General features: G+C 65.4%; 58 protein-coding genes, 2 tRNA genes and 1 pseudogene (1 of these 61 cut by a window edge). 25 read left to right on the forward strand and 36 right to left on the reverse strand.

Annotation, left to right across the window (positions count from 1 at the left end; all coding sequences use genetic code 11):
* Positions 1-141: 141 nt before the first annotated feature.
* The gene (locus FFS09_RS16960; protein WP_212745118.1) at positions 142-618 is read left to right on the forward strand and encodes a hypothetical protein; all 477 of its coding nucleotides are present in this window, start codon (positions 142-144) and stop codon (positions 616-618) included.
* A gap of 29 nt (positions 619-647) precedes the next feature.
* On the opposite strand, the gene FFS09_RS16965 is transcribed toward FFS09_RS16960, so the two are convergent.
* The 18 genes from FFS09_RS16965 to FFS09_RS17050 all read right to left on the reverse strand — a co-directional run bounded on the left by FFS09_RS16965 (position 648) and on the right by FFS09_RS17050 (position 14,990).
* Positions 648-1,142 (reverse strand): hypothetical protein, encoded by a 495-nt coding sequence (locus FFS09_RS16965; RefSeq protein WP_137920082.1) that lies wholly within the window; start codon positions 1,140-1,142, stop codon positions 648-650.
* Positions 1,139-1,849, reverse strand: coding sequence for a hypothetical protein (locus FFS09_RS16970; RefSeq protein WP_137920083.1), 711 nt, complete (start codon positions 1,847-1,849; stop codon positions 1,139-1,141). Before FFS09_RS16970 ends, FFS09_RS16965 begins: the two co-directional genes overlap by 4 nt.
* 20 nt (positions 1,850-1,869) lie before the next feature.
* Entirely contained in the window at positions 1,870-2,532 is a 663-nt protein-coding gene (locus tag FFS09_RS16975) for a hypothetical protein (protein WP_137920084.1), read from the reverse strand.
* Between the two features lie 221 nt (positions 2,533-2,753).
* Entirely contained in the window at positions 2,754-3,680 is a 927-nt protein-coding gene (locus FFS09_RS16980) for a hypothetical protein (RefSeq protein ID WP_137920085.1), read from the reverse strand.
* Positions 3,677-4,045: a hypothetical protein gene (locus FFS09_RS16985; protein ID WP_137920086.1), complete on the reverse strand. Its 369-nt coding sequence runs from the start codon at positions 4,043-4,045 to the stop codon at positions 3,677-3,679. Before FFS09_RS16985 ends, FFS09_RS16980 begins: the two co-directional genes overlap by 4 nt.
* Positions 4,046-4,048: 3 nt before the next feature.
* Positions 4,049-4,378 (reverse strand): hypothetical protein, encoded by a 330-nt coding sequence (locus FFS09_RS16990; RefSeq protein WP_137920087.1) that lies wholly within the window; start codon positions 4,376-4,378, stop codon positions 4,049-4,051.
* An 8-nt stretch (positions 4,379-4,386) separates the two neighbouring features.
* Positions 4,387-5,148, reverse strand: a complete 762-nt coding sequence (locus FFS09_RS16995) for a relaxase/mobilization nuclease domain-containing protein (RefSeq protein WP_137920088.1) — start codon at positions 5,146-5,148, stop codon at positions 4,387-4,389.
* A gap of 260 nt (positions 5,149-5,408) precedes the next feature.
* Complete coding sequence (locus FFS09_RS17000) at positions 5,409-5,963, reverse strand: hypothetical protein (RefSeq protein ID WP_137920089.1); 555 nt, start codon at positions 5,961-5,963, stop codon at positions 5,409-5,411.
* Between the two features lie 168 nt (positions 5,964-6,131).
* Complete coding sequence (locus FFS09_RS17005; RefSeq protein ID WP_137920090.1) at positions 6,132-7,007, reverse strand: hypothetical protein; 876 nt, start codon at positions 7,005-7,007, stop codon at positions 6,132-6,134.
* Positions 7,004-7,351, reverse strand: a complete 348-nt coding sequence (locus FFS09_RS17010) for a hypothetical protein (protein ID WP_137920091.1) — start codon at positions 7,349-7,351, stop codon at positions 7,004-7,006. Before FFS09_RS17010 ends, FFS09_RS17005 begins: the two co-directional genes overlap by 4 nt.
* A gap of 991 nt (positions 7,352-8,342) precedes the next feature.
* Positions 8,343-8,419 (reverse strand) — tRNA-Arg (locus FFS09_RS17015).
* A 60-nt stretch (positions 8,420-8,479) separates the two neighbouring features.
* Positions 8,480-8,556: transfer RNA gene (locus tag FFS09_RS17020), tRNA-Pro, on the reverse strand.
* 45 nt (positions 8,557-8,601) lie between these two features.
* Positions 8,602-9,306: a glutathione binding-like protein gene (locus FFS09_RS17025; protein ID WP_137920092.1), complete on the reverse strand. Its 705-nt coding sequence runs from the start codon at positions 9,304-9,306 to the stop codon at positions 8,602-8,604.
* 88 nt (positions 9,307-9,394) lie between these two features.
* A complete protein-coding gene (locus tag FFS09_RS17030) occupies positions 9,395-10,654 on the reverse strand; it encodes an acyl-CoA dehydrogenase family protein (protein WP_137920093.1) in 1,260 nt (419 codons plus the stop codon).
* A gap of 36 nt (positions 10,655-10,690) precedes the next feature.
* Entirely contained in the window at positions 10,691-11,779 is a 1,089-nt protein-coding gene (locus tag FFS09_RS17035) for a phosphotransferase (protein WP_137920094.1), read from the reverse strand.
* 64 nt (positions 11,780-11,843) lie between these two features.
* Positions 11,844-12,563 (reverse strand): Crp/Fnr family transcriptional regulator, encoded by a 720-nt coding sequence (locus FFS09_RS17040; protein WP_137920095.1) that lies wholly within the window; start codon positions 12,561-12,563, stop codon positions 11,844-11,846.
* Positions 12,564-12,658: 95 nt separating this feature from the next.
* Positions 12,659-13,438, reverse strand: a complete 780-nt coding sequence (locus FFS09_RS17045) for an oxepin-CoA hydrolase, alternative type (protein ID WP_137920096.1) — start codon at positions 13,436-13,438, stop codon at positions 12,659-12,661.
* 31 nt (positions 13,439-13,469) lie between these two features.
* Entirely contained in the window at positions 13,470-14,990 is a 1,521-nt protein-coding gene (locus FFS09_RS17050) for a 3-hydroxyacyl-CoA dehydrogenase (RefSeq protein ID WP_137920097.1), read from the reverse strand.
* Between the two features lie 67 nt (positions 14,991-15,057).
* Between FFS09_RS17050 and FFS09_RS17055 the strand changes: the two genes are divergently transcribed.
* The gene (locus tag FFS09_RS17055; RefSeq protein ID WP_502703738.1) at positions 15,058-17,199 is read left to right on the forward strand and encodes a type IV pilus assembly protein FimV; all 2,142 of its coding nucleotides are present in this window, start codon (positions 15,058-15,060) and stop codon (positions 17,197-17,199) included.
* Positions 17,200-17,208: 9 nt separating this feature from the next.
* On the opposite strand, the gene FFS09_RS17060 is transcribed toward FFS09_RS17055, so the two are convergent.
* Positions 17,209-18,105 (reverse strand): LysR family transcriptional regulator, encoded by an 897-nt coding sequence (locus FFS09_RS17060; RefSeq protein WP_171020076.1) that lies wholly within the window; start codon positions 18,103-18,105, stop codon positions 17,209-17,211.
* 141 nt (positions 18,106-18,246) lie between these two features.
* On the opposite strand from FFS09_RS17060, the gene FFS09_RS17065 reads away from it, so the two are divergent.
* From FFS09_RS17065 to FFS09_RS17075, 3 genes are read left to right on the forward strand one after another with little or no spacing between them, the layout of a single operon-like run.
* Positions 18,247-19,410, forward strand: coding sequence for a mandelate racemase/muconate lactonizing enzyme family protein (locus FFS09_RS17065; RefSeq protein WP_137920100.1), 1,164 nt, complete (start codon positions 18,247-18,249; stop codon positions 19,408-19,410).
* A 40-nt stretch (positions 19,411-19,450) separates the two neighbouring features.
* Entirely contained in the window at positions 19,451-20,404 is a 954-nt protein-coding gene (locus FFS09_RS17070; protein ID WP_137920101.1) for a tripartite tricarboxylate transporter substrate binding protein, read from the forward strand.
* 11 nt (positions 20,405-20,415) lie between these two features.
* Positions 20,416-21,363, forward strand: a complete 948-nt coding sequence (locus FFS09_RS17075; RefSeq protein ID WP_171020077.1) for an NAD(P)-dependent oxidoreductase — start codon at positions 20,416-20,418, stop codon at positions 21,361-21,363.
* Between the two features lie 52 nt (positions 21,364-21,415).
* On the opposite strand, the gene FFS09_RS17080 is transcribed toward FFS09_RS17075, so the two are convergent.
* The 3 genes from FFS09_RS17080 to lexA form a co-directional block, all read right to left on the reverse strand.
* Positions 21,416-22,423, reverse strand: a complete 1,008-nt coding sequence (locus tag FFS09_RS17080) for a D-2-hydroxyacid dehydrogenase family protein (protein WP_137920103.1) — start codon at positions 22,421-22,423, stop codon at positions 21,416-21,418.
* Positions 22,424-22,546: 123 nt separating this feature from the next.
* Complete coding sequence (locus tag FFS09_RS17085; protein WP_137920104.1) at positions 22,547-22,921, reverse strand: hypothetical protein; 375 nt, start codon at positions 22,919-22,921, stop codon at positions 22,547-22,549.
* Positions 22,922-23,063: 142 nt separating this feature from the next.
* Positions 23,064-23,741: a transcriptional repressor LexA gene (gene lexA / locus FFS09_RS17090; RefSeq protein WP_137920155.1), complete on the reverse strand. Its 678-nt coding sequence runs from the start codon at positions 23,739-23,741 to the stop codon at positions 23,064-23,066.
* Between the two features lie 141 nt (positions 23,742-23,882).
* On the opposite strand from lexA, the gene FFS09_RS17095 reads away from it, so the two are divergent.
* From FFS09_RS17095 to FFS09_RS17105, 3 genes are read left to right on the forward strand one after another with little or no spacing between them, the layout of a single operon-like run.
* A complete protein-coding gene (locus tag FFS09_RS17095) occupies positions 23,883-24,851 on the forward strand; it encodes an asparaginase (RefSeq protein ID WP_137920105.1) in 969 nt (322 codons plus the stop codon).
* Between the two features lie 7 nt (positions 24,852-24,858).
* Positions 24,859-25,278 (forward strand): hypothetical protein, encoded by a 420-nt coding sequence (locus FFS09_RS17100; RefSeq protein ID WP_137920106.1) that lies wholly within the window; start codon positions 24,859-24,861, stop codon positions 25,276-25,278.
* 11 nt (positions 25,279-25,289) lie between these two features.
* Positions 25,290-25,769, forward strand: coding sequence for a DUF6152 family protein (locus FFS09_RS17105; protein WP_171020078.1), 480 nt, complete (start codon positions 25,290-25,292; stop codon positions 25,767-25,769).
* A 58-nt stretch (positions 25,770-25,827) separates the two neighbouring features.
* Here FFS09_RS17105 and adk read toward each other — a convergent pair whose 3' ends face one another.
* The 6 genes from adk to FFS09_RS17135 form a co-directional block, all read right to left on the reverse strand.
* Positions 25,828-26,484: an adenylate kinase gene (adk, locus tag FFS09_RS17110; RefSeq protein ID WP_137920107.1), complete on the reverse strand. Its 657-nt coding sequence runs from the start codon at positions 26,482-26,484 to the stop codon at positions 25,828-25,830.
* Between the two features lie 141 nt (positions 26,485-26,625).
* Positions 26,626-27,423: a 3-deoxy-manno-octulosonate cytidylyltransferase gene (gene kdsB, locus FFS09_RS17115; RefSeq protein ID WP_137920108.1), complete on the reverse strand. Its 798-nt coding sequence runs from the start codon at positions 27,421-27,423 to the stop codon at positions 26,626-26,628.
* The gene (locus FFS09_RS17120) at positions 27,420-27,626 is read right to left on the reverse strand and encodes a Trm112 family protein (protein WP_137920109.1); all 207 of its coding nucleotides are present in this window, start codon (positions 27,624-27,626) and stop codon (positions 27,420-27,422) included. The genes kdsB and FFS09_RS17120 overlap by 4 nt, the downstream gene beginning before the upstream one ends.
* A 27-nt stretch (positions 27,627-27,653) precedes the next feature.
* Complete coding sequence (gene lpxK, locus FFS09_RS17125; RefSeq protein WP_137920110.1) at positions 27,654-28,724, reverse strand: tetraacyldisaccharide 4'-kinase; 1,071 nt, start codon at positions 28,722-28,724, stop codon at positions 27,654-27,656.
* A gap of 28 nt (positions 28,725-28,752) precedes the next feature.
* Positions 28,753-29,184 carry an ExbD/TolR family protein gene (locus FFS09_RS17130; protein ID WP_137920111.1) on the reverse strand — a complete coding sequence of 144 codons (432 nt, stop codon included), beginning with the start codon at positions 29,182-29,184 and terminating at the stop codon, positions 28,753-28,755.
* Positions 29,181-29,828, reverse strand: coding sequence for a MotA/TolQ/ExbB proton channel family protein (locus FFS09_RS17135; RefSeq protein ID WP_137920112.1), 648 nt, complete (start codon positions 29,826-29,828; stop codon positions 29,181-29,183). The genes FFS09_RS17130 and FFS09_RS17135 overlap by 4 nt, the downstream gene beginning before the upstream one ends.
* A gap of 372 nt (positions 29,829-30,200) precedes the next feature.
* Here FFS09_RS17135 and xseA point away from each other — a divergent pair, with 372 nt between their 5' ends.
* The 3 genes from xseA (at position 30,201) to FFS09_RS17150 (ending at position 34,676) form a co-directional block, all read left to right on the forward strand.
* On the forward strand, positions 30,201-31,496 hold the full coding sequence (gene xseA, locus FFS09_RS17140; RefSeq protein WP_502703739.1) for an exodeoxyribonuclease VII large subunit: 1,296 nt from the start codon (positions 30,201-30,203) through the stop codon (positions 31,494-31,496).
* Positions 31,497-31,621: 125 nt separating this feature from the next.
* Complete coding sequence (locus tag FFS09_RS17145; protein ID WP_137920113.1) at positions 31,622-32,203, forward strand: superoxide dismutase; 582 nt, start codon at positions 31,622-31,624, stop codon at positions 32,201-32,203.
* Between the two features lie 235 nt (positions 32,204-32,438).
* Positions 32,439-34,676, forward strand: coding sequence for an NADP-dependent isocitrate dehydrogenase (locus FFS09_RS17150; RefSeq protein ID WP_137920114.1), 2,238 nt, complete (start codon positions 32,439-32,441; stop codon positions 34,674-34,676).
* A gap of 52 nt (positions 34,677-34,728) precedes the next feature.
* Here FFS09_RS17150 and FFS09_RS17155 read toward each other — a convergent pair whose 3' ends face one another.
* The gene (locus FFS09_RS17155; protein WP_137920115.1) at positions 34,729-35,190 is read right to left on the reverse strand and encodes a DUF192 domain-containing protein; all 462 of its coding nucleotides are present in this window, start codon (positions 35,188-35,190) and stop codon (positions 34,729-34,731) included.
* A 134-nt stretch (positions 35,191-35,324) separates the two neighbouring features.
* On the opposite strand from FFS09_RS17155, the gene icd reads away from it, so the two are divergent.
* Positions 35,325-36,584, forward strand: a complete 1,260-nt coding sequence (icd, locus tag FFS09_RS17160; RefSeq protein ID WP_137920116.1) for an NADP-dependent isocitrate dehydrogenase — start codon at positions 35,325-35,327, stop codon at positions 36,582-36,584.
* Here icd and FFS09_RS17165 read toward each other — a convergent pair.
* The 5 genes from FFS09_RS17165 to FFS09_RS17185 form a co-directional block, all read right to left on the reverse strand.
* On the reverse strand, positions 36,559-37,197 hold the full coding sequence (locus FFS09_RS17165) for a uracil-DNA glycosylase family protein (RefSeq protein WP_137920117.1): 639 nt from the start codon (positions 37,195-37,197) through the stop codon (positions 36,559-36,561). The genes icd and FFS09_RS17165 overlap by 26 nt on opposite strands.
* Before the next feature lies 1 nt (position 37,198).
* Positions 37,199-37,603 (reverse strand): c-type cytochrome, encoded by a 405-nt coding sequence (locus FFS09_RS17170; protein WP_137920118.1) that lies wholly within the window; start codon positions 37,601-37,603, stop codon positions 37,199-37,201.
* Positions 37,600-38,172 (reverse strand): ferritin-like domain-containing protein, encoded by a 573-nt coding sequence (locus tag FFS09_RS17175; protein ID WP_137920119.1) that lies wholly within the window; start codon positions 38,170-38,172, stop codon positions 37,600-37,602. The genes FFS09_RS17170 and FFS09_RS17175 overlap by 4 nt, the downstream gene beginning before the upstream one ends.
* Positions 38,173-38,242: 70 nt before the next feature.
* Complete coding sequence (locus FFS09_RS17180; RefSeq protein WP_137920120.1) at positions 38,243-38,935, reverse strand: RNA polymerase sigma factor; 693 nt, start codon at positions 38,933-38,935, stop codon at positions 38,243-38,245.
* Between the two features lie 57 nt (positions 38,936-38,992).
* Entirely contained in the window at positions 38,993-39,766 is a 774-nt protein-coding gene (locus FFS09_RS17185; protein WP_137920121.1) for a metallophosphoesterase, read from the reverse strand.
* A 132-nt stretch (positions 39,767-39,898) separates the two neighbouring features.
* Here FFS09_RS17185 and FFS09_RS17190 point away from each other — a divergent pair, with 132 nt between their 5' ends.
* Positions 39,899-40,597: a CBS domain-containing protein gene (locus FFS09_RS17190; protein ID WP_137920122.1), complete on the forward strand. Its 699-nt coding sequence runs from the start codon at positions 39,899-39,901 to the stop codon at positions 40,595-40,597.
* 5 nt (positions 40,598-40,602) lie between these two features.
* On the opposite strand, the gene FFS09_RS17195 is transcribed toward FFS09_RS17190, so the two are convergent.
* The gene (locus FFS09_RS17195) at positions 40,603-41,445 is read right to left on the reverse strand and encodes a LysR family transcriptional regulator (RefSeq protein WP_137920123.1); all 843 of its coding nucleotides are present in this window, start codon (positions 41,443-41,445) and stop codon (positions 40,603-40,605) included.
* Between FFS09_RS17195 and FFS09_RS17200 the strand changes: the two are divergent.
* From FFS09_RS17200 to clpA, 3 genes and pseudogenes are all read left to right on the forward strand, one after another.
* Positions 41,339-42,490: pseudogene (locus tag FFS09_RS17200) on the forward strand (NAD(P)H-dependent flavin oxidoreductase); the annotation flags it as partial. The gene FFS09_RS17195 and the pseudogene FFS09_RS17200 sit on opposite strands and share 107 nt — an antisense overlap.
* Before the next feature lie 223 nt (positions 42,491-42,713).
* On the forward strand, positions 42,714-43,070 hold the full coding sequence (gene clpS, locus FFS09_RS17205; protein ID WP_171020079.1) for an ATP-dependent Clp protease adapter ClpS: 357 nt from the start codon (positions 42,714-42,716) through the stop codon (positions 43,068-43,070).
* 89 nt (positions 43,071-43,159) lie between these two features.
* Positions 43,160-45,496: an ATP-dependent Clp protease ATP-binding subunit ClpA gene (gene clpA / locus FFS09_RS17210; protein WP_137920126.1), complete on the forward strand. Its 2,337-nt coding sequence runs from the start codon at positions 43,160-43,162 to the stop codon at positions 45,494-45,496.
* Positions 45,497-45,612: 116 nt separating this feature from the next.
* Here the strand turns inward: clpA and FFS09_RS17215 are convergent, their stop codons facing one another.
* Positions 45,613-47,166, reverse strand: a complete 1,554-nt coding sequence (locus FFS09_RS17215; protein ID WP_137920127.1) for a helicase HerA-like C-terminal domain-containing protein — start codon at positions 47,164-47,166, stop codon at positions 45,613-45,615.
* A gap of 310 nt (positions 47,167-47,476) precedes the next feature.
* On the opposite strand from FFS09_RS17215, the gene FFS09_RS17220 reads away from it, so the two are divergent.
* The 9 genes in view from FFS09_RS17220 to FFS09_RS17260 are tightly spaced (at most 38 nt apart) and all read left to right on the forward strand, a layout consistent with a single transcriptional unit that may run on beyond the window.
* Complete coding sequence (locus FFS09_RS17220; RefSeq protein ID WP_137920128.1) at positions 47,477-48,202, forward strand: YebC/PmpR family DNA-binding transcriptional regulator; 726 nt, start codon at positions 47,477-47,479, stop codon at positions 48,200-48,202.
* Between the two features lie 12 nt (positions 48,203-48,214).
* Positions 48,215-49,489, forward strand: a complete 1,275-nt coding sequence (gene purD / locus FFS09_RS17225) for a phosphoribosylamine--glycine ligase (protein ID WP_137920129.1) — start codon at positions 48,215-48,217, stop codon at positions 49,487-49,489.
* Positions 49,486-50,127, forward strand: coding sequence for a 1-acyl-sn-glycerol-3-phosphate acyltransferase (locus FFS09_RS17230; protein WP_137920130.1), 642 nt, complete (start codon positions 49,486-49,488; stop codon positions 50,125-50,127). Before purD ends, FFS09_RS17230 begins: the two co-directional genes overlap by 4 nt.
* A 2-nt stretch (positions 50,128-50,129) precedes the next feature.
* Positions 50,130-51,047: an oxygen-dependent coproporphyrinogen oxidase gene (gene hemF / locus FFS09_RS17235; protein ID WP_502703741.1), complete on the forward strand. Its 918-nt coding sequence runs from the start codon at positions 50,130-50,132 to the stop codon at positions 51,045-51,047.
* Complete coding sequence (gene nadD, locus FFS09_RS17240; protein ID WP_137920132.1) at positions 51,047-51,694, forward strand: nicotinate (nicotinamide) nucleotide adenylyltransferase; 648 nt, start codon at positions 51,047-51,049, stop codon at positions 51,692-51,694. The genes hemF and nadD overlap by 1 nt, the downstream gene beginning before the upstream one ends.
* Complete coding sequence (gene rsfS / locus FFS09_RS17245) at positions 51,691-52,365, forward strand: ribosome silencing factor (RefSeq protein ID WP_137920133.1); 675 nt, start codon at positions 51,691-51,693, stop codon at positions 52,363-52,365. Before nadD ends, rsfS begins: the two co-directional genes overlap by 4 nt.
* Entirely contained in the window at positions 52,362-52,829 is a 468-nt protein-coding gene (rlmH, locus tag FFS09_RS17250; RefSeq protein ID WP_137920134.1) for a 23S rRNA (pseudouridine(1915)-N(3))-methyltransferase RlmH, read from the forward strand. Before rsfS ends, rlmH begins: the two co-directional genes overlap by 4 nt.
* A 2-nt stretch (positions 52,830-52,831) precedes the next feature.
* Positions 52,832-53,440 (forward strand): Maf family protein, encoded by a 609-nt coding sequence (locus FFS09_RS17255; RefSeq protein ID WP_137920135.1) that lies wholly within the window; start codon positions 52,832-52,834, stop codon positions 53,438-53,440.
* A gap of 38 nt (positions 53,441-53,478) precedes the next feature.
* Positions 53,479-54,442, forward strand: the 5' portion of a protein-coding gene (locus tag FFS09_RS17260) for an Rne/Rng family ribonuclease (protein ID WP_137920136.1). Its footprint extends 608 nt past the window's final position; 964 of the gene's 1,572 nt are visible here — the first part of the coding sequence; its start codon is at positions 53,479-53,481; its stop codon lies beyond the right edge, outside the window.

Here is a 54,442-nt window from a genome sequence, read left to right on the forward strand (position 1 = left end):
CACACGTCCACCACCGGTATGCCGCCGTCGGCCATGCGCAGCGCATAGGCGATCTGCTCTTCGCTGAATCGAGACTTCTTCATCGCTTCTCCTTGCCCCTCTCGGGGCCTTGGAAAGCAACCGTACCTCTAGTTTTGAGCTGTGCAGATTTTTCGGAGGCACGTCACATTGATGCCGGTGGAGTGGACAAAAGACGTCTTGCCTTGGGCTCCTCCAGCCCTGACGGTGCTGGGCTGGTACCTCGTAAATAAGCAGAGCAACGCTCGGGAAGTTCGCAAGGAAATGCGGTCCGCGAGTGATCGTTGCAAGGCATTGGCCAGAGAGTCTGTGCTGCTTGGAATGCAGTATTGGGCGGGCGCAGAAGGCGTCGAAGCGTGGCAGGTCAAAGTTGTTCTTGACGAGCTCGACATTGAACTCTGCAGGTTTCCGGAGCGTCAAGGTCGCATGGAGTTGCTTGAAAAGCACGCGGATCTGTTAGACGCAATTACTGGTGATGACTTCGAAAGCTCCACACCAAAGGCCAGATCATCGGAAGATCCTGTCATGCGCAAGATGTCAAAAGCCCGACAACGGCTTCTCGTTGAGATCGAGCACCAGTTTGAAAAGCACTACTGTTGAATATGCACGGTGCTCGGTGTCCCCTCGCATCACAAGTCATCGCCGAACTGGGTCGCTCTCAATCGTGACAGCTCACGCTGCTTGGCATCAGCGGCCTCTTCTGGTGACTTGAACTCCTGGCCATTCCAGCGATAGACCTCGCGCAGCCGAAAAATTCCCCTGGTGCATGTTTCCGGGTCTTGGTCTGCCAGGACAATTGCATGCGCGCGCGTGGCCTCGAACTCTTCCAGCAACTGGGCATGGACCTCCTTGGGGTCTGCTTGAAGCGCCGTGGCCTTCGCCCAACCAGAACGATAAAACTCGCTCTCTGCCAGGCTGTAGATCCGGTCGCGCACTGCTTCATATCGAAGGAGGGGATTCTCTGGATCCACCTTCCGGAGCTCGGCGAGAGCACTGTTCCGGAGGCCAATGTCCCCGGCGTTGTAGCCCTGCTGGCGCTTCAGTTCCGTGTTTGCACGTGCCGTATTCGCTGCGTTTTCCATGGCCAGTGCGATGTTGTCGCCGACGAGGTACCCCTTGTTCATGACAGATCCTCCGAAGCCCCTGCCACTCGCCCAGGCTCCAAGGCCCTTGCGGCGGTGGCAGCAACGAACTCTCGATAGCGCTCATAGCTCTGTTTGCCTACCAGGCAGGTCCAGCCCATGCGTCCCTCGTACACGTCGTCCTTCCTTTTCAGCCGAAGAAGGATATCGGCGGTGCGTTGGCGTTCATTGAGTTTGGTTTGGTCTGCGCAAGGCCAGTCGACCGCGAGGCTGAAACCCTCCAATTGCACATGTGTGTACAGCCCCTGGCTATGCAGAAAATGTCCCAACGCGCGCGCACCATCTTGAGTCTTTTGTAGGGTCTGCAGCAGCGCAGTCTCGAGCACATGCGCCTGCTGATCGTCGCCCCATCGCGCATGGGCAAATGCGTTGATCTCGGCCAAGGCTTCTGCCTGGTGGTATTGGACGGTGTATGTATGGTAGGCCTTGGCCCACTTACATAGCTCACCCAGCTCGGCGGCGTGTCGGCGCAGCACTGACGCAGCCGCCCTGAGCGTTGCGCTGTCCTTCGGGTCCATGCCGCGTACCTGGCCGGCTGCCTTGCACAGCGTTGTGGCCGTGCGCTTGGCCGTGGCCGCTTCGTTCTTGATGTGGGCGTCCCCGTGACGCCGAGCTTCGAACTCGTACTCAATAATGAGCAACTGGCTGAGCTTGGTTTGGTATTTGAAGCCAGGAAGTAGGTCTGCCATGGTGTTCTCCTTTGATCGGATTAAAAGGGGCGAGCGGTGATGATCGAGAGCTGTTGCCGAAACGCGTAGACCCCCGACAGGAAGCCCTGGGCGTACTGATCGGGTGCGTCGTCGATCAACGCTTGAAGTTCATCGTGTGGACAAACAAAGGGATCCAACTCATCGATGCGCTGCCGGAAATTCGTGTCGGAGGTGATGGTGAAGCTTTTCATCTGCATGCCTTTCTGCCGCATCGCGGCATTGGTTTTGGCCGTGAGGCCGGGGTTAAAAATGCTGACCGGATTCCAAGATCCAGAGCCGGTCGTCTTTGTCTTCTGGGCGCACACCGCTTTGTCGCAGTGCTGCCGTTTTCCTGAGTCCTTTCGCCGTTGTGACCAAAGGAGTCGGGCCGCTGCGCTGGGCAAGGGCAGGCGCGGAGGCCGCAGCCCCGCAGGGGACCGGGCGAGCACCTGGCGAAGCGAACCCTTGCCCAGCGCAGCGGCTCGGCTACGGTCACACGAAACGGCGAAGGGCTCGGGGAAAACGGCTGCCGCACGGAAGGCGCCGAGAAGAGGCCCGCGCGGCGAGCGCCCTCTGATGGCCGACAGGCCATCACTGGAAAATGCGGGCTTGCCCGCTGCGGCAGGGCCGCTGACTTTTAGCGGGGCGCGTAGCGTCGCGCTGTCGGCCTTTGGGGGCGGCAAGCGGAGTGCGCCGGGGGTGGGCGTAGCCGACCCCCTGGAGTCGCGCAAGGGATTGGAACCCGGCAGGGCCGAGACCGAAGGGCTCGGGGAGCGCCCAGCGCGACTAAAAGCCCGGTCCTGGCGAAGCCAGGATGTGCCCGCATGTACTATGTGCAATGCGCTATGTACATAGTACGCAGAACACCTCCCCACCACCCCAGCAGAAGCGTGATGGAGAGAGATCACCGGGTCACCCAAAGCCAGGCGCTCGACAGGAATGCGAAGGTGCTGAACGCCGTCAGCCACCTGAACAGCTGCAGATCTGCGCGTAGCGACCGCACGGCCTGCTGCCGTTGCGCCTCTGCGATGCGTGAGCGATCTGCCGTATCGGCGCGCTGCGCAGGCTCTGCGGCCATGGAGTCGGCCCAGACCCAGTAGCGGCGGCATATTTCTTCAGCTACCCCGAGCGCATCCAGATCGCTTGCCGCTAACTCTTCGGCATTCTCAAGCGCCCAGGAAAGTGCGCGTGGCAGCCATTTGCTCACCGACTCATCCGCCCAACACGGCGGCGGGTCTTGAAGGTCGTAGAAGCGCGTCTTGTTGAACCAGCTAGTGGCGGTATCTGTTCGCAGATCCGCCAGCTCGAGACGGAGAAACATGACAGTCTGAAGCCCCAGGAACGCAGCGTCGTGGTCGTGCACGAACGTCTCTTTGTCTTCGATGATTTGCTCGGCCTGATCGAGCAGGCAATGAGCCAGCTCGTGCAGGTAAACCGCGATCAACCTACATTTGCGGCCACGAAGAAGCTCTTCGCTGAGGGTGATCCGCCCCTCCGGGTTAGTTGTTCGTGATCCTGCTGACCAACCGACGAACAGGCCAGTGTCTTCGCGGAAAACGATCGGGCGCGGCTCTGCCCGAACGATGTGGAGAACCGGCGCCAAAACTTGATTCAGCTGCACGGCTGCGGCCATGTCCAGCGGCTGGACCGTATAGCCATTGACCCATACCGAACTGGCCCCCCCTGCGGGCCGCGCAGGCGCCTGCGCGGTCCCGGGCTCGCACCCCAGCCCTGCGGGCCGGGTCCCCAGTCGCCCGGTCCCACCGCCTTCGGCGGTGGCCAGGGGCCGCAGGGCGGGCCGGCTGGCCAGTGGAGAGGGGGCGATGATCATGCCAGCCCTCTCTTCTTGTCCTCGAGAGCTTGCCGCCGGCGCTCGAGCGCCGCCTGCTCTTCGGCCGTAAGCTCGCGGAGTACCAGGGGCTGCGGTGCTTCGGCTTCCGCCTGGGCGCGCACGTGCTCGCAGATCAAAACGAAGTCGGAAGGCCGGGCGAGGGCAGCCGCAACGGCCGCGCGATCTGCAGCGGCAAGGCTGGCCGCCAGCGCGACGGGGATGCCCTCATGATTCAGCTCATGGCGCTGGGCCTCGGTCAACCAGAAGGTGATCGTCGCGTGCGCTTCGCTCCCTTCCGGAAAGGGGTTCACATCGACTGCCTCGGCGAGCGGTGTGGTGAGCAGAAATGACAGGTCGTCTTCCATCGCTCAACCACCCTTTTGGCCGGGCGCTGAGGCCTCGGCCGTGCAAAAAAAATGTATGGGAATGTCGAACCCGAGTTCGTCCTCGAATCGAGGCAGCGAATGAAACGCGCCGCAGGTCGCCAAGCGGGTGTAGAACCGGCGTTTTGACGGGTCCTTGTTGTCGGACCAGTAGGTGATCCAACCCGCGTGGGAGCAGCGTACGCAGGGCTGGCGCGCCGCTTGTTCGGCGAGTTCTTCTCGCAGTTCGGAGACTGCGTGTAGCTGCAGGCCGTCGAGTGCCCGCAGTTCCATTTCGTCGAGCATCCTGGCAAGGCTTTTGTTGATGGTTGTCATGGTGGTTTTCAGCCGCGCAGCCGCGGCAGGACTGGTTGAGAAACATGTGTCTGATGAGCACGCTGAGCGTGCTCGGCGGCCTGGTGTTGGGCGTGCTGCACCAGGCGGTTCTGGTTGAGCAGTGCTTGTACTTTCGGAAGGCTGAACGAGCGGTCAATGGATGTGCCAGCCAGCCACTCGGTCACGCCTGACCGGCGCAGCAGCAAGCCCTTTGGCTCTCCATTCGGGTGGGTGGCCACCCGCAGCTCCAAGCCCTCGGCGGCCATGCGCTGGCGCACTTGGTCAAGGTCCACGGCGCCAGCCAGCGCGGCGCGCACGTGCGCCGCATCGATGTGAATCAGTGGGGTACCGCGTCGGCGCGCGCGCCGGCTCGCAGATACCTGGCGGTCGCTGGTTGAAGGCGTCGGCGCCTCGCGCTCGATTTCAATGTGCTCCAGACCAACCTTGGATTCGGCCCGGCGCAGCGCCTGGCGCCAGCCGTAGAAATTGTGGCTGTCTGACAGGACCATGCCATTAGGTTGGGATCGGCTGAAAAGGAGATGGATGTGCTGATTCTTTGTGTTCGTGTGCAGCGTTGAAACGTATTGAACATCTTGTGCCCCAATTTCCCCAAGAAATTGCTGGCCTAGTTCGCGCCATTGCAAATCAGTAAGATCATGATTTGCCGGCCGGGAGATTGAAACATGGCAAAATAAGTTCTTGATGCCAGGGTGTCGCAATTGATCTAGATGCCATTCCTCTGCTCGATCTTTCCAATTGAGAGAAAGCATGTTTGTGTCAATTGGCCGCGCCCCTGGAGACTTCTCGGCATATTGATCGGCGGCAAGTCCGCCCTTATGGATCTTCAAAATGGTGGCGGGAGATTTGCCTTTGGATCGCCATGCGCTCTGATTCTTTGAGGCTCGCCCGCTGCTTCTATTGCGTTTTGACGATGACCGTTTTAGCTGGGCAGCGACTTGCTTTCCCCCGCCCGAATTGCGCTTTCGCAATCGGGCGGCCAGTGCCTCGCTTTCCAGTTGATGGCGAGACCTCACTTGAGCTGCTCCGCAGCCTTCAGCAGGTTTGTAATGACCGGATGCCACTCGGCAGGAGCTACTTGCCGGTGGTCCTGATTCAGGCGCCTGGCGAGAGCATTGGCGGCCGCTGCTGCGCCGGAGAGTGCTGCCAGATAGCGGGCGGCGCCTTCGGCCGGCAGCAGACCTTTCTTGGTGTCGAGGCCCAGGGCGCGGAACTGGACCTGCAGGCGCTCCAGCGGCGCGTCTGTGCCGGCCAGGCGAGCGAGCGGCTCGCCCAAGGCTAGGGCGTGCGTGTGGAGCTGGGCAAGATTCGAGATCGACGCCTGGAGTGTCGTGAGCAGCTGGGCAGCGGCTTCGCCGAGCTCTGCCGGCGCTGGCGGCGCCGGCGCGGGCAGCGACACTTTGCCCGGCGTCATGAGGGCCTCGGTCAGAAGTTGACGGGCCAGCTCGCCTGGCCTGATTCGAGATGCGAACGCCACGTCGCGTAGGCGTTCGTAGACCAAAGATCTGAGGCGCACGGTGAACTGCCGCAAGTCAGCATCGTTATCAGGTTGATCGTGATCGGTCATGGTGGAGAGAGGAATGGGTTCGGTGCTTTGCATCTCAGCCACCGGCTGAGTGCGGTCCAGGGCCTCGCCCTGGCAGGCGCCCGTGAGGTCGCGACTCGAAGAGTCGGCGAACCCACGGGCATAGCCTGCTGTCTCTGTCTAGAGTAGGTTTTTTTGAGGGCACGCGGATCACGGCGATGTCCCGGCACGTTCACGCAATTGACGCGTTCGACGTGGAGGGATCCCTTTTTTCTTCCGCCAGTTATCCATGTCGAGCGGAGGCTTCGTGCCGGTAGTGGGTGACGTAGGGGCGAGGTCTGCCAAGCGTGCCAGGTGCGCAGCGCGCGAACGGCGCGCCTCGGCAACCTGAGGGGCATGCTCAAGCACAAGGCTCCCCGCCAGATGCAGGCCTACAAGCCGCCGTACCCAAGCCGCCGGCTTGGCGACGGCGCGTCCTGACCGCAAGGTGCCTTGCAACTCATCCAGGACTTCCTGCTGCGTCCCTGAGTCGATGCGGGCTGCCCGCATGATCTGCATGCACGCGGCTTGATCGGCCTCTCCCAGTCCCCCCGGAAAAATCAGATCACCACCACCCGGCGGCCGTGCCGCCTTGGCCTGTGGTGGTGGTTGTTTTTGTTCTTCTTGTGTTGTTTCACTTGTTCTTGTTAAGTAGCTGGCTTGGCCGCCGTCGGTTGAGCCGGCGGCGGGTGAACCGGCGGCGGAAAACCCGCCCACGGTGGCAGAGTCGCTGCCTACCAATTGAGGACTTGGGTCGAACTCATATTCGAGGTACGCAAAAACACCACCCGCCTTCGTTTTTTGGTTCACCTGGAGATAACCAAACTGTTTCAGTTGCCTCCTCGCGGCCAAATCTGCGTCTTTGCCAATTGCGAGAACTTTTCGCATGTGATTAACCCTAAGCTCCCAATTGCTTGACTGCACACAGAACCACACTGCAATAACGCGAGCTGTTGTTGAAAGTCTGCTATCTTCAATCAGTGACTGCGGCACAATTCCGTATGGCAGTTCGCTTCGCCGAACTCGAATGGGTTTGTCATCGCTCACGAAAATTCCTCCCTGGCGGTCAGGGCGATTCTGATCAGATTCGAGTCAACGTTTTCGCAAATTGGAAGCCAGCCAGGATTTAGCCTTTTCTTCTTTTGCAGCAGTTGATTTGATAGCAATGGCTTGCAATTTTGATCCAGCCATTGATCGCATTGAATAACCTTGACCATCAAGGCTCCGGTGTTTTGATCGCGATATATCCAGTTTTTATACTTGGTCCGCCAGTGGGTCCGAATGGTCCTTTCGGCTAGCGGAATTAGGGACTCAACGCCCCGGTAAATGACGTCCTGTGGAAGATCACCAGTCGAAACCGGATGAAATTGATGAGACTCAAATAGGTTCATTTCAAGCCTGCCTCAGTCTTGCGTGGCCGGCCGCGACCACGCCGGGGCGCTTGAGAAACCGTCTCGTGCACCGCCGGAGCGGCGCACCGGCCTTCTTTCTCGGTCATCCAACGTTGCACTGTGGCCACCTGCCAAATGCGTGGTTTCGTATGCGCAACCGCGGGCGGTAGGCGCTCTGGCGACTCACTCATCTGCCGCCGAACCGTGGCAGCTGACCGTTTCAGGATCGACGCCAAGCCCTCACGGTCCACCGTGAGGGAATCAAATACTGTGTGATTCACGTTTCTTCTCCAGCCCCTGCCGCAGGCTGGGCTGCGGGCAGGAGTGCTAACCATGACCCGGCCGAACAATGGCCGGGGCTGCGTTCAGGTCAGCTCAAGAAACGCGGTGGGCGCAGGTCTGCCCAGACGCGCCAGGGCAGGGGCGCGCAAGGCGCGGTGAGGGAGAGAAGGAGGGCGCGCTCAGCGCGCCTGGCTGGCGCCAGGAACGCCAGCAACGAACCCAGGCAGCAGACCAGCATGCCCGATAAGGCGACCGCGAGGCCACCAAGACAGATCCAAGCCAGGGCGGCATCAAGCCAACCACCTGCCGCCGGCTGAAGGTCAAACGCGGCCAAGCCGGCCAGGATTGTGGCCAAGCAGCCACCTGCCAAGACCACCACGAGAAACAGCGCCATCCGGCCGGACACGGCCCGGCGGTGTTGTGCTTCTGCGTGTGAGGTGGTTGCCACTTGCATGCCGCCGAGTATGCATACAAGAGCGTTGCGTGTCAACGTAAGTTGTTGATTTATAAACGTATTTTGCCGATGTATGCATCCGAAAACTGCGTTTTTTGATCGGGGACAGTACGGGGACGTTCGCGCAGTGCTGTTGCATGTGCATTGCGGTGGCTTGGGGACACTGCGGGGACACTGAGATTGGAAAATGCCCCTAAATCAACCGTTCAAGTTAGTGGGTTGTAACTTGTAACTATATGATTTAATTGGATATTTTGGTCTGCCCGGAGGGACTCGAACCCCCGACCTGCTGCTTAGAAGGCAGCTGCTCTATCCGGTTGAGCTACGGGCAGACAGGGTGACAGGTGATACAAAAAAGGCCCACACTGTGGGCCTTTTTGTTTCTGAAGAAATGGTCGGAGCGGCGGGATTCGAACTCGCGACCCTCTGCTCCCAAAGCAGATGCGCTACCAGGCTGCGCTACGCTCCGACTAAGCCGCGAATTCTACCTGCGAAAACGGGGCGTTTTGGCCGGTCAGCGTTTTTCGTACTGCGTTTTGCCAAAAAGAATGTCGCGCGCTTTGTCATCGGTGAGGGGTTTGCGCGCGTCGGCGAGCACGGCCACGCCGCGTTGCACGGCCGGGCGCGCGGCAATGGTGTCGAACCAGACCTTCAGGCGCGGGTAGTCCGCCCAGTCGATGCCCTGGTTCTGCCAGCTGCGCAGCCAGGGAAAAATCGCGATGTCGGCAATGCTGTACTGATTGCCCGCAATGAACTTCTGCTCCGCCAACTGACGGTCCATCACGCCATAGAGCCGCTTGGCTTCGTTGCTGTAGCGGTTGACGGCGTAGTCGATCTTCTCGGGTGCGTACATACGGAAGTGGTGCGCCTGGCCCAGCATGGGGCCCACGCCGCCCATCTGGAACATCAGCCATTCCAGGACCTTGAACCGCGCGCGGTCGGACTTGGGCAGGAACTTGCCGGTCTTGCTGGCGAGGTAGAGCAGGATGGCGCCGGACTCGAACAGGCTGATGGGCTTGCCATCCGGGCCGTGCGGGTCGACGAGGGCCGGGATCTTGTTGTTCGGGCTGATCTTGAGAAACCCCGGCTCGAACTGGTCGCCCTTGCCGATGTTCACCGCGTGCACCTGCCAGTCGCGGCCGAGCCGCAGGCCACATTCCTCCAGCATGATGTGGACCTTGTGGCCATTGGGCGTGGGCCAGGAGTAAACGTCGATCATGAAACGGGCCTTTCTTTCCGAGAGTGCGTTGAGAAGCGACGCACTCTACGGGAAACAAAAAGGCCGTACCGCCGCAGGGGCGGGTCGATCAGCCGCCGCGCGTGATCGGCATCTCCACCTCGGTCTTCACGAGCATGTGCTTGGCCAGTTCCAGTTTGGCAATGGCGGCGCGGTGCACTTCGTCGGGGCCGTCGGCAAAGCGCAAGGTGCGTTGCACGGCGTAGGCGTAGGCGAGCGGGAAATCGTCGCTCACACCGCCGCCGCCGTGGGCCTGGATCGCCATGTCGATGATGTCGCAGGCCATGTTGGGCGCGATCACCTTGATCATCGCGATCTCGGCCTTGGCCACCTTGTTGCCCACCGTGTCCATCATGTACGCGGCCTTGAGCGTGAGCAGGCGTGCCATCTCGATGCGGCAGCGCGCGTCGGCAATGCGTTCGTGCCACACCGATTGTGCGGAGATGGGTTTGCCGAACGCGATGCGGCTGTTGAGCCGCTTGCACATCAGCTCCAGCGCGCGCTCGGCGATGCCGATGGAGCGCATGCAGTGGTGGATGCGGCCCGGGCCCAGGCGGCCTTGTGCGATCTCGAAGCCACGGCCTTCGCCCAGCAGGATGTTGCTCACCGGCACGCGCACGTTCTTGAGCAGCACTTCCATGTGGCCGTGCGGCGCGTCGTCGTAGCCGAACACCGAGAGCGCCCGCACCACGGTGATGCCCGGGGTGTTGGCCGGCACGATGACCATGGACTGCTGCGAGTGGCGCGGTGCATCGGGGTTGGTCTTGCCCATGAGGATGTAGACCGCGCAGCGCGGGTCGCCCGCGCCGGAGGACCACCACTTGCGGCCGTTGATGACGTAGTGGTCGCCATCGCGTTCGATGGTGCACTGGATGTTGGTGGCATCGCTGGAGGCCACGTCCGGCTCGGTCATCAGGAAGGCCGAGCGGATTTCACCGCGCAGCAGCGGCTCCAGCCATCGGTCCTTGAGTTCTTCGCTGGCGTAGCGCTCGAAGGTTTCCATGTTGCCGGTGTCGGGCGCGGAGCAGTTGAAGACCTCGGCGGCAAACGGCACGCGGCCCATGATCTCGCACAGCGTGGCGTATTCGAGGTTGGACAGGCCTTGTGGCGCGCGCGGGCTGCGCGGCAGGAACAGGTTCCACAGCCCGGCCTTTTGCGCCTTGGGCTTGAGTTCTTCGATGATGGCCGTGGGAATCCAGGCATTGCCCTTGGCGCGGTTGGCCGCGATTTCCTCGAAGAAGCGCGCTTCGTTCGGGTAGATGTGTTCGTCCATGAACGCGAGCAGTTGCTCGCGCATGTGCTTGACCTTGTCGGTGTAGTCGAAGTTCATCGTGGCTCCAGTGGGTGATGCGGTGACGGGCGGCGTTCAGCGGGCGGCGCTGGCGAATGTCCAGGCCATCTCGGCCAGCGGGCGGGCGCCCGCGCCCGAGGCCTTCGCCTGGGCGCTGGAGGCGGTACCGGTCTCCACGCGCTTGGCAATGCCTTGCAGAATCGCCGCGAGGCGGAACATGTTGTAGGCGAGGTAGAAGTTCCAGTCGGCCTTGAGTTGCTCGGGCCGGGCGATGCCGGTGCGTTCGCAGTAGCGCGCGATGTAGTCGGCCTCGGAGGGAATGCCCAGCGCGGGCAGGTCCAGCCCCTGGATGCCGCGGAACATGCCGGGCGGGATGTGCCACGACATGCAGTGGTAGCTGAAGTCTGCCAGCGGATGGCCCAGCGTGGAGAGCTCCCAGTCGAGCACGGCGAGCACGCGCGGCTCTGCCGGGTGGAACATCAGGTTGTCGAGCCGGTAGTCGCCATGTACCACCGACACCATGGATTCGTCGCGCGCCATGGCAGGGATGTTCTGCGGCAGCCATTCCATGAGCTTGTCCATCTCGGGAATGGGCTGGGTAATGGAGGCCTGGTATTGCTTGCTCCAGCGGCCGATCTGGCGCTCGAAATAGTTGCCCGGTTTGCCGTAGCCTTCCAGGCCGATCTCCAGTGGTTTGACGGTGTGCAGCGCGGCGATGACGCGGTTCATTTCGTCGTAGATGGCGCCGCGCTGCGCGGGCGTCATGCCGGGCAGCGACTGTTCCCAGAGCACGCGGCCATCGACGCACTCCATCACGTAGAACGCGCGGCCGATCACCGACTCGTCTTCGCACAGCACATGCATCTGCGCCACCGGCACGCCGGTGCCGTGCAGCGCGCTCATCACGCGGAACTCGCGCTCGATGGCGTGCGCCGAGGGCAGCAGTTTGGCCACCGGCCCGGGCTTGGCGCGCATCACGTAGGCGCGCGTCGGGGTGATGAGTTTGTAGGTCGGGTTGGACTGGCCGCCCTTGAACATCTCCACCGTGAGCGGGCCGGAAAAGCCCGGCAGGCGGGGCTGCAGCCAGCGTTCGAGCGCGGGCACGTCAAAGGTGTGCTGGCCGGAGACGGGGCGGGTGCCCTCGAAGTTCTGTGTGTCGCTCATGCAGCGGGGCTCGAGGCCGGTTGGGGTTGAGGGGCCCGAACCTGCCGCTGCGACACCGCTGCGTTCAGGTTTCGGCTTCGGCGATGCGCATGAGCGCTTCGCGGCTTCGCACGACCAGGCCACCCTGCTCGATGCGGATCGCGTTCTCGCGCTCCATCGATTTGAGTTCCTGGTTCACGCGCTGGCGCGATGCGCCCAGCAATTGCGCCAGTTCTTCCTGCGCCAGCTGCAGGCCGATACGCATCTCGCTGCCATCGGACAGGCAGGGCACGCCGTAGCTGCGCACCAGGTGCAGCAACTGCTTGGCCAGGCGCGCGCGCAGGGGCAGGGTGTTGAGATCTTCCACCAGGCCGAAGAGGGTGCGCAGGCGCCGCGCCTGCAGGCGCATCAGGGCTTCGTACAGCTCGACGTGCGTGGCCAGGATCTTCTGGAAATCGGTGCGTGCCACGCACAGCATGGTGGTCGCGCCATGCGCATAGGCATCGTGCGTGCGCTGGTCGCCGTCGAACATCGCGATGTCGCCAAACCACACGCCGGGCTCGACGTAGGTCAGCGTGATCTGCTTGCCCGAGAGCGACGTGGAGCTCACGCGCACCGCCCCACGCGCCACGGCCGACCATTCGGTGGCCGGATCGCCGCGCGCGACGATCAGCTCGCCGTCTTTGAAACGCTTGACGTGGGCGCATCGGAGTATGTCGTGACGCAGGGAAGGAGAGAGGGTGTTGAACCAGCGACCACCATTGATCGCCTCGCGTTCTTCCATTGTCAGAATCGGTTCGTCCATGGGCTGTCTTTTGAGTGACTGGAAAAGGATTCATTGTCGCCACTGGGACGTGGCGCAAGGATCAGGGTATGCGCGCAGAGCAGCGCCGCGCGATGTCAGCGGTAGTTGGCGGGCCGCTTTTCCAGGAAGGCCGCGATGCCTTCGCCCGCGTTGGCGTGGTGCAGGTTGCGCACGAAATGGTCGCGCTCGGCATCGAGCTGCACGTGCAGTGGCGCGCTGGACGCGTCGTTGGTGAGTTCCTTGATGCTGGCCAGCGCATTGGGCGCGCGCGCGTTGAGACGCTCGCACAGGGCCAACGCATCGGCAAGCGCGTTGCCCGCGTCGCTGACCTGGGTGATCACGCCCAACTGCAGCAGCCGCTCCGCGCTGATGCGCTCACCGGCGAGCAGCAACTGCATCGCGGTGGCGCGCGGCACCGCGCGCACCAGGCTCCAGGTGGCGCCGCCGTCGGGTGAGAGGCCCACGCTGCTGTACGACATGGCGAACACGCTGTTCTGCGCGGCCACGATCAGGTCGCAGGCCAGTGCCAATGAGAAGCCCGCGCCGGCGCACGCGCCTTCGACCGCGGCCACGACCGGTTTCGAAAACGTGTGGATGGTCTCGATCCAGTTGCCCAGGCCTTCAACGCTTTGCGCCTGCACCTCGGGTGGCAGTTGCCGGTTGCCCAGCAGCCGCTGCAGGTTGCCGCCGGCACAGAAGTGCGCGCCCTCGCCGGTGATGACCACGCTGCGCACCTCGGGGCTGCTCTCGGCCGCGTTGAGCGCTTCCACACCGGCGGCGTACATGTCAGGGCCAAGTGCGTTGCGGTGCTCGGGGTTGCTGATGGTCAGCACCATGGTCTGACCATGGCTGTGGCTTTTGAGGCTGGCGGTCATGCGGTGCGTGTTCCGTTCGTGTGGATGGCGATCACGATTCTTCGTGCGTCAGGCTCAGGCCCAGCGCCCCGCGGCGGCGCAGCCAGGGCGAGGGACGGTAACGCGGATCGCCATAGACCGTTTGCAGGTTGAACAGGATCTCCAGCACATTGGTGGGTCCGATGCGGTCGCCCATGGCCAGCGGGCCCATGGGGTAGCCCAGGCCGAGTGTGACGGCCACGTCGAGGTCGGCGGGCGTGCACACGCCTTGCTGGCACATGTCGGACGCGATGTTGACAATGGTGGCGACCACGCGCTGCGTGACGAAGCCGCCGCTGTCGCGCACCACGCTCACGGCCTTGCCGTCGCTGGCGAAGAGGGCGTGCGCGGCGTCGCGCATGTCGGGCCGCGTGGCGGGGTTGGTGGCGAGCACGCGGCGGCGCGTGGCGGCGTCGTCCAGCATCATGTCGATGCCCACGGTGCGCGTGGCGTCGAGCCGTTCGACGGCGGCCAGGGTGGTCACGTCCATGCCCAGCGGGGCGACGAGGATGAGCGCCGCGTCCGACGGCGCGGCGGCGGTTTCAATGCGGGCGCCCAGGTTCTTGAGCAACTGGTACAGCTCGGCGCGGCGCGCGGCCTTGGGCGACACCCACACCGGAGGCAGTTCTTTCACCATCGGCGTGGCGGGTTCGGCGGGCACCTGGGCCACGCCCTTGTCGTAGGTGTAGAAGCCTTCGCCGACCTTCTTGCCGACCACTCCGCCGGCCAGGCGCTGCGCGGTGATCACGCTCGGGCGGTAACGCGGCTCTTCGAAGTACTGGTGGTAGATCGAGGTCATCACCGGGTGCGACACGTCCAGCGCGGTCAGGTCGAAGAGCTCGAACGGGCCGAGCTTGAAGCCCATCTGGTCCTTGAGGATGCGGTCGATGGTGGCGAAGTCGGCCACGCGTTCCCCCACCACGCGCAGCGCCTCGGTGCCATAGCCCCGGCCCGCGTGGTTCACGATGAAGCCGGGCGTGTCCTGCGCCGACACTGGCGTGTGGCCGAACTGGCGCGTGTAGTCGGTCAGGCGCTGGCACACGGCGGCGCTGGTCTTGAGGCCGGCGATGACTTCCACCACCTTCATCAGCGGCACCGGGTTGAAGAAGTGGTAACCCGCGAGCTGGCCCGGGCGCTGGAGGGCCGCGCCGATGGACGTCACCGAGAGCGACGAGGTGTTGGTGGCCAGCACCGCGTCCGGCTGGACGATGCCTTCGAGATCGGCGAACAACTTCTGCTTGACGTCCAGCCGCTCGACCACGGCCTCCACCACGAGGTCGCATGGCGCCAGATCGGTCAACGCCGTGGCCACGCGCAGGCGGGCCAGGCAGTCCTGCATGCGGCTGGCTTCCATGCGGTTCTTACCCACCAGGGTATTCCAGGTGGATTCCAGTGCGGTGCGCGCGGCTTCGGCGGCGCCGGCCTGCACGTCAAAAAGCCACACTTCGCTGCCGGCCTGGGCCGCCATCTGGGCGATGCCACGGCCCATGGCGCCGGTACCAACGATGCCTGCACGGGGAAAAATGGGGTGCATAAGAAAACAGTTGTAGTTTGAAGGGGAAGCTTCGGGAGCTATGACAGAATGCCCGGACGAAAAAAGCATGAGGACATTCAACGTGCGCCAGATCTGGACAGGCTGTATTTTGCTATCAACTGTGCTGAGCAGTTCGGCAGTTACTCTGGGGAGACACAGTGGGGGCGCCATCCTCGGGCAGCCGCTCGACGTTCGCGTTCAGGTCATGCTCGCGCCGGGCGAAGACATTGCCAACCAGTGTCTCAATGCCGATGTGCACTACGGTGATGTGCAATTGTCGCGGTCTGTCGTGCGCCTCACGCCACAGAAAACGGCCCCCGATGCGCAAGCCTCGGTGCGCATCCAGTCGTCGCAGGCGATCAACGAACCCTTCGTCACGCTGTATGTGCGGGCAGGGTGCGACACGGCTTTCACCCGGCGCTATGTCCTGCTGGCCGATCCGCTGACCGAGCCGCTGCCGTCACCGGGCGCGCGCGCATCCACGCCCTCGGTGGTGCTCCCGGCGGTGCCGAGCGTGGAGTCGCCCACCGCGGCAGCGCCCGGCGCCTCGGGTGCTGCCGGCGCGGGCAGCACCGCACCGTCTTCTTCCGCCCGTGCGGCCACGCGGACTGTGCCGCGCGATCGCCAGGCGACGGCCTCGGCGAGCGCGCCGCGCGCACCCAGCGTGGTGCGCCGTCCCACGGCCCCGGTGGTCGCGGCCACCCCGCGTCTTCAACTGGACCCGATCGATCTGAGCCTGAACATCGAGCGCGATCCGGTGCTCAAACTCTCTCCCTTGCTGTTGAGCGAGCCCGGCACGTCGGAAGAGGCGCGGGCCGCCGCCGGGCTGCTGTGGAAAGCGGTCAATGCGTCGCCCGAAGAAGTGTTGCAAGACGCCCGCAAGCTGGTCGCGCTGAACGCCGAAGCCGCTCAATTGCGCGATGCCCAGACCCAGGCGCAGGCGCGCCTGGCCGAGCTCAACGCACAGGTGGCGCAGGCGCGGGACCAGCGCTACCGCAATTGGCTGGTCTACCTGCTGGGCGGGCTCCTGCTGCTGTCGCTGTTGGCGCTGCTGGTGGTGTGGCGCCGCCGTCCGGCGGTGGACGCGTCGAGTGCCTCGCGCGCCTGGTGGTCGCCAGAGGAGGCCGAGAAAGCGGAAAAGGCCGCTGTGGCCCAGGGCGGCCCTGCTGCGGGTCTGCGCAAGGGGAAAGCCCCCAAACGCGCCGAGCACCGCTTCGATCCCGACCCGGACTCGTCGCTGGACAGCCTGCCGGGTGCGGACGAGCAGGACGACGACATGGCCGAAACCGTGCGCGCGGGTGTGCAGGTGCCGCCGCCTCCAGCGCGCGATCGGCGCGATTTCTCGGCCAGCGCCCTGGGGGTGTCGCGTTCGGTGGCGGCCGAAGAGTTGTTCGATGTGCAGCAACAGGCCGACTTCTTCGTGTCGCTCGGTGAAGACGAGCGGGCCATCCAGGTGCTGCGCAACCACCTGGCCGAAAGCCACGAGCCCAGCCCGCTGGCGTACCTGGACCTGTTCAAGCTGTACCACCGCCTGGATCGCCGCGAGGACTACGACGCGCTGCGCGACGAGTTCAACCATGTGTTCAATGCGGGCGCGCCACCGTTCAACCACTATTCGGCCGAGGGCCGCGGCCTGGAAGCCTATGAAACGGCCTTCAGCCGCATCCAGACGCTGTGGCCGCAGCCGCGTGTGCTGGACCTGATCGAAGGCTCGATCTTCCGCGACGCCGACGACGATCAGGTGGAGGTGTTTGACCTCGAGGCATACCGTGAGCTGCTGCTGCATGCCATCGCCAAGGACCTGATCCAGCGCGACGACCCTGCCGCCGTCGCCGCGCGGCAGCCCGAGTTCCGCCACACCCGCATGCGGCCCCTCAAGGCCGAAGGCCGGCTGCTCGGCGACCCGAGCGACGCGGCCGGTGGCCGCAACACGGAGCCGATGCCACTGCCCTTGGACCGGATGCAACCAGTGTCATCGCACGTGGGGCTGGACATCAACCTGGACGAACTGTTCGACGATGCGTCCGCCTTCGAGGCCTCGCTGCCGGAGGTGAGCCCGCCTGTTGAGCCTGCGGTTCGGTATGTCCGCAGGGACGCGGACATCGAGGGGAACCTGATGGATTTCGAGATCGTGGATTTCATGCCGCCCGACGATGAGGTGCCGGACGCCTTGGACGAGCAGAACCGGGCGCGAAAAGACCGCTCCTGAAAGAGCGGCTCAGTGCCGCGACAAGCTCTCGCGCGCACTGGCCGCCGCTTCCAGCACCAGCTGGCGGAACGCCATCAGCGTGGGGTCGTTGACGGCCTGCGGATCGGACACCAGCAGCACGGCGGTGCTCGGCAAGGCGGGCGCCACGCGCAGCACGCTCACCAAACCCATGCCTTCGTAGAGGCGCGCCACGGATTCGGGTAGCAAGGACAGCAAGTCCGTTGACGTCACCAGCGCCGCGCTGGTGTCCAGGCTGCCGGTTTCCACAAAAGGCTGAATGAGGGGCATGCCTTGCTCCTGACAGAAACGGTCCAGCACGTTTCGGGAGGTGGTGTGCGCGGCGGTCAGGGCCCAGCGGTGTTGCAGCAGGCTGCGCAGCGGCACCTGTCGGCGCTTGGCGAGCGGATGCCGGGCCGAGGCGACGACCAGCGGGCGTTCGTCGTACAGCCGCTCCGCGACCAGTTGCCGGCCAATGGCGTCTTCGCCGCCCACATGGCGCATGACGGCGAAGTCCAGGCCCGCGCGCTGGATGGCCGTGTGCAATGCGGCTGAGGCGCCTTCGATCACCTGCAGCTTGTAGTGCGCTTGTTGGGACAACCGGTTGACGATGTGCGGCATCAGCGTGCGCATGGAGCGGGGAATGCAGCCCACGCGCACCACCACGGCTTCGGACTGCGCCGCGAGGTCCATGCGTTCGATGCTGCGCACCAGGAAGCGCGCCTGCGCCACCAGGGCCTGGCCTTTGTCCGTCAACACGCTGCCGGCGGCGGTGCGCTCGAACAGCCTGGCGCCGAAGCTCGACTCGATGTCGGCCAGCACCTTCGACACCGCGGGCTGGCTGATGTCCAGCTGCTGGGCTGCCTTGTGGATCGAGCCGCTGTCGGCGATCGTGACAAGGACTTCCATGTGGCGACGCTGAAAGCGCATGGAGATAACTTTCAATTATTGGTGGATGCGATAAACCTATTATTTACGTTATCTGTGCGAATCGCTAGAGTGCGCTCAGCAGTGCCGCCCCGGCCTGCATGAACCGATGGAGACCTCGCCGTGAAAATCGTGAAAGTGGAATGCCTGCCCGTGCACCCGGGTTGGCGCAAGAACCTGGTGTTTGTGCGCGTGGAAACCAGCGACGGGGTTGTCGGCTGGGGCGAGGCCTACAGCCAGTACGACCGCGATGGCGCCATCGCGTCGCAGGTCGAATCGCTCGGCCAGTACCTGGTGGGCCGCGAAGCCTGGAACATCCGCCACTTCCTGCAGATCGCGTACGACGACTACGCGCAGCGCCGCTCCTCGCTGGAGTTCTGGTGTGCCGTCTCCGGCCTGGAGCAGGCGCTGTGGGACATCGCGGGCAAGGTCGCGCAGCAGCCGGTCTACAACCTGCTGGGCGGCACGTGCCGCCAGCGCATCCGCGTGTATGCCAACGGCTGGAGCTACAAGATGTCCTCGCCGGCCGACTTCGCGGCAGCCGCCGAGAAGGTGGTGAAGCAGGGCTTTGATGCGCTGAAGTTCGACCCGCTGCCACGGCCCTGGCGCACCCATGTGCCACGCGAGCACATCCGCCATGCGGCGGCCGTCGTGAAGGCGGTGCGCGATGCCGTGGGGCCGAAGGTGGACCTGTTGCTCGACATCCACCGGCGCCTGTCGCCCTCGGCCGCCATCGAGCTGTCCAAGGCCGTGCAGGAGTTCGACATCTACTGGTTCGAGGAGCCTTGCCCGAGCGAGAATCTGGAGGCCCTGGGCGAGGTGCGCCGCGCCACCGACATTCCGGTGGTGAGTGGCGAGGCGCTCTACGGGCGTGCCGATTTCCGCCGTCTGCTGGGTGCGCGCTGCGTGGACATCATCAACCCCGATGTGTCGAACTGCGGCGGCATTCTGGAGCTGAGCCACATCGCGGCGGCGGCGGAAACCGAGCTGGTCGCGGTCTCGCCGCACAACTACAACTCCACGACGCTCTCGCTCTCGGCCACGGTGCATGCGGCCGCCTGCATGCCCAATTTCATCATCACCGAGTACTTCCTGCCCTACGAGTCGTTCGGCAGCGTCGTCGCGCGCAACCCGCTGGTGCCGAAGAACGGCTACATCGACTTGCCGACGGGGCCGGGCCTGGGCCTGGAGATCGCCGAAGAAGTGGTGCGCGCGCATCCCGGCAAGTCCTACACGCCGCGCAGTTTCCGCGCCAGCGAAGACGCGGTGGTGGCGGGCGTCGAGTAGTCCAAGCCCGGTATTTCAAAACATCCATTGGAGACACGTCATGAAGTTCTTTCGAATCGTGATCGCAGCCCTGATCGCACTGACGGCTGTGGCAGCCAGCGCCGCGACCTTCCCCAACCAGCCCATCCGCATCCTCTGCACCGCGGCGGCGGGCTCGCCGCTGGATGCGATGGCGCGCGCGGTGGGCAAGCAGTTGGGGGAGGTATTGAAGGTGCCGGTCGTGGTGGAGAACCGCGTCGGCGGCACCGGGACGGTGGGGATGTCCCTGGCGGCCAATCTGCCGGCGGACGGCTACACGCTGGTCACGGCCACGGGGTCGACCTCGTTCTTGCTGGCAGACCCGGCGTCGACCCTCAAGGCGTCGGATTTTCTCTTTTTCCGTGGCCTGCAGGCCGAACCGTCCAGCATGGCGGTGGCGGCGAACAGCCCGTACAAAAACCTGAAGGACCTGGTGACGGCTTTGAAGGCGGACCCGAGCAAGGTCACGATCGGCGGCTTCGCCGCGGCCGGGTTCCACCAGTACGTGCTGTACCGGCTGCAGCAGAAGGCCGGCTTCGAAGCCGTCTGGGTGCCGTTCAACGGCGGCAACCAGGCCGTGCTCGCGGTGCTGGGCGGACATGTCGACGCGGTGGGCATCACGCCGAGTTCGGCGCTGGGGCAGATACAGAAAGGCGAGATGCGCCTCTTGGGCATCAGCGCGCCCACGCGCGACAAGAACTTCCCCGATGTCCCGACCTACAAGGAGCAAGGGTTTGACGTGGTCGAAGAAATCTGGCGCGGCTTGCTGGTCAAGCGTGGCACGCCGCCAGAGGTGCTGGCCACGTTGAACGCCGCGCTGGACAAGGTGGAAGCTTCGGCCGAATGGCAGAGCTTCATGAAGGCGAACATGCAGGTGCCCGTGGGCTTCACCAGCGCGCAGATGCAGCGCCACGTGGAAGCGGAAGTGGCCTCGCGGCGCGAGTTCCTGGCGCGCATTGGCAGCGCGAAAAAGTGAGCACGGCGAGCATGGACGCCACCGCGAAACCCGCGTCGCTGGTCATCGCCTTGCTGGCGCCCATGCCGCAGCGCCTGGTCCAGGACCTGGAGGGCGCGGGCCATCGGGTGGCTTTGCCGTCCGATGCGTGGTGGGCGCAAGCGACCGTGGCCATCACGCGCGGCTCGCTGCCCACGGGCGATGCCGTGCTGGCGGGCCTGCCGCAACTGGCCCTGCTGTGCTGCTGGGGCAGTGGGTACGACGGCATCGATCTGCAGGCCACGGCGCGCCGCGGCATCGCGGTCTGCCGTGCACCGGGCGGTAACTCCGCCAGCGTGGCGGACCTGGCCATGGGCTTTGTCATCGCGCTGCTGCGGGGTCTGCCGCAGGCCCAGGCGCATGTGGCGTCGGGTGCATGGCGCAACGCCGAGCAGCGCCTGCCCGCGGCCCGCGGCCTGACGGGTGCGCGCATCGGTGTCTTTGGCGTGGGCGACGTGGGCCGCCGGATTCTGGCGCGGGCACAGGCCTTCGAGATGGAACTGGGCTGCTGCAGCCGACGCGACCCCGGTTTGCCCGGTGTGCGCAGCTTTGCGCAACTGCACGACCTGGCCCGGTGGTGCGATGTGCTGGTGCTGGCGGTGCGTGCCGATGCCTCGACCCTCCACGCCGTGGATGCGCGTGTGCTGCAGGCGCTCGGCCCCGAAGGCTGTCTGGTCAATGTGGCGCGTGGCTCCATCGTGGACGAGGCGGCACTCTGCGCGGTGCTGGAACGGCGCGCGCTGGGTGGCTTCGCCAGCGATGTGTTCGAGGACGAACCCGTGGTGCCGCCGCAGATGCTGCGTTTTCCAAACGCGGTGCTGACGCCTCATGTCGGGGGCGCCACGCAGCATGCGCAACAGATGCTTGCTGACGCCCTGATGGACAACCTCCGGTCTTTCCAGGCCACCGGGCGACCCGTTCACGCGGTGCCGTTGGCATAAAAAAACGCCGGCATTCGCCGGCGCTTTTTTTTATAGAGAAGGGCGGAGCGGGTCAGCGCCGAACCTGCAGCGCCCCGGGGTTGACGATGTGGGTCGGCGTGCCTTTGATGAAATTGACGACGTTGTCGAAGGCCGCCGAAAAATACGTCTCGTAGCTGTCCTGCTCGACATAGCCGATGTGCGGCGTGCAGATGCAGTTCTCCAGGCGCAGCAGGGCATGGCCTTGCAGGATCGGTTCCGACTCGAACACGTCGATGGCGGCGAGGCCAGGGCGGCCGCGGTTCAACGCGGCGATCAAGGCGTCGGGCTGGATGAGTTCCGCGCGCGAGGTGTTGACCAGCAACGCGGTGGTTTTCATGCACGCCAGGTCTTCTTGCGTCACGCAGCCCGCGCTGGCGTCGCTCAAGCGCAGGTGCAGGCTCAGCACATCGGCGGCTTCGAACAAGGCGGTTTTGCTGGTGGCCACGTCGTAGCCATCGGCCGCCGCGCGGGCCCGGCTCTCTTCGCTGCCCCAGATGACGACCCGCATGCCGAAGGCCCGGCCATAGCCGGCCACGATCTGGCCGATGCGGCCGTAGCTCCAGATGCCCAGGGTTTTGCCCTTGAGCACCATGCCCAGCCCGAAGTTGGCGGGCATGGCCGCCGCCTTCAGGCCGGCTTGCTGCCAGGCGCCGTGTTTGAGGTTGGCGACGTACTGCGGAATGCGGCGCATCGACGTCATGATCAGCGCCCAGGTGAGCTCCGCGGTGGACACCGGCGAACCCACGCCCTCGGCCACCGCAATGCCGCGCTCGGTGCAGGCCGCCACGTCAACATGGCCGCCCACGCGGCCGGTCTGGGCGATCAGTTTGAGCCGGGGCAGTTTTTCGACGAGCTGGCGCGTGATGACGGTGCGCTCCCGGATCAGCACCAGCACATCGGCGTCGCGCAAGCGAATGGACAACTGGCCCACGCCCTTGACGGTGTTGGTGAAAACTTTGGCTGGAAAGGGCTCCAGTTTCTCGGCACAACGCAGCTTTCGCACGGCGTCCTGATAGTCATCAAGGATCACGATATTCATGGGCCGTATTGTGCCTTCCCGTGCCGGGCACCTCGGCGCTGCGCCGAAGGGGTGGTTGGCCCGCCCAGCCTGTCGGACCGTGGCGCAACGGGCGGGCTTCTGGCGCAAGCGGCGCAGGCCGCTTCAGGCCACGCGCGTGGCGCGCAGGCTTTCCTGGTCGGCGAGGCGGTCGAGTTCGGCGCACACGTCGTTGATGCGTCCCGAGATGACCAATCTGACACCACCCGCGTGGTGCACGCCGGCCGACTCGGTCTGGCGCAGCACGCGCACGCGGCACGGCGTGCTGGGAGTGGGCGACGTGGTGCTGTACCGCGTGGGCGATGTGCTGGCGAGCGTGGCACGGCCCAACCAGCCGGCGCGCGCAAAACGCTGCACGGCCCGCGTGACCAGCGGCTCGTTGGCGGCGGCTTGCGCGCTGCGGACGGACGGCGCAGGCAGCCAGCAGTCGATCAACTGCAGAGGGGCGCGCCAGGTGTTGGTGGTGAAAAGTTTTCCCATGTGAAACTCCATTGGTGGGGTTGAACACAGGCAGGATTGCAAACAAACGCGCCTCTGCAGGGATGTGTCCTCGGTGCGGGTTGCGATCAACCCGCGGGACAAAACGCCCGCCACCTGCTGAGGCGACTCTGATCGGGATCGGTCAGAGCTGGAAACTGTTGCGGATCAGGCCCACGGCGAGGCCTTCGATTTCGAAGGGTTCCCCCGGTTCGACCACGATGGTTTTGTAGTCGGGGTTTTCGGCGTGCAGTTCGATCAGGTGCTGGCGCCGCATGAAGCGCTTGACGGTGACGTCATCGCCCAGGCGGGCCACCACGATCTGGCCGTTCTTGGCTTCCTTGGTGGATTGCACGGCGAGCAGGTCGCCGTCCATGATGCCGATGTCGCGCATGGACATGCCGCGCACCTTGAGCAGGTAGTCGGGCGTGCGCTGAAACAGGCTGCGCTCGACCTGGTAGGTCTGGTCCACATGCTCTTGCGCCAGGATGGGCGAGCCGGCGGCGACGCGGCCAATGAGGGGCAATATCAGCTGGGTCAGGCTGGGGAGCGGCAGTGTAAGCTGGCGCCCGCGTGAGTCGTTGATGGATTGCAGGTCTTCGCTGCGCAGGCGGATGCCGCGCGATGTGCCGCTGACCAGCTCGATGACACCCTTGCGCGCGAGCGCCTGCAAATGCTCTTCGGCCGCGTTGGCCGACTTGAAGCCGAGCTCGCTCGCGATTTCGGCCCGGGTGGGCGGCGCGCCGGTGCGGGCGATGGCGCTCTGGATCAATTCCAGAATCTGCTGTTGCCGTGCGGTGAGCTTGGGAGCGATGTGGGGCATGTCAAGCATGGGGGACCTCGTTGAAAACGTGGGTGCCAGGGGTAAAGCGCCTTGTGGAGAAGCCGGTGCGCCGCTGGGCGGTTGAACACCTGTTTTCTTATCCAGTGGCTGTATTTTTAACCAGTTTCAAAGGATTGGCAAGTGGTGGATGCAAACCGGGCCCAGCGGCTCGTGATCCTGGGCACCGGCGGCACGATCGCCGGGCGGGCGTCCCAGGCGGGCGACAACGTGGGCTATGTGGCCGGACAGGTGTCGGTGGCCGACCTGGTGGCGGCCGTGCCGGCGCTGGCGGGCCTGCCGTTGACGGTGGAGCAGGTGGCCCAGGTCGACAGCAAGGACATGGGCTTGCCGGTGTGGCAGGCGCTGGTTCGCCAGCTGTCGGTGCACCTGAACGACCCCACTGTTCCGGCCGTGGTGGTGACGCACGGCACCGACACGCTGGAGGAGACCGCCTTCGTCTTGCAGCAGGTGCTGCAGCCGCGCAAGCCGGTGGTGCTGACCTGCGCCATGCGACCCGCCTCGGCCCTGGCGCCGGACGGCCCGCAGAACATCAGTGACGCAGTGGCCGTGGCCCGGCAAGCCACGGGCGGCGGGGTGGTGGTGGTCTGCGCGGGGCAGGTGCACAGCGCGCGCGATGTGGCCAAGGTGCACACCTACCAACTCAACGCGTTCGATTCGGGTGACGCCGGTCCGCTGGCCTGCGTGGAGGAAGGTGAGGTGCGCAGCTTTCGACCCTGGGGCACCGCACCCGACCAGACTTCTTCCGATGTCCTCACGCGGTTCATGGCCGCCGACGTGCTTCCGCGTGTCGAACTCGTCACCAGCCATGCCGATGCGGACGGCAGTGTGGTTCGCGCGCTGTTGGCGCAGGCGGCGCCATCCCGCCCGCTGCGCGGCATTGTGGTCGCGGCCACCGGCAACGGGACGGTGCATCAATCATTGACCGAGGCTTTGAACGAAGCGCGGGCGGGTGGTGTGCGCGTGGTGCTGGCCAGCCGTTGCGCGCGGGGCAGGGTGGTGCCGCATGCCGGCCTGGCGTTCGACCATTCGCAGGGCCTCTCGCCGGTCAAGGCGCGGCTGGCGCTGGCGCTCGAGTTGCTCGCCAGCTGAAGAAGCCATGTTCGCGGCCCTCGGTGCTCACCCCTGGGCCTATCCGATGCTGGAGGTGGTCCACCTGCTCGGGGTGGCGTTGCTGCTGGGCAATCTGACGATCCTGGAATTGCGGGTGTTTGGCTGGGGCACGGCCTTGCCGATCGAGCCCCTGGCCCGGCTGAGCCTGAGCGTCGTGGCGCTGGGTTTCTCGATGGCGGCGGCATCGGGTCTTCTGATGTTCGGTACCCAGGCCGGGGAACTGCTGGACAACCGCGTGTTCATAGCCAAGATGGCATTGATCATGCTGGCGGGGTGCAACGCTGGCTGGTTCCACGCCCGCCGCTCGCTGCAGCGGCAGGACCGCATGGCGCGCGTTCTGATGCTGCTGTCGACGGTGCTGTGGCTGCTGGTGCTGACCTGCGGCCGCTGGATTGGCTACGTGTGAAGGAGATGAGCATGCAACGACGTGAAGTGATCCAGGCCGGTGTGGCGCTGGGGCTGGGCGGCTGGGGCGCTGCCGCACAGGCCCACCACGGCTGGAGCAGTTTCGACCAGGACCGCCCGCTCTACCTGGAGGGCCGCGCGGCCAACGTGCGCTGGCGCAATCCGCACGTGGAACTGGTGCTGGAGGTGCCGGAGACCTTGCGCCTGCCGGCCGACCTGGCGCAACGCAGTCTGCCGGCACAGACCGCCGCCATCGACGGCCCGGCGCTGCTCGCGAAAACCGTGCTGCCCACCCGGCGCGACCGCCGTTGGGAGATCGAGCTCGCACCGTTGTTTCGCCTGGGCCAGTGGCAGATGCCTGAAATCAGGAACGGCACGCCGCTGTCGGTGGTGGGCTTCACCTTCAAGGACGAGAAGGGCGAGGCGATTCTGCGTGCCGAGTATCTGTTCCTCGACGGCAAGACCTACGGCCTGCGCTCCAGTCCGGCCTGAGGGCCGCAGCACAAAAAAACCCGGCACGCGGCCGGGTTTCGGGTCGACGCGCGATGGCTTACTTCGACAGCGCCTCGAACACGCGCGCCGTGATGTCTTCCACCGAGCCCGTGCCGCTGATGGCGCGGTATTTCGGTGCGTCGGCCGCGTTGTTGCGGGCCCAGCTGCTGTAGTAGTCCACCAGCGGGCGCGTTTGCGCGCTGTAGACCTCCAGGCGCTTCTTCACGGTTTCTTCCTTGTCGTCTTCGCGCTGGATCAGCGGCTCACCGGTCACGTCGTCCTGGCCGGCCACCTTGGGCGGGTTGAACTTGACGTGGTAGGTGCGGCCCGAGGCCGGGTGCGAGCGGCGGCCGCTCATGCGCTCGATGATGGCGTCGAACGGCACGTCGATTTCCAGCACGTAGTCCAGCTTCACGCCAGCGGCCTTCATCGCGTCGGCCTGCGGAATGGTGCGTGGGAAGCCGTCAAACAGGAAGCCGTTGGCGCAGTCGGCCTGCGCGATGCGTTCCTTGACCAGATTGATGATCAGGTCGTCACTGACCAGTCCGCCAGATTCCATCACCGATTTGGCTTGCAGACCCAAGGGGGTGCCGGCCTTCACGGCGGCGCGCAACATGTCGCCGGTGGAGATCTGCGGGATGCCGTATTTTTGGCAGATGAACGTGGCTTGCGTTCCTTTGCCGGCACCCGGCGCGCCCAACAGAATCAGTCTCATCGTCTTCCTTCGTTCATAGTTTCAATGGCGTCACCGCGTGTCTCGCGCGGGTCCCGGGCATGGCCGTCGGGATATCCAGTCGAGGATAGCATGGGCTCCCTACGCCCAAACTGACAGGCCAGGGCCTGGTGGTGGCCGATGTCAGCGTCTGGCGAGCAGCAGTTCGCGCACGCGCCGCAGATCTTCCGGGGTGTCCACGCCGGGGCCTGGGGCGTGCTCGGTCAGGTGCACCGCGATGCGTTGCCCGTGCCACAGGACGCGCAGTTGTTCCAGCGATTCCGTGTGTTCGAGCGGTGCTGGCTCCAGCGACGGGAACTGGCGCAGGAAGCCGGCGCGGTACCCGTAGATGCCGATGTGGCGCAAGGGCGCGGGTGAGGGCAGCGCCGCGCCGGGACTGCTTTCCAGCAGCGGCGCCATGCCGTCGCGCCACCAGGCGATGGGCGCGCGGCTGAAATACAGCGCGGTGCCCAGGCGGTCGAGCACCACCTTGACGACATTGGGGTTGAGAAAGTCGGCCGTGCTGGCGATGGCATGGGCGGCCGTGCTCATCACGCAGTCGCTGCGGCGTTGCAGTTCAGCGGCCACCGCGTCGATCAGCGCCGGCTCGATCAGCGGTTCATCGCCCTGCACATTGACCACCACCGCGCCGTCGGGCAGGCCGAGCTGGGTGCAGGCTTCGGCCAGGCGATCGCTGCCGGAGGCGTGGTCGGTGCGGGTGAGCAGGGCTTGCACGCCGTGGGCGGCGCAAGCCTCGACGATGCGCGCGTCGTCGGCCGCCACGACGACGCGGCTCGCGCCGCTGTGCATCGCGCGCTGCGCCACGCGCACCACCATCGGCATGCCGGCGATATCGGCCAGCGGCTTGTCGGGCAGGCGGGACGATGCCAGCCGCGCCGGGATGAGGACGGTGAAGCCTTGGGTCGCGCCTTGGACGCTCATGCCAGCGGTGCAGGCGCGGAAGGTCGGGCCGCTTCTTCGTCGCTCAGCGTGCGGGCTTCGTGTTCGAGCAGGATCGGGATGCCGTCCCGCACCGGGTAAGCCAGGCGCGCGCTGCGCGAGAGCAGTTCCTGCTTCTCGCGATCGAAGATCAGGGGGCCTTTGGTGACGGGGCAGACCAGCAGTTCAAGCAGTTTGGTGTCCATCGCGCGATGATAGTCGCGGTGGGCGCGTCAACGCCGGGTCTGGAGCGCCGCCAGATGGGCGTCGACCGCGGCGAAGAACGCGGGGTCGGGCTGGAGTTCCAGCGGCACGGCCCAGGCCTGCCGAGGCCCGTCGGGCGGCATCAGGGGAAAGAGCTTGACCGCGTCCTTTTCCGTGCAGACCAGGACATGGCCCGCACCGCGCAACACCTCGGCATACGCGGTCGGGTCCGCGTGGTCCGGCAGCGGGACTTCCTGCACCGGCGCGAGGCCGCGGTCGCGCAACATGTCGAAGAAGACGCGCGGCCGCGCAATGCCGGCAACGGCCGTCACGGGCTCCCCTTGCAGTTGTGCCAGCGGCATGCGCTGGCCTTGTGGCCCGATGGCGTCGGCGGCCAGGCGCCTCACGGCGTTGAAGGCCGGCATGTCCACCGCGTCGACGGTCGAGCCGGTCCCACCCTCGCGGGTTTGCCGCAGGACCATGTCGGGCCGAAACGGGGCGCCCGGGCGTGGCGGCCAGGGTTCGCGCAACAGCCCCGCGGGCAGCGTCCAGCCATTGCCCACGCCACGGTCGTCGAAGACCACGATGGCGAGGTCTCGGCCCAGGGCAAGGTGCTGCAAGCCGTCGTCACAGACCAGCACGTTCACATGCGGGTGCGCCGCGAGCAGCGCACGCGCCGCGTCTGCCCGGCGCGAGGCCACGCACACCGGGACCCCGGTGCGTCGGTGCATCAACAGGGGTTCGTCGCCCACCTCGGTGGCCGACGATGCGGCTTGGACCGCGGCCACGCCGACACTCTGGCGGCCGTGGCCGCGCGACACCACACCGGGTCGCCAGCCTTGCGCGCTCAGGTGGTTCACCAGGGCGATGGTGCAGGGCGTTTTGCCCGCGCCGCCCACCACCACGTTGCCCACGACGATGACGGGCACGTCCAGGCGATGCACCTGCAACACGCCCATGGCATAAAGACGTCGGCGGATGCCCATCAGGCCGCGGTACACCAGGGAAACGGGCCAGAGCAGGCCGCTGAGCAGCCCGCGGTGCTGTGCGGCCTGCAGCCAGCCGGCCTGTCGCCGCGTGGCCCCGGCACCCTGATTCATGCCTGGCTCCGGGGGCGGAGTGCCCGCGTCAGGATTTGCCTCGGGCGCGGCCCGACTGCTGCGTGGCAAACGTGATCTGGATCAGGCCGGCGCGGCGCGCGGCGTCCATCACGTTGATGACCGACTGGTGGGTGGCGGCCGCGTCGGCACTGATGATGACGACGGTTTCGCGGTTGTCCTGCGAGGCCATCGAGAGCACCCGGGTCAAGACCTCGACGCTCGCGCCCTCGACCACCTGGCGGTTGATGGAGTAGCGGCCATCGCTGCCCACCGCCACCACGATTTCGCTCGGGTTCTGCTTGGGCGCCTGGGCATCGGCCGTGGGCAGGTTCACCTTGAGCTCGGTGAACTTGCTGTAGGTGGTGGTGAGCATCAGGAAGATCAGCACCACCAGCAGGATGTCGATGAACGGGATCAGGTTGATCTCGGGCTCATCGCGCTCGCCACGCCGGAAGTTCATAGCGTGGGCTTCCGCAGGGCCAGCAGGTGCCGCGCGAAGCGCTCGGAGGCGAGCTCCATGCCGAGCAGGTAGCTGTCCACCCGTGCGCGGAAGTAGCGCCAGAAGATCAACGCCGGAATGGCAATGACCAGCCCGAACGCGGTGTTGTACAGCGCGATGGAAATGCCGTGAGCGAGCTGGGCCGGATTGCCCATGCCGGGCACCACGCCCGCGCCCTCGACGGCTTGTGAGCCGAAGATCTCGATCATGCCGATGACCGTGCCGAACAGGCCGAGCAGGGGAGCGGCCGAGGCGATGGTGGCCAGTGCGCCCAGGTATTTCTGCAGCTTCGCGGCGGCCTCGCGGCCCGCGCCTTCCAGGCTGGCGCGCAGATCGTCCTCGCTCGCGCGCGGGTTGATGTTGTAGGTGCGAAAGCCGGTGGCGAGCACCGTGCCCAGCACCGAGTTCTGTTCCAGCTGCTTGACCACGTCCGGACCGGGAATGCCGTTGCGCGACACCATGATGGCTTCGTCGAGCAACTTGGGCGGGGCGATCTTGCGCGTCTTGAGGCTGACAAAACGCTCGATGACCAGCGCCATGCCCAGCACGGAACAGATGATCAGGGGCCAGATCGGCCAACCGGCCGCTTGTATGATGGAAAACAAATCAGGGCTCCAGACGATTGCAGGCGATTGCCACCGGTTTCAGTGACCTTGAATGGTCGACGGATTATGTCTCAGCCCACCACCGCCCCTCTGCAAATCACGGCCGCTCGGCCATTGCTTTGCGGTCCCGCGCTCGGGCCGCCTTCAGTCCCCGCTGATGCACAGATTCTGTGGATAACTTTGTGAAAAACCCCCTTTCATTTTCGCCAAACGCAAGGCCACGCTGGGCTGGCGACGCATCGATGACAAAACAGGCAGTGCAAAACGCTTTGGAATCAACGCCCTTGGCGTCATGGCGCGCGGTTGTTACGCTTTCGATCGGCAACGCCAGCGTTGGTGCGGGCTGTGGACACATTTGCGCTGGAGAAGCCCTTGTCTGAGCCATTTTTCGGCGCCGATGCGCCATCGGCGCGGCGCGTATGGGCAGTTGGGCCGCTGATGCGAGCCGTGGCGGACACACTCTCCGCCCGGTTCAATCCAGTGGCCGTGCGCGGCGAACTTTCCGGCTTCTCGCGCGCGGCCAGCGGGCATTGCTACTTCTCGCTCAAGGACGACACCGGCCAGGTCCGCTGCGCCCTGTTTCGCCGCTCGGCCGAGCAGCTCACGTTCGCCCCGCGCGATGGCCAATTGGTGGAGGCGCGCGGCAAGCTCGACGTGTATGGCCCGCGCGGCGATCTGCAACTCATCGTCGAGACGCTGCAGCCCGCGGGGCAGGGCGCCTTGTTCGAACAGTTCCTCAAGCTCAAGGCCCAGCTCGAAGCCGAGGGCCTGTTCGATGCCGCGCGCAAGCGGCCGCTACCGGCGCAGCCACGCAGCATCGGTGTGGTGACCTCGCTGGGCGCGGCGGCCTTGCGCGACGTGGTCACCGCGCTCAGGCGCCGCGTGCCGCACATTCCGGTGGTCATTTACCCGGCCTCGGTGCAGGGCACCCAGGCGCCAGCCGAACTCTGCGCTGCCTTGCAGGGCGCCTACCGACGCCACGCCGACACCGGCGAAAGCGAGGTCTTGCTGCTGGTGCGCGGGGGTGGTTCGCTGGAAGACCTGTGGTCGTTCAACGACCCGACCCTGGTGCGCACCGTGGCGCAGGCGCCCATGCCGGTGGTCAGCGGTGTCGGGCACGAGACCGACTTCACCCTGGTCGACTTCGTCGCCGACCTGCGCGCTCCCACGCCCACCGCCGCCGCCGAGTTGTGCGCGCCCGCGCGCGAGCAGCGGCTCGGCGAACTGGCGTACCTGCGCGAGCGCATGGACGACGGCGTTCGCAGCGCCCTGGACCAGCGCGGCCAACGGCTGGACCGCCTGGCCCAGCGCATGGGGCGTCCCTCGGGTCGTCTGCACGACAGCCTGCAGCAACTCTCTGGTCTGCAGCACCGTCTGCAGAGCGGGTTGTTGCTGGCGGCGCACCAGCACCGCAACCGCTTGCAGGTATTGGCCAACGCCTTGCCGCCGTCCCTGCAACGCTCGATGGACGTGCAGCGACAGCGCCTGCAACGCGCGCAGGCCGCGCTGGGTCTGCTGGACCCGCAACTCGTGCTGGAGCGCGGCTACGCGTTCCTGACCGACGAGCACGGTCAGGCCGTCACCAGCACCGCACAGACCCGGCCCGGTCAGGCCCTGCAAGCCACGCTGGCCGATGGCCGCATCGGCCTTCACGTGGACCGTGGCTGAGCCCAAGTAACCCTGCTCGCCGTGCCCTCAATGACCGTGCCTACAATGCACGGTCCAACGGCCTGGCGGCGTTGCAGCCCCTGGCCGAGTGCGCACTTTCACAACACCAACGCAAGAGGAACCCCATGGAACATACCCTCCCGAAACTGCCCTACGACCTGGACGCCCTGGCGCCGCATTACAGCCGCGAAACGCTGGAGTTTCACCACGGCAAGCACCACAACGCGTATGTGGTCAACCTCAACAACCTGCAAAAGGGCACCGAGTTTGAAAACATGGACCTCGAGTCCATCATCAAGAAGTCCAGCGGCGGCATCTACAACAACTCCGCCCAGATCTGGAACCACACCTTCTTCTGGAACTGCATGAAGCCCAACGGTGGTGGCGAGCCTTCCGGCGCGCTGGCCGCGGCCATCACCGCCAAGTTCGGCAGCTACGCCGCCTTCAAGGAAGCCTTCGTCAAGTCCGCCGTGGGCAACTTCGGCTCGGGCTGGACCTGGCTGGTGAAGAAGGCCGACGGCTCGGTCGACATCGTCAACATGGGCGCTGCCGGCACCCCGCTGACCACCGCCGACAAGGCCCTGCTGACCGTGGACGTGTGGGAACACGCCTACTACATCGACTACCGCAACCTGCGTCCCAAGTTCGTCGAGACCTTCCTCGACAAGCTGGTCAACTGGTCCTTCGCTGAAGCCAATTTCGCTTGAGCGTTCGTGGCTGAACAAAGGGCTCGAAGGGTGACCTTCGAGCCCTTTTTGCTTATTGCCCGCCGATTGCCCGCGATTTTTTTTGATTCCTTTTTGCATCGTGAGACTGGGCTTGCAAAAACGGGGGCTTGGTGAAAGCGCTGAAAGCAAAATCACGGGTTGGTCCGATGATCCGGTCCCTGAGCGACGCGTGCCGCGCAGAACGCGGCCACCCTAACCAAATCTGGAGATAGAAATGAGCAGCCAGCAACCCACCATCATCTACACCCTGACGGACGAAGCACCGCTGCTGGCCACCAGTGCGTTCCTGCCGATCATTCGCACGTTTGCCGCGCCGGTCGGCATCAATGTCGCCACGCGCGACATCTCGGTGGCCGGGCGCGTGCTGGCCGCCTTCCCCGAACACCTGAGCGAAGAACAGCGCGTCTCCGACGACCTGGCCGAACTGGGCAAGCTCACGCTCAAGGCCGAAGCCAACATCATCAAGCTGCCCAACATCAGCGCGTCGGTGGCGCAGCTGAAGGCGGTGATCAAGGAACTGCAGGACAAGGGCTACAAGATTCCGGACTACCCGGAAAGCCCGAAGACCGACGAAGAAAAAGACATCCGCACGCGCTACAACAAGTGCACGGGCAGCGCCGTGAATCCGGTGCTGCGCGAAGGCAACTCCGACCGCCGCGCCCCGCGCGCCGTCAAGGAATACGCGCGCAAGAACCCGCACAGCATGGGCGACTGGAGCCAGGCCTCGCGCTCGCACGTCTCGCACATGCACCACGGCGACTTCTACCACGGTGAGAAGTCGATGACGCTGGACAAGGCGCGCGACGTGAAGATGGAGCTCATCACCAAGAGCGGCAAGACCATCGTGCTCAAGTCCAAGGTCTCGCTGCTCGACCGCGAAGTCGTCGACTCGATGTTCATGAGCAAGAAGGCCCTGCTGGCCTTCTACGAGAAGGAAATCGAAGACGCGCGCAAGACCGGCGTGATGTTCTCGCTGCACGTGAAGGCCACGATGATGAAGGTGTCGCACCCCATCGTGTTCGGCCACTGCGTGCGCATCTTCTACAAGGAAGCCTTCGAAAAACACGGCAAGCTGTTCGACGAACTGGGCGTCAACGTCAACAACGGCATGGTCGATCTCTACAACAAGATCGCCACGCTGCCGCAAAGCAAGCAGGACGAGATCAAGCGCGACCTGCACGCCTGCCACGAGCACCGCCCCGAGCTGGCCATGGTCGACTCGGCCAAGGGCATCACCAACTTCCACTCGCCCAACGACGTGATCGTGGACGCGTCCATGCCCGCCATGATCCGCAACAGCGGCAAGATGTGGGGCGCTGACGGCCGCCTGAAGGACGTGAAGGCCGTGATGCCCGAATCGACCTTCGCCCGCATCTACCAGGAGATCATCAACTTCTGCAAGTGGCATGGCGCGTTCGACCCCAAGACCATGGGCACCGTGCCCAACGTGGGTCTGATGGCCCAGCAGGCCGAGGAATACGGCTCGCACGACAAGACCTTCGAGGTGCCCGAAGACGGCGTGGCCAACATCACCGACCTGAACACCGGCGAGGTGCTGATGAGCCAGGACGTGGAAGCCGGTGACATCTGGCGCATGTGCCAGGTCAAGGATGCCGCGATCCGCGACTGGGTCAAGCTGGCCGTCACGCGCGCGCGCAACTCGGGCATGCCCGTGGTGTTCTGGCTGGACTCGTACCGCCCGCACGAAGCGCAGCTGATCACCAAGGTCAAGATGTACCTGCACGAGCACAACACGGCGGGCCTGGACATCCAGATCATGAGCCAGGTGCGCGCCATGCGCTACACCCTGGAGCGCGTGATCCGCGGCCAGGACACCATCAGCGCCACCGGCAACATCCTGCGCGACTACCTGACCGACCTGTTCCCGATCATGGAACTGGGCACCTCGGCCAAGATGCTGTCCATCGTGCCGCTGATGGCCGGTGGCGGCATGTACGAAACCGGTGCCGGTGGTTCCGCGCCCAAGCACGTGCAGCAGCTGGTGGAAGAAAACCACCTGCGCTGGGATTCGCTGGGTGAGTTCCTGGCCCTGGCCGTGTCGTTCGAAGACCTCGGCATCAAGACCGGCAACGAGAAAGCCAAGATCCTGGCCAGGACGCTGGATGCGGCCACGGGCCAGCTGCTGGACAACAACAAGAACCCCTCGCCCAAGACCGGCCAGCTCGACAACCGTGGCAGCCAGTTCTACCTGGCGCTGTACTGGGCACAAGCCTTGGCCGCGCAGACCGACGACGCGGCGCTGGCCGCCAAGTTCGCGCCGCTGGCCAAGCAACTGGCCGACAACGAGAAGACCATCGTGGACGAGTTGAACAAGGTCCAGGGCAAGGCGGTCGACATCGGCGGCTACTACAAGCCCGACTTCAGCAAGCTCGAGACGATCATGCGCCCGAGCAAGACCTTCAACGCCGCGCTGGCGTCGCTCCAGGCCTGAGGGTTTTAAAGAAGCCCGAGAGCGAAAGGGCCGCCGGCAACGGCGGCCTTTTTTACTTGGTGAACGGTGAGCCGCCGAGTTTTGTTCCCGCCTTGATGCCGCGCTGGGCGAACCAGCCCTTGTGCATCTCCAGCACATAGCGCACCGGCTTGGCCGAGCAGTGCGAGTCCAGGCTTTGCGGCTGCATGTCGGCCAGGTTCACGATGGTGCCGTCGTCCGCGATGAAGGCGGCGGTCAACGGCAGCAAGGTGTTTTTCATCCAGAAGCACTGGCCCGAAGGCTGCTCGAAGACGAACAGCATGCCTTCGTTGGTGCCCATCTCCCGACGGAACATGAGCCCGATTTCGCGCTGCTGCGGCGTGGACGCCACCTGCGCGTCGATCAGGCGCATGCCGGCCGACAAGGAGACGCGGGGCAACTGCAGTTGTGGCTGAGGCTGCGGCTGCGCTTGAGACCAGGCCGGCCCGCTGAAAACGAAGAACAGGCAGCACAGGCGGATAAACAGGCGTTTCATGCGTCGATGGGGGTGGTGGTCGCGTCAGGCCCGGATTGTCCGCGAACAGGCGGCGGCGCGGGCGGGGTGTGCAGGTGTTGAGTCTAGAATTCCGCGGCTTGTTCCCGCATCCGATTTCCAGGAGCCATTCCCGCATGTACCAGCACATCCAGGTGCCGACCCAAGGTCAGAAAATCACCGTCAACGCCGACCGATCGCTCAACGTGCCCGATGAGCCGATCGTGCCGTACATCGAAGGCGATGGCACCGGCCTGGACATCACGCCGGTGATGATCAAGGTGGTCGACGCGGCGGTGCTCAGGGCCTACGCGGGTCGCAAGAAGATCCACTGGATGGAGGTATATGCCGGCCAGAAGGCCACCCAGGTGTATGGCCCCGACATGTGGTTGCCGGACGAAACGGTCGCCGCGCTGCGCGAGCATGTGGTGTCCATCAAGGGCCCGCTGACCACGCCGGTGGGCAGCGGCATCCGGTCGCTCAACGTGGCCTTGCGCCAGGCGCTGGACCTCTACGTCTGCCTGCGCCCGGTGCAATACCTGCAGGGCGTGCCCTCGCCGCTGAAGGAACCCGAGAAGACCCATATGGTGGTCTTCCGCGAGAACTCCGAAGACATCTATGCCGGCATCGAGTTCGAGGCAGGCTCGCCCCAGGCGCAACGGCTGATCCGCCTGCTGCAGGACGAGATGGGCGTGACCACGATCCGTTTTCCCGACACGTCGGGCATCGGCATCAAGACGGTGTCGATGGAAGGCACCGAGCGCCTGATGCGCAAGGCGATCCAGTACGCGATCGACCACGACAAGCCCAGCGTGACCATCGTGCACAAGGGCAACATCATGCGGCACACCGAAGGCGCTTTTCGCGACTGGGCCTACGCGCTGGCGAAGAAGGAATTCGGTGCCGTGGCGCTCGACGGCGGCCCCTGGTGCCAGCTGCGCAACCCGAAGACCGGCCGGGACATCCTCGTCAAGGACTGTTTTGCCGACGACTTCCTGCAGCAGATCCTGTTGCGCCCGCTGGAGTTTTCGGTGGTGGCCACGCTGAACCTCAACGGCGACTACATCGCCGACGCGCTGGCCGCGCAGGTGGGGGGCATCGGCATCGCGCCCGGTGCCAACCTGTCGGACACGCTGGCCTGCTTCGAGCCCACGCACGGCCCCGTGCCCAAACTCGCCGGCAGGGACTACGCCAACCCGTGCGCGGAAATCCTGGCCGCCGAGATGATGCTGCGCCACCTGGGCTGGAAGGAAGCCGCCGACGTGATCATCGACGCGCTCAAGCGCGCCATCACCAGCAAGCAGGTCACGCACGACTTTGCCCGGCTGATGGCGGGCGCCACCCAGGTGAGCTGCTCCGGTTTCGGCCAGGTCATGGTCGAGATGATGGACGAGTGAGGTTCGATGCGGTGAGCGCGGCAATGCGCTCCCGCAGGGAAGGCAGCACCTCGTCTTCAAACCACGGGTTGCGGCGCAGCCACCCGTTGTTGCGCGGACTGGGGTGGGGCAGAGGAAGCAGCGCGGGCCCATGGTCGCGCCAGCCGCGCACCGTTTGCGTCAGCGTTTCGCGGGCGTTCGGTTGCAGGTGCCAGGCTTGCGCGTACTGCCCGATCGCCAAGGTCAATTGAAGCCGGGGCAAGTGCGCCAGCAGCCGGGCACGCCACGCGGCCGCGCACTCGGGCCGTGGCGGCAGATCGCCCGACCGACCCGTCCCCGGGTAACAGAAACCCATCGGCAGGATGGCGATGCGTTCCGGGTCGTAGAACACATCGGCGTCGACGCCCATCCATGCGCGAAGGCGGTCGCCACTGGCATCGTCAAAAGGCACGCCGCTGCGATGCACCTTGCGCCCTGGCGCCTGGCCGGCAATGAGGATGCGGGCTCGCGACCCGGCTTGCAGCACGGGTCTGGGTCCATGCGGAAGCTGCGCCGCGCAGATCGTGCAGTGGCGCACGTCCTTCAACAAGTGCTCGAGTTCGTCTTCAGAGGATGGTGTGGTGGTGGATGGCATGTCACCGCGTGGCGGCCTTTGGCGGTCTGCATTCAGGCGTTGTGTTCGCTTGCCGCAGATAGGCGATGAGGTCCGCACGGTCCTTCGGGTCGGGCACGCCATCGTAGGTCATCGAGCTGCCGGGCACAGTCTTCAGCGGTTGTGCCAGAAACAGGTTCAGGGTTTTTTCGTCCCAGGTGATGCGCGAGTTCTTCATCGCCTGGGAGTAGTTGAACCCCGGCACGCTGCCCGCTGGCCGCCCCAGCAACCCGCAGTGACGCGGGCCCACGCGGTCGTAGGCGAGCGCGTGACACGCCATGCAGCGTGCGTACACCTTCGCGCCGTGCAGCGCATCGGGCGCGGCCTGCGCCACCCCGATGCCGGCCGCCGCGAACGCGCAGGCCAGCCAGGCACGGCACGCCGTCATGCCATGAAAGCCGATGGCACAGGTGCCTGGCCCAGGGCCTGGCGCAGGACGGCCCAGTGCATGGCCTCGTCGCCCAGGATGCTGGCCGCGGCCTTGGCCAGATCGCGGTTGCCGAACAAGGGCACGGCGCCCAGATAGGCACTCACCGCGCCTTGCTCCAGCTTGGCGGCGAACTGCAGCACGTCCGCCTGCGATTTCAGTTGGTCGACCGGAAAGTTGTAGTTGGCTTTGGCCAGCGCTGGCTTGCCGCCGAGTTTCACCACCGTCTTGGCCAACAGGTCCGCGTGCTCCTTGTGGTGGCCTTGAAAGGTCACCGCGAGGTCCAGCACGGGCTTCTCCAGCAACTTGCTTTCCGCTCCGAGCTGGTAGGCCGCGATGGCCTCAAGCTCGGCGCCGAGTGCGGTGTTGAGGATTTGAATGTCCTGCGGCGCGCCACTGCCGGCTTTCGCCGCGAGCGCATCCTTGCCCGCGAGCAATGCGACCGCCGCGCCCGAGAGCACGAGGCCGGACTGGCCGAGAAAGAGGCGGCGCGCAGCGGCGGGGTGGGGCATCAGAAGAAACGACGACATGGTGATCTCCAAAGGTGTTGTGACGTCCATTGGACGGAGCACCTGTTCGCCACGTTCCCGTTTTGTGCCCTCAGCGCGGTTGGCGCGCCAGCACGTTGGCCACGATGCGGTCGCAGCGCTCGCCGTCGAAGGCGAACGCATCGGCGGTGGCCATATCGATGTCGCGCGACAAGCCTTCGCGCAGCAGGCTGCGGGCGCGAAAGAAACGCGTGCGCACCGTGGCTTCCGGAATGTCCAGCGCCAGCGCCACTTCCTCCACCGTCAATTCCTCGACGGCGCGCAACATGAAGACGGTGCGAAAGGCATCGGGGAGGATGTCGATACGTCCCTCCATCAGCCGGCGGATTTCCGCGCGCATGGCGGCCCGCTCGGGTTGTTGGTCCACATCGTCGTGCAAGCACTGCTGGATGTCAGGCTCGGTCGAGTTCATGGCAGCGTCCAGTGGAATGACGGCCGCTTCGCGCCGGCGCAAACGCCCGATGGCCTCGTTGACGACGATGCGCACGAGCCAGGTGGACAGCTTGGCCTCGGCGCGAAAGCCGGCCAGCGAGCGCCAGGCGCGCAGGTACGCCTCCTGCAGCGCGTCCTCGGCCTCGGCGTCGCTCTTGACGATGCTGCGCGCGGTGCGAAACAGCAGCCGGTTGTGCCGCCGCATGATGGTTTCGAAGGCGACGTCGTCGCCTTGCGCGGCGAGCGACGCGAGTTCCGCGTCGCCGAGTTGTTGCGCGATGAGCCCGTTGGGCGGGCGTTGTGGGTTCAGCATGGGGACCTCCGCACATTGGACGGGGTGGCATGCCGCGGCGTTCCCGCGTGGGCGCCGTCAGGGCGGGGCGGGCACATCGATGACCAGGTCCGGCTGGAACAGCGCGTTCTCGTTCACGCCGTGGCGGGCGTACCCGCGCGGGTTGCAGACCACGCGCGTGCCCTTGACCTGGTAGTCGAAGCTGTCGTGCGTGTGCCCGTGCATCCACAGCTGCACGCGGCTGCCGTCCAGGAGGTGTTCCGCGTCGGACACGAAGCAGGTGTTGAGCAGCGAGTCGGCGAATCGGGGGTGGATGCTCCGGGGCGAGGGCGCATGGTGGGTGATCACGACGGTGGGGCCATCGTGCGGTGTTGCCAGCGTGTCGGCGAGCCATTGCGCATCGCGCTTGAAGAGTTCCATCGAGTCCTGTGGCGTGAACAGCGCATCGCCTGCCTGGTGGCGGCGTATGCGGGAGAAGTCGCGCATCATGCGCAGCGCGTCGGTCATGGCCGCCGTGCGCTGGTCTGCGTCACCGAAGAGTTCGAAATCCGTCCACAGCGTGGCGCCGAGAAATCGAACGCCGCCGATGACGACGCTGCGGCGGTCCAGCAACTGGATGTGGGTGCCCTCGCACAGGCGCTGGAATGCCTGCGCGGTGCCGTCGATGCTGCCGCCATAGAACTCGTGGTTGCCGAGCACGCAAAGCACGGGCATGGGGAAGCCCTGCGCCCAGGCCACGGCCTCTTGCGGCCGTGCGATGTCGCCCGCGAGCACCACCACGTCGGCGTCGGTACTCGGTGGGACCATGTCGCTGAAGCCCAGGTGCAGGTCCGAGACGATGTGCAGCTTCATAGGACGCCAATATCCGCCATCGCACGCCCAATAACTGCAAATGTTTTGCGTTTATCTGGCAATAAATATCGTTTTACTTGTTGCAAATCGGTGCGCAAGATCGGTGAAAACCCTCGTTGAAAGGAGTTCGCCATGAAAGCCAAAGACGTGATGTCGTCACCCGCGATCACCGTCCTGCCCGACACGCCGTTGCAGGAGGTGGTCGACATCTTGTTGAAGAACCGCATCAGTGGCGTGCTGGTGGTGGACGGGGCGCGCGTCGTCGGTGTGCTGGGGGGTGGCGACCTGGTGCACCGGCACGAAATCGGCACCCAGGCGATGGACAAGAAAACCTGGTGGAACCGGCTGCTGGGCGCAGAGCCCGGGCCGGATGTCTACGTGAAGACGCACGGCGCGCGCGTGCGCGATGTGATGAACCCTGAAGTGGTGGCGGTGCACGAAGACACGCCACTGTCGGAGATCGCCCGGATCTTCGAGAAGCGGCACATCCGGCGTGTGCCGGTGCTGCGCGGGGCGCAACTGGTCGGGCTGGTCACGCGGGCCGATCTGGTGCGCGCGCTGGCCGCGAGCACGTGCGCGGCGAACGGGTCGCCGGTGAAGACCGATGACGACGCCATCCGCACGCGCTTGGTGGCCGAGCTCCGGCAGCAAGCCTGGTGGTCCGACCACGTGTCGAGCATCTTCGTGCAGAACGGGGTGGTGATCTATGTCGGCATGGCGCATTCACAGTCGGACATCCGCGCGGCCCGCGTTGCCGCCGAGAACATTCCCGGTGTGCTGGCGGTGGAGGACCGCCGCCTGATCGAGGAAGAGTGGGCGCCGATGATGTGAGCGGGCTACCCCCGCGCCGCAATCTGCCGCAGGCCGTCCCTTGCGCGCGCCAGCGTCTCGTTCTCGCGTTGCCGGGCATACACCGCAAACGCCGAATGGGAGAACTCGGGTGCGCCTTCCACCTGCTTCAACTGCCCCGCCTCCAGGAGGAGGCGTGTCGAGCCGATGCGAAAGTACCCGGTGCCGCCCACGGTGAGCAGATAGGTCAGCGCCAGAGGGCCCAACGAGATGGAGACCGGCGCATTGCTCAGTTCCGCGAACGCGGCCTCGTGGTTGCTCGCGAAACTGGGGCCCCAGTCGACATAGACGTATTGGTCGTGGAGCACCTTCGCGTCGGGAGAGGTGGTGACCATCACCAGCTTTTCCTCGACGAGCAATTCGCTCACCAGCCCTGTTCGCTGGGGCGGGTTGTAGACCACGGCGAGATCGAGCGCGCCTTCCTGCACGCCGTCGACCAGCCGGGCGGTGCTATCGACTTCGGCACGCAGTGCGATGTCCGGGCATTCGAGGCGCATCCAGATCAGCCAGTCCGCCATCAAAGGCCGCCAAAGGCTGAGTTCGCCACCCACGCTGACGCGCTCTTCCCGACCGGGCGGCAAGGCCACCTGCTGCTGCGCGCGCTCCCACAGCTGAACCATCGAGGTGGCGTAGCGCACGAAGCGCGTGCCCGCGGGCGTCAGGCGCGCGCCGGCCTTGTTGCGCACAAACAGCGGGCGGCCCAACTGCTCTTCCAGCGTGCGGATGCGTGCGCTGATGGCGGTCTGCGTCAGGGAAAGCCGATCCGCCGCCGCCACGAAACTGCCCGTGGCGGCGACTTCCAGAAACGTACGGGCGAGGGCGATATCCATGGTTGACAGCAAATTTAGTGGTTTTATTCAGAATAACCATTCGTCGGCTTGTGGACAAGACGCCGTTCAAGTGCTGCGACGCCCGGTCTGCGACCTGCTCGGCTGCGAAATCCCCCTGGTGCTGGCGGGCATGGGCGGTGTGGCCCGCTCGGAGCTGGTCGGCGCGGTGACCGGGGCCGGTGGGTTCGGTTTCCTCGGCATGGTCCGGGAGCCCGTGGCGCTGATCCGGGAGGAGGTGAGAAAGGTCAGGGCGTGTACCGAGCGCAAATTCGGCGTGAACCTGATCCCGGCGGCGACCGCTCCGGACCTGCTCAATGCCCAGATTGATGCCTGCATCGAACTGCGGGTGCCGGTGGTGTGCCTGTTCTGGGCGCTGTCCGCCGACGTGGTGCGGCGGCTGCGGGAGGCCGGCGTCGTCGTGGTGTGCCAGGTGGGGTCGGTTCAGGAAGCGCGCGAGGCCGAGACGGCGGGCGCGCAGGTGCTGATCGTGCAGGGCCGCGAGGCGGGCGGGCATGTGCGCGGGCTTGAACCGCTCCTGGTGCTGCTGCCCGAGGTGCTGGCCGCCGCGCGCGTACCGGTGCTGGCCGCCGGTGGCCTGTCGGAGGGGGCCGACGTGGCCAACATCATGACCCTCGGTGCCCAGGGTGCGGTGCTGGGCACGGCCATGATCGCCACGCACGAGTCCTTCGCGCACGGTGTTCACAAGCAACGGATCGTGGAGGCCGGCGCGGACGGTACGACGCTGACCGACGCCTTCCACATCAACTGGCCGCCCCATGCGCGGGTGCGGGTGCTGCGCAACAGCGTCACGCTCGGCGAGCACGGCGACCCGTTCGATGGCCGCCGGACCGTGATCGGGGAAGAGGCGGGCAGGCCGATCTACCTGTTCAGCACCGACTCGCCGTTGCGCTCCATGACCGGCGACTTTGAAGCGATGGCGTTCTACGCGGGCAAAGGCGTGGGACGCATCGACGCCGTCATCGGTGCGCGCGAACGGGTGCAACGGATCGCGGCAGATGCGGTGGCGGCGCTGCGCGACAGGGGACCGCTGCCCGCTTCATTTTGATCTTCCATGCGATCAGAATAAGTGCACGAACGCCGTGCAACTTCTCGGTTTTCGTGTTGCCTTTCGCTCCACAATGAGGCATGGACCCAGTCAGTTGCCTCTCTTTGCAACGACCCGACCGCCATGCAGTTTCGGGCCGATGGCAGCCCTTGGCATTCCCGCACGAAGAGGCGGTGCAATGCGCACCGCTAGAATCATTTTCATGGCCACCCAGAACCCGAAAAAACCGCCCGACCCGGTCGTCTCCCCGCCCACAGGCAACGACGACGCGGTGGTATTGGAGCGCCGTACCCAGCGCACCCAGCCGCCGCAAATGTTTCAGGTCGTGCTGCTCAACGACGATTTCACGCCGATGGAGTTCGTCGTGCACGTCATTCAGGAGTTTTTCAGCAAGGACCGCGAAACCGCGACCCAGATCATGCTCAAGATTCACCTGGAGGGAAAAGGCATATGTGGGGTGTATTCGCGCGACGTCGCGAGCACCAAGGTCGATCAAGTCCTTCAGGCGGCCCGCGCGGCGGGCCACCCTTTGCAATGTCTGAGTGAACCCGTTGAATAAATCCGAGTCCACCCCATCTGAGCACCAGTCTCTCTTTTTCGATATCAGACGATTGCCCATCGAACACCCAAGCCCAAAGGACGTGCACCATGATTGCCCAGGAACTTGAAGTCAGCTTGCATATGGCCTTTGTTGAGGCCCGGCAACAGCGGCACGAATTCATCACGGTCGAGCACCTGTTGCTCGCGCTGCTGGACAACCCCAGCGCAGCCGAGGTGTTGCGCGCCTGCTCGGCCAACATTGACGATCTGCGCAAATCCTTGACCAACTTCATCAAGGACAACACCCCGCAAGTGGCGGGCACCGACGAGGTCGACACCCAGCCCACGCTGGGTTTCCAGCGCGTCATCCAGCGCGCCATCATGCATGTGCAGTCGACCGGCAACGGCAAGAAGGAAGTCACCGGCGCCAACGTGCTGGTGGCCATCTTCGGCGAGAAGGACTCGCACGCTGTCTACTACCTGCACCAGCAAGGCGTGACGCGCCTGGACGTGGTGAACTTCATCGCCCACGGCATCCGCAAGAGCGACCCGCCCGAGCCCACCAAGTCGGGCGAAAGCGCGGCCGAGAACGAGGAAGCCGGCGAAGCCAAGGGCAACGAGAAGGCCTCGCCCCTGGAGCAGTTCACCCAGAACCTCAACCAGATGGCCAAGGACGGCAAGATCGACCCGCTGATCGGCCGCGAGTACGAGGTCGAGCGCGTCATCCAGATCCTGTGCCGCCGCCGCAAGAACAACCCGCTGCTGGTAGGTGAAGCCGGCGTAGGCAAGACCGCGATCGCCGAAGGCCTGGCTTGGCGCATCACGCAAGGCGAAGTGCCGGAAATCCTGGCCGAGTCCCACGTGTACTCGCTCGACATGGGCGCGCTGCTGGCCGGCACCAAGTACCGCGGCGATTTCGAACAGCGTCTCAAAGGCGTGCTCAAGTCGCTCAAGGACAAGCCCAACGCGATCCTGTTCATTGACGAAATCCACACGCTCATCGGAGCCGGCGCGGCCTCGGGCGGCACGCTGGACGCGTCCAATCTGCTCAAGCCGGCGCTCTCCAGCGGCCAGCTCAAGTGCATCGGCGCGACCACCTTCACCGAGTACCGTGGCATCTTCGAAAAAGACGCTGCGCTCAGCCGCCGCTTCCAGAAGGTGGACGTGGTCGAACCGACCGTGCAGGAAACCGTGGACATCCTCAAGGGCCTGAAGTCGCGCTTCGAGGAACACCATGGCGTGAAATACGCCGTGGCCGCCCTGCAGGCTGCTGCAGAACTCAGCGCCAAGTACATCAACGACCGCCACCTGCCCGACAAGGCGATTGACGTGATCGACGAGGCCGGTGCTGCCCAGCGCATCCTGCCGGTGTCCAAGCGCAAGAAAACCATCAGCAAGGCCGAGGTCGAAGAGATTGTGGCCAAGATCGCCCGCATTCCGCCGGCCAACGTCTCCAACGACGACCGCAGCAAGCTGCAGACGCTGGAGCGCGACCTCAAGAGCGTGGTGTTCGGCCAGGACAAGGCGCTCGAAGTGCTGGCGGCGTCGGTCAAGATGGCGCGCTCCGGTCTGGGCCGGGCCGACAAGCCGATCGGCGCCTTCCTGTTCAGCGGCCCCACCGGCGTCGGCAAGACCGAAGCCGCCAAGCAGCTGGCGTACATCATGGGCATCGACCTGCTGCGCTTCGACATGTCCGAGTACATGGAACGCCATGCGGTGAGCCGTCTGATCGGTGCGCCTCCGGGCTACGTGGGCTTTGACCAGGGCGGTCTGTTGACCGAAGCCGTCACCAAGAAGCCGCACTGCGTGTTGCTGCTCGACGAAATCGAGAAGGCGCACCCGGACATCTTCAACGTGCTGCTGCAGGTCATGGACCATGGCACGCTGACGGACAACAACGGACGCAAGGCCGACTTCCGCAACGTCATCATCATCATGACGACGAACGCGGGTGCCGAGACCATGAACAAGGCGACGATCGGCTTCACCAACCCGCGCGAAGCGGGCGACGAGATGGCCGACATCAAGCGCCTGTTCACGCCCGAGTTCCGCAACCGCCTGGACGCCACCGTGAGCTTCAAAGCGCTCGATGAAAACATCATCATGCGCGTGGTCGACAAGTTCCTGCTCCAGCTGGAGACGCAACTGGCCGAGAAGAAGGTGGAAGTTACCTTCACCGACGGGCTGCGCAAGCACCTGGCGAAGAAGGGCTTCGATCCGCTCATGGGCGCACGCCCGATGCAGCGCCTGATCCAGGACACGATCCGCCGTGCACTGGCCGACGAGCTGCTGTTTGGCCGCCTGACCGAAGGTGGGCGCCTCACGGTGGATATCGAGACCAAGACGGACGAGGCTGGCAAAGAGGTGCAAGAGGTCAAGCTCGACATCCAGCCGCTGCCCAAGAAGGAAGGCAAGGCCAAGCCCGAGGAAGCCACGGCAGGCTGACCCGGTTCCACGCTGCCCCACAAAAAGGCCCGGTGATCCCGGGCCTTTTGTCTTGGGCGTCTCGTTTAGGGCGCTCGGGGTCTGGGGCTGCTGCGCCCGTGTGACGGTGTTCGGCCTCAGCGCCTCTTGCCGCCGAGCAAGCCGCCCAGGATGCCGCGCACGAGCTGGCGGCCCAGGCCACTGGCCACGCTGCGTGCCGCTGTCTTGGCCATGGTTTGCACCAGGCCGTCGTATTGGCCGCCGCGCGGGCCGGTGCGGCCGAACAGCGCTTCGTTCACCATGCCACCGATGCCACCGCTCTCGGCCGGCGCCTGCTGCTGGGCGCCACCTGGAATGCGCGGTGTTTTGGTCGCAGCCGGTTGCTGGGCTTCGGCCTGTGCCTCGTCGCCGCGCTGGCCCGCACGGCCGGCGAATATTTCGTAGGCACTTTCGCGGTCCACCGTCTTTTCGTACACACCGGCCACCAGCGAGTCGCGGCGCAACTGCTCGCGCTGCTGGGGGGTGATGGGACCGAGCTGGCTGCCCGGTGGCAGCACGAACACGCGCTCGGTTTCGCAGGGCCGGCCTTTGGCGTCCAGCAGGCTCACCAGCGCTTCGCCCACCGCCAGTTCGGTGATGGCGGCTTCGATGTCCAGGCCCGCCTTGGGCCGCATGGTTTGCGCGGTGGACTTCACGGCCTTCTGATCGCGCGGGGTGAAGGCGCGCAGCGCGTGCTGCACGCGGTTGCCCAGCTGGCCCAAGATGCTGTCGGGGATGTCCAAGGGGTTCTGCGTCACGAAATACACCCCCACACCTTTGGAGCGCACCAGCCGCACCACCAGTTCAATGCGTTCGATCAGCACCTTGGGCGCTTCGTTGAACAACAGGTGGGCTTCGTCGAAGAAGAACACCAGCTTGGGCTTCTCCGGGTCGCCGATCTCGGGCAAGGTTTCGAACAGCTCCGACAGCATCCAGAGCAGGAAGGTGGCGTACAGGCGAGGCGCGTTCATGAGCTTGTCGGCCGCCAGGATGTTGATCACACCCTTGCCGTCGACGGTCTGCATGAAGTCGCTGATGTCGAGCATGGGCTCGCCAAAGAACTGGTCGCCGCCTTGCTGTTCCACCTGCATCAACCCGCGCTGGATCGCGCCGATGCTGGCCGCGCTGATATTGCCGTACTCGGTGGTGAACTGCTTGGCGTTGTCGCCAATGTGCTGCAGCATGGCCCGCAGGTCTTTCATGTCCAGCAGCAGCAGGCCGTTGTCGTCGGCGATCTTGAACACCAGGTTGAGCACGCCAGCCTGGGTGTCGTTCAGGTTCAGCATGCGCGCGAGCAGCAGGGGGCCCATGTCACTGATGGTGGCGCGGATCGGGTGGCCGAGTTCGCCGAACACGTCCCACACGGCGGTGGGACAGGCCTGAGGCGCGGGCAAGGCGATGCCACGGTCCTTCAGCACCTGGGTCATCTTCTCGCCAAAGCTGCCCGGCTGGCTGATGCCGCTGAGGTCGCCCTTCACATCGGCCATGAACACCGGCACGCCGATACGGGAAAACTGCTCTGCCAGTGTTTGCAGCGTCACGGTCTTGCCCGTGCCGGTGGCGCCGGTGATCAGCCCATGGCGGTTGGCCAGGCCGGGCAGAAGATGGGTTTCGACTTTGTCGTTCCGGGCAATCAGCAGGGGGTCGGCCATGGGTTCCTCGATACGGGTTTGAAGAAGTCAGACCGCATTGCACCATGAAATACCCATGCCGGAGACGGTCGCGGCGTTCGACTCTCCAGAACGACCGCAGCAGGTTTGAAAGCCGCGCTCAGCGGCCCTGTTCCTTCCCGAGTGGCCGGCGTTGTTGAATTCGCTCCCCCGATTGCAATCGCCCGAACGCGACTGCGATCCGGAATGACGCCGCCCACCGATCCGCTCCGGGCCAGCCGCCCAAGGTCCGGCGGCCGGTGAAACGTAAAATCGACTCCTTTTCCCCCAACAGGTACAAGGAACCGACTCGATGGCTGGACACAGCAAATGGGCCAACATTCAGCACCGCAAAGGTCGGCAGGACGAAAAGCGCGGGAAGATCTGGACGCGCGTGATCCGTGAAATCTCCGTGGCGGCGCGCCAGGGTGGCGGCGATCCGGGCATGAACCCGCGCCTGCGGCTGGCGATCGAGAAGGCCAAGGCGGCCAACATGCCGGCCGACCGCATCAAATACAACGTCGACAAGGCCTCCGGCAACCTGGAAGGCCAGGCGCTGGAGGAAATCCGCTACGAAGGCTATGGCATCGGCGGCGCGGCCGTGATCGTCGACACCATGACCGACAACCGCGTGCGCACCGTGGCCGAGGTGCGCCACGCTTTCAGCAAATACGGCGGCAACCTGGGCACCGACGGTTCGGTGGCCTTCCAGTTCAAGCACTGTGGCCAGCTGATCTTCGCGCCCGGCACCTCCGAGGACAAGGTGATGGAGATCGCGCTGGAGGCGGGCGCCGACGACGTGATCAGCCACGACGATGGCGCGATCGAAGTGTTGACCCCGCCCACCGAATTCGAAGCCGTGAAGAACGCGCTGGAGGCCGCCGGCCTCAAGCCCGAGGTGGCCGAGGTCACCATGCGCGCCGAGAACACCATCGAACTGGCGGGCGACGACGCCGCCCGCATGCAGAAGCTGCTGGATGTACTGGAAGACCTGGACGACGTGCAGGACGTGTTCCACAACGCCGAGATCGGCGAATAAAGGTCTGACCCGATGAACGTATTGGTTATTGGCGGCGGTGGCCGCGAACATGCCCTGGCCTGGAAACTGGCGCAGGCCGAAGGTGTGCAGCAGGTCTTCGTGGCGCCCGGCAATGCCGGCACCGCGCGCGACCCGGTGCTGACGAACCTGGACATCACCGAAAAAACCGCGCTGCGCGCCTGGGCGCAGGCGCAGGGCATCGCACTCACCGTGGTCGGCCCGGAAGCGCCGCTGGCGGCCGGTGTGGTGGACGAGTTCCGCGCCCATGGCCTGCCGATCTTCGGCCCGACGCAGGCGGCTGCCCAACTGGAAAGCTCTAAGGCCTTCTCCAAGGCCTTCATGCAGCGCCACGGCATTCCCACGGCGAAGTACCAGACCTTCACCGATCCGGCGCAGGCCCATGCCTATGTGGATGCCGAAGGCGCACCGATCGTGATCAAGGCCGACGGCCTGGCGGCCGGCAAGGGCGTGGTGGTGGCCATGACGGCGGAGGAAGCGCACGAAGCGATCGACTTCATGCTGGTGGACAACACCCTGGGCGTGGTGCACAACGAAGGCGGCGCGCGCGTGGTGATCGAGGAATTCCTCACCGGCGAAGAAGCCAGCTTCATCGTGCTGTGCGACGGCGAACACGCCCTGGCTCTGGCCACTAGCCAGGACCACAAACGCCTGCTCGACGCCGACCAGGGCCCCAACACCGGTGGCATGGGCGCGTATTCGCCCGCGCCGGTGGTCACCCCCGCGGTGCACGAGCGCGCGATGAACGAGGTGATCCTGCCGACTCTGCGTGGCATGAAGGCCGATGGCATTCCGTACACCGGCTTCCTCTACGCGGGCCTGATGATCACGCCCGACGGCCAGGTGAAAACGCTGGAATTCAACTGCCGCATGGGCGACCCCGAAACGCAGCCCATCATGATGCGGCTGCGCAGCAACCTGGCGCAGGTGCTGCTGGCGGCCACACGCGGCGAGCTGGACCGCACCACCATCGAATGGGACCCGCGCGTGGCGCTGGGCGTGGTGATGGCCGCGGCCGGCTACCCGCTGAGCCCGCGCAAGGGCGACGCCATCACCGGCCTGCCGGCCGACGAGGCCGACCGCATGGTGTTCCACGCCGGCACGGCAGCCAAGGCGGGTGAGGTGCAGGTCTCCGGTGGGCGCGTGCTCTGCGTGACCGCGCTGGCCGGTTCGGTGGCCCAGGCCCGCGAGCGCGCCTATGCGGTCGTGGACGCCATCCATTTCGAGGGTGCGCAGGCCCGCCGCGACATCGGATACCGCGCGCTTTGAACCCCACCGTCGACTACCCCGGACCCCACACCGTCTGGTTTGGTGGGTCGGCGTTCGCCCGCTGGCTGCTGGCCTGCTTTGGCTGGAAGGTGCGGTTCGACGGCTTTCCCCGTCTGCAGGGCGTGGCCATCATCTACCCGCACACCAGCAACTGGGATTTCGTCGTGCTGCTGATGGCCAAGTGGGCCATTGGCCTCCCGGCGCGCTTCTGGGGCAAGGACGCGCTGTTCCGTGTGCCGGTGCTCGGGCCATGGCTGCGCTGGATGGGCGGCATTCCGCTCGACCGCAAGACGCCGCACGGCGTGGTGGGCGACATGGCGGCGCTGATGGCCGAACACCGCCTGGCTGGCCGCACACTGTGGCTGGCCCTCACACCCGAAGGCACGCGCCGGCGCATGCCGGGCTGGCGCAGCGGTTTCTACCAGGTGGCGCTGCGCGCCGACGTGCCCTTGCTGCTGGTGCAGCTCGACTACAGTCGCAAGCAGGTGAAGGTCACCGACTTCATCCACCTGAGCGGCGACGAAGCCGCCGACTACGCCCGCATCGCCTCGATTTATGAAGGCGTGCGCGGCTTTCATCCTGAACGGGCCAGTCCCGTGCAACCTTTGTCCAGGAACCGCTCCAGCGGTACGGCATGAGCATGCAGCAGAACCCGACGTCCCTTGTCCGCGAGTACCTCACCGACTTGCAGGACCGCATCGTCTCGACGGTGGCGATGGTCGATGGTGGGTCTTTCGTGGTGGACCGCTGGACCAAGCCCAGCGGCGAGCGGCTGCAGGGCAGCGGCATCACGCAGATTCTGGAAGACGGCGTGGTGTTCGAGCGCGCGGGCTGTGGCTTCTCGCACGTCAGCGGCCCGCAACTGCCGCCCTCGGCCACGCAGCACCGGCCCGAGCTGGCGGGTGCGCCGTTCGAAGCCATGGGCGTTTCGCTGGTGTTCCATCCGCGCAACCCCTACGTGCCCACGGTGCACATGAACGTGCGCATGATCGCGGCCACGCCGGCCGGTGGCGAACCGGTGTGCTGGTTCGGCGGCGGCATGGACCTCACGCCGTACTACGGCTTTGAAGAAGACGCGGTGCATTTCCACCGCTCGTGCAAGAGCGCGCTCGACCCGTTTGGCGTGGACAAGTACCCGCGCTTCAAGACCTGGTGCGACGACTACTTCTTTTTGAAGCACCGCAACGAGCAGCGCGGCATTGGCGGCGTGTTCTTCGACGACTTTTCCGAACTCGGCTTTGATGGCAGCTTCGCCATGATGAGTTCGGTGGGTGACGCGTTTCTCGACGCCTACCTGCCCATCGTCGACCGCCGCAAGAACACGCCGTACGGTCAGCGCGAGCGCAGCTTCCAGCTCTACCGCCGCGGCCGCTATGTCGAGTTCAACCTGGTCTGGGACCGGGGAACCCATTTCGGCCTGCAATCGGGCGGGCGCAGCGAATCCATTCTGTTGTCCATGCCGCCCCTGGTGAGCTGGGCCTACAACCGCCAGACCAAGGTGGGCACGGCGGAAGACCGGTTGTACAAGGAGTTTCTGGTGCGCAAGGACTGGCTTTGATGGCACAAACGAACCATTCCCCTCGGCGGGTGGGCATGTTTGGCGGCGCGTTCGATCCGCCGCACTGGGCGCACCGCGCCCTGGCCAAAACCGCGCTCGACCAGCTTCAGCTGGACGTGCTGCACATCCTCCCCACGGGCCACGCGTGGCACAAGTCGCGCGTGCTCTCACCAGCCGCCGATCGGTTGGCGATGTGTGAGCTCGCCTTTGGCGATCTGCAGAACGTGCAGATGGACCAGCGCGAGATACTGCGCGATGGTCCGAGCTACACCGCCGACACCTTGATCGAACTCCACCGCGAGTACCCGCAGGCACAGCTGTTCCTGGTGCTGGGCGCCGACCAGTTGCTCAGCTTCAAGAGCTGGGTGCGCTGGCAGGAAGTGCTGGACCTTGCCACGCTGGCCGTGGCCAACCGCGCCACCAACATCGGCGCGGGCGCACCGCTGGACCAGGCCACCGAAACCGACCTCTCCAGCGTCGACCTGCCGTTCGAATTGCTCAACATGCCCCTGAAAAACATCAGCGCCACTGCCGTGCGCGCCCACGTGGGCCAAGCGGCGCAGCGTGGCGCGGCGCTGGATGTTCTGGTGCCCGAGCCCGTCGCACGCTATATTTCACAACACCACCTTTACCAATCTCCTACATGACCAGCGAAACCACTGCCAAAAAAGACATCCAGCGACTCCAGCGTGCCATTGTTGATGGACTGGAGGACGTGAAGGGTCAGGACATCGTGGTTTTCAACACCGAGCACCTCTCGCCCCTGTTCGAGCGGGTCATCGTGGCCAGCGGCACCTCCAACCGACAAACCAAGGCCCTGGCCGCCAGCGTGCGCGACGCCGTGCGCGAGGCCGGCTTTGACAAGCCGCGCATCGAAGGCGAAGAAAACGGCGAATGGATCATCGTGGACTGCGGCGCTGCCGTGGCGCACGTGATGCAGCCCGTGATCCGCCAGTACTACCGCCTGGAAGAAATCTGGGGCGCCACACCGGTGCGCCTGAAGCACGGCGCGGCCAAGCCCGAGGCGTCGGCCAAGCCCGCGGTGAAGAAAAAGGCCGCCGCCAAAAAGCCGGAAGCGGCACCCGTGTCCGCCAAGACCGTGGCGCGCAAGGCTGCGGCCAAGAAGGCACCCGCGCCCGTGGCGGCCAAGCCCAAGAGCGCCGCCAGCAAGACGGCTGCTCCCAAGCGTGCACCCGCCAAGACCAGCACGGCCAAGCTCGTGGTGGGCAAGCCGGTGGCGAAGAAGGCACCTGCGGCCAAGAAGACGGCTGTGGCCAGGAAAACCGCCACCAAACCGGCCGCCAAGAAGAAGGCATGAGGCTGCTGATCGTCGCGGTCGGGCAACGGGTGCCCGACTGGGCCCAGACCGCCTACGACGATTACGCCAAACGCTTCCCGCCCGAGCTGCGGGTCGAACTCAAAGCCGTCAAGACCGAACCGCGCGGCTCCAAAACCCTGGAGACGCTGCTGGCGGCCGAACGCGAGCGCATCGAAGCCGCCATTCCGCGCGGCAGCCGTGTGGTCGCGCTGGACGAGCGCGGCACCACCCTGACCACCAAGGCCCTGGCGCAGCAACTGCAGCAGTGGCAACTGGAGGGCGACGACGTGGCGCTGGTGATCGGCGGACCCGACGGACTGGAGCCCGACTTCCGCGCCAAGGCCCACCAGCGCATCCGCCTGTCCGACCTGACCTTGCCGCACGCCATGGTGCGCGTGTTGCTGATCGAGCAGCTCTACCGCGCCTGGTCCGTCAACGCCAACCATCCTTATCACCGCGAGTGAGCATGTCCGAGTTCATCTACCTGGCTTCACAGAGCCCGCGCCGCAAGCAGTTGCTGGAGCAGTGGGGCGTGCGCTGCGAGTTGCTGCTGCCCGGAGCGGAAGAAGACGTGGAGTCGCTCGAGGTCGCCATGCCACGCGAAGCACCCACCGCGTATGTGCAACGCGTCACCGCGCTCAAGCTGCAGGCCGCGCTGAACCGGTTGAAGCAACGTGGGCTGCCGCCCGCGCCGGTGCTGTGCGCCGACACCACGGTGGCGCTGGGCCGCCGCATCCTCGGCAAGCCGGCCGATGCGGCCGAAGCCCGGCGCATGCTGGGCGACCTGGCGGGCCAGCGGCACCGGGTGCTCACGGCGGTGGCGGTGGGCAAGCCGAGAAGCCGCGTGTGGTCGGCGCTGTCCGCCTCGTGGGTGACGTTCGAGCCGCTCAGCGCGGCGCAAATCAAGCGCTACGTGGACAGCGGCGAGCCCATGGGCAAGGCCGGTGCCTATGGCATACAGGGCCGTGCCGGGCTGTGGGTGAGCCACATCAGCGGCAGTTATTCGGGCATCATGGGCCTGCCTGCGCACGAGACGGCGCAGGTGCTGCACGCGGCCGGCGTGCGGCTGGTCTGAGACATCACACACACGTACACGCCACGGAGAAGGGCTTCATGAGCCAGGACATTCTGATCAATTGGTCGCCGCAGGAAACGCGCGTGGCCGTGGTGGAGCAGGGGGCTGTGCAGGAGGTGCACTTGGAGCGCACGCTGGAGCGCGGCCTGGTCGGCAACATCTACCTGGGCAAGGTCTCGCGCGTGCTGCCGGGCATGCAGTCCGCCTTCATCGACATCGGGCTGGACCGCGCCGCGTTCCTGCACGTGGCCGACCTCATGCCCAACATCGCGGCCAAGCACGCCACGCCGCGCGAGCGCCCACCGATCGTGCCGGCGCCCACGCCCGATGTCGATGCGTCCACCGCGGTGGCTGTGGCCGCCAACACCGCGCCCAAGGTGCTCACGCCCAACCCGGTGCTGCCGATCGAGCGCCAGATTTTCGAAGGCCAGGCCCTGATGGTGCAGGTGCTCAAGGACCCGATCGGCACCAAGGGTGCGCGCCTGACGGCGCAAATCAGCATCGCCGGGCGGCTGCTCGTGTTCCTGCCGCAAGACAACCACATCGGCGTGTCGCAGAAGATTCCACCGGCACAGCGCGAGGCCTTGCGCCAGCGGCTGGTGCGCCTGACCGCCACCGCCGACGGCAGCCCCGCAGGCGGCTTCATTCTGCGCACCAACGCCGAAGACGCCACGGATGAGGAGCTGGTGGACGACACCGCCTACCTGCGCAAGACCTGGCTGCGCATCAAGGAAGCCGCCACGCGCCAGCCGCCGGCCACCTTGCTGCACGAAGACCTGAACCTGATGCAGCGCGTGCTGCGCGATCTGGTGGGGGCGGACACGCAATCGATCCGCATCGACTCGCGCGAGCAATACGGCTTGTTGACCGGCTTCGCGACCGAGTTCATGCCCGACACAGTGAAGAAGCTGCAGCACTACAGCGGCGAGCGGCCGATCTTCGACCTGTATAACATCGACGAAGACATCGTGCGCGCGCTCAGCCGCCGGGTCGACCTGAAAT

Source organism: Hydrogenophaga sp. 2FB, assembly GCF_005503365.1.
GTDB lineage: Bacteria > Pseudomonadota > Gammaproteobacteria > Burkholderiales > Burkholderiaceae_C > Hydrogenophaga.

Bases quoted from the DNA above. Each gene is read 5' to 3' on its own strand.
- FFS09_RS16965 (WP_137920082.1), bottom strand. From the start codon at position 1,142: ATGAACAAGGGGTACCTCGTCGGCGACAACATCGCACTGGCCATGGAA.
- FFS09_RS16970 (WP_137920083.1), bottom strand. From the start codon at position 1,849: ATGGCAGACCTACTTCCTGGCTTCAAATACCAAACCAAGCTCAGCCAG.
- FFS09_RS16980 (WP_137920085.1), bottom strand. From the start codon at position 3,680: ATGATCATCGCCCCCTCTCCACTGGCCAGCCGGCCCGCCCTGCGGCCC.
- FFS09_RS16985 (WP_137920086.1), bottom strand. From the start codon at position 4,045: ATGGAAGACGACCTGTCATTTCTGCTCACCACACCGCTCGCCGAGGCA.
- FFS09_RS16990 (WP_137920087.1), bottom strand. From the start codon at position 4,378: ATGACAACCATCAACAAAAGCCTTGCCAGGATGCTCGACGAAATGGAA.
- FFS09_RS16995 (WP_137920088.1), bottom strand. From the start codon at position 5,148: ATGCTTTCTCTCAATTGGAAAGATCGAGCAGAGGAATGGCATCTAGAT.
- FFS09_RS17000 (WP_137920089.1), bottom strand. From the start codon at position 5,963: ATGACCGATCACGATCAACCTGATAACGATGCTGACTTGCGGCAGTTC.
- FFS09_RS17010 (WP_137920091.1), bottom strand. From the start codon at position 7,351: ATGAACCTATTTGAGTCTCATCAATTTCATCCGGTTTCGACTGGTGAT.
- FFS09_RS17025 (WP_137920092.1), bottom strand. From the start codon at position 9,306: ATGATCGACGTTTACTCCTGGCCCACGCCCAATGGCCACAAGGTCCAC.
- FFS09_RS17030 (WP_137920093.1), bottom strand. From the start codon at position 10,654: ATGAACTTCGACTACACCGACAAGGTCAAGCACATGCGCGAGCAACTG.
- FFS09_RS17035 (WP_137920094.1), bottom strand. From the start codon at position 11,779: ATGAGCGACACACAGAACTTCGAGGGCACCCGCCCCGTCTCCGGCCAG.
- FFS09_RS17040 (WP_137920095.1), bottom strand. From the start codon at position 12,563: ATGGACGAACCGATTCTGACAATGGAAGAACGCGAGGCGATCAATGGT.
- FFS09_RS17045 (WP_137920096.1), bottom strand. From the start codon at position 13,438: ATGACCGCCAGCCTCAAAAGCCACAGCCATGGTCAGACCATGGTGCTG.
- FFS09_RS17050 (WP_137920097.1), bottom strand. From the start codon at position 14,990: ATGCACCCCATTTTTCCCCGTGCAGGCATCGTTGGTACCGGCGCCATG.
- FFS09_RS17055 (WP_502703738.1), top strand. From the start codon at position 15,058: ATGAGGACATTCAACGTGCGCCAGATCTGGACAGGCTGTATTTTGCTA.
- FFS09_RS17060 (WP_171020076.1), bottom strand. From the start codon at position 18,105: ATGGAAGTCCTTGTCACGATCGCCGACAGCGGCTCGATCCACAAGGCA.
- FFS09_RS17070 (WP_137920101.1), top strand. From the start codon at position 19,451: ATGAAGTTCTTTCGAATCGTGATCGCAGCCCTGATCGCACTGACGGCT.
- FFS09_RS17075 (WP_171020077.1), top strand. From the start codon at position 20,416: ATGGACGCCACCGCGAAACCCGCGTCGCTGGTCATCGCCTTGCTGGCG.
- FFS09_RS17080 (WP_137920103.1), bottom strand. From the start codon at position 22,423: ATGAATATCGTGATCCTTGATGACTATCAGGACGCCGTGCGAAAGCTG.
- FFS09_RS17085 (WP_137920104.1), bottom strand. From the start codon at position 22,921: ATGGGAAAACTTTTCACCACCAACACCTGGCGCGCCCCTCTGCAGTTG.
- lexA (WP_137920155.1), bottom strand. From the start codon at position 23,741: ATGCCCCACATCGCTCCCAAGCTCACCGCACGGCAACAGCAGATTCTG.
- FFS09_RS17100 (WP_137920106.1), top strand. From the start codon at position 24,859: ATGTTCGCGGCCCTCGGTGCTCACCCCTGGGCCTATCCGATGCTGGAG.
- FFS09_RS17105 (WP_171020078.1), top strand. From the start codon at position 25,290: ATGCAACGACGTGAAGTGATCCAGGCCGGTGTGGCGCTGGGGCTGGGC.
- adk (WP_137920107.1), bottom strand. From the start codon at position 26,484: ATGAGACTGATTCTGTTGGGCGCGCCGGGTGCCGGCAAAGGAACGCAA.
- kdsB (WP_137920108.1), bottom strand. From the start codon at position 27,423: ATGAGCGTCCAAGGCGCGACCCAAGGCTTCACCGTCCTCATCCCGGCG.
- FFS09_RS17120 (WP_137920109.1), bottom strand. From the start codon at position 27,626: ATGGACACCAAACTGCTTGAACTGCTGGTCTGCCCCGTCACCAAAGGC.
- lpxK (WP_137920110.1), bottom strand. From the start codon at position 28,724: ATGAATCAGGGTGCCGGGGCCACGCGGCGACAGGCCGGCTGGCTGCAG.
- FFS09_RS17130 (WP_137920111.1), bottom strand. From the start codon at position 29,184: ATGAACTTCCGGCGTGGCGAGCGCGATGAGCCCGAGATCAACCTGATC.
- FFS09_RS17145 (WP_137920113.1), top strand. From the start codon at position 31,622: ATGGAACATACCCTCCCGAAACTGCCCTACGACCTGGACGCCCTGGCG.
- FFS09_RS17150 (WP_137920114.1), top strand. From the start codon at position 32,439: ATGAGCAGCCAGCAACCCACCATCATCTACACCCTGACGGACGAAGCA.
- FFS09_RS17155 (WP_137920115.1), bottom strand. From the start codon at position 35,190: ATGAAACGCCTGTTTATCCGCCTGTGCTGCCTGTTCTTCGTTTTCAGC.
- icd (WP_137920116.1), top strand. From the start codon at position 35,325: ATGTACCAGCACATCCAGGTGCCGACCCAAGGTCAGAAAATCACCGTC.
- FFS09_RS17165 (WP_137920117.1), bottom strand. From the start codon at position 37,197: ATGCCATCCACCACCACACCATCCTCTGAAGACGAACTCGAGCACTTG.
- FFS09_RS17170 (WP_137920118.1), bottom strand. From the start codon at position 37,603: ATGACGGCGTGCCGTGCCTGGCTGGCCTGCGCGTTCGCGGCGGCCGGC.
- FFS09_RS17175 (WP_137920119.1), bottom strand. From the start codon at position 38,172: ATGTCGTCGTTTCTTCTGATGCCCCACCCCGCCGCTGCGCGCCGCCTC.
- FFS09_RS17180 (WP_137920120.1), bottom strand. From the start codon at position 38,935: ATGCTGAACCCACAACGCCCGCCCAACGGGCTCATCGCGCAACAACTC.
- FFS09_RS17185 (WP_137920121.1), bottom strand. From the start codon at position 39,766: ATGAAGCTGCACATCGTCTCGGACCTGCACCTGGGCTTCAGCGACATG.
- FFS09_RS17190 (WP_137920122.1), top strand. From the start codon at position 39,899: ATGAAAGCCAAAGACGTGATGTCGTCACCCGCGATCACCGTCCTGCCC.
- FFS09_RS17195 (WP_137920123.1), bottom strand. From the start codon at position 41,445: ATGGATATCGCCCTCGCCCGTACGTTTCTGGAAGTCGCCGCCACGGGC.
- clpS (WP_171020079.1), top strand. From the start codon at position 42,714: ATGGCCACCCAGAACCCGAAAAAACCGCCCGACCCGGTCGTCTCCCCG.
- clpA (WP_137920126.1), top strand. From the start codon at position 43,160: ATGATTGCCCAGGAACTTGAAGTCAGCTTGCATATGGCCTTTGTTGAG.
- FFS09_RS17215 (WP_137920127.1), bottom strand. From the start codon at position 47,166: ATGGCCGACCCCCTGCTGATTGCCCGGAACGACAAAGTCGAAACCCAT.
- FFS09_RS17220 (WP_137920128.1), top strand. From the start codon at position 47,477: ATGGCTGGACACAGCAAATGGGCCAACATTCAGCACCGCAAAGGTCGG.
- purD (WP_137920129.1), top strand. From the start codon at position 48,215: ATGAACGTATTGGTTATTGGCGGCGGTGGCCGCGAACATGCCCTGGCC.
- hemF (WP_502703741.1), top strand. From the start codon at position 50,130: ATGCAGCAGAACCCGACGTCCCTTGTCCGCGAGTACCTCACCGACTTG.
- nadD (WP_137920132.1), top strand. From the start codon at position 51,047: ATGGCACAAACGAACCATTCCCCTCGGCGGGTGGGCATGTTTGGCGGC.
- rsfS (WP_137920133.1), top strand. From the start codon at position 51,691: ATGACCAGCGAAACCACTGCCAAAAAAGACATCCAGCGACTCCAGCGT.
- rlmH (WP_137920134.1), top strand. From the start codon at position 52,362: ATGAGGCTGCTGATCGTCGCGGTCGGGCAACGGGTGCCCGACTGGGCC.
- FFS09_RS17255 (WP_137920135.1), top strand. From the start codon at position 52,832: ATGTCCGAGTTCATCTACCTGGCTTCACAGAGCCCGCGCCGCAAGCAG.